The following is a 55,851-nucleotide window of genomic DNA, read 5'->3' on the forward strand; positions in this document are numbered from 1 at the left end:
GCTTGCCGGCCAGGGCCGAGGAGTGGCCGGCGCAGCAATGGAGTCGGGGGCCGACTGTCAGCGGCCCGGCGCTCAAGGCTCTGGAGGACTATGCCTTTGTGCCCAGGGACGACCAGTCCCAAAAAGGCATTCGCACTGACGCCTTGCTGGTGATCCGCGATGGCCAAGTGATTTACGAGCGCTACGCCGGCGCCACCGGACCACAGACGCCCCATCTCATCTGGTCTGCCAGCAAAAGCCTGTTGGCGGTGGTGTTGGGCGTTGCCTACGGTGAAGGCCGCTTCCAGCTCCAGGACCCCGCGGCAAAATATTACCCGGCGCTGCAGCCGCATCCGGCCATCACCCTGGGTGACTTGTTGCATTGGGCCTCGGGTCTGGATTGGCAGGAAGACTACGAGTACGCCCCCCTCAACTCCTCAGTGGTGGCCATGCTCTACACCCGCGGGCATCGGGACATGGCGGCATTTGCTGCACAGCAGGCGCGCTCCACCCCACCGGGGCAGGTCTTCCGTTATTCCAGCGGCGATAGCAACCTGCTGGCGGCCAGCCTGCGGGGGATGGTCGGGGCAGACCAGTACGCGGACTACCCCTGGCAGGCCCTGTTCGAACCGCTGGGCATCACCCAGGCGGTTTGGGAACGCGACGCCGCCGGCACCTTCGTGGCGTCTTCCTACCTCTACCTGACGGCCCGCGATCTGGCCCGTGTCGGCCTGTTGATGCTGCGCGAGGGTCGCTGGCGTGATCGGCAGTTGCTGCCCAGGGCCTGGGTCGAGTTCAGCCGCACGCCCTTTGCCGGCTATCGGGCCAACCAGGATGAGGCGGTGGCGGGCGGGCACTGGTGGCTCAACCGCTCGGTGGACGGTGCTCCTCAGCCCTGGCCCGATGCTCCGGCGGATACCTATGCGGCCCTGGGGCACTGGGGACAGGCGCTGTATGTCCTGCCGGCGCAGCGCCTGGTGATCGTGCGTTACGGCGATGATCGCGATGGCAGCTATCGGCACAATGAATTGCTCAAGCGAGTCCTGGCGGCGTTTTCCAGCCAGGGGCGACCATGAAGCGTCGGGCCTTTTTCCGCCGTCATCCGCTGCTCGGCCTGGTGTTGGTGGCGCTGCTCCTGCTGCTGGGCTGGAGCTGGCAGCACCGGGTGGCCCTGCAAGCCTTCCCGGATATCCTCGGTGCCTACACCGCCAAGGAGTACTGCTCCTGCCGCTACGTGATGCAACAACCTGCCGACTACTGTCGCGCCTATGTGCGCCAGTACCTGCCCATCAACGGTTTTAGCGATGAGCCGCAGAGCCGACGTGTTACCGCCAGCGCCCTGGGGCGTACCCACAGCGCGCTCTGGCTAGGCCCCCGGGAAGGCTGTCGCCTCGCCCCCTGATCCCTGGATCAGGCAGCGCTGCAGATTATGTGTTCCATCCAGTGGAACCACATTTGATTGTCCTGTGCTCCGGCTCGCGGTTATCTGACGCCGAGCTTCGAGCACGCTCCGGCGCCTCGTGCAACGCTCCGAAAAAAAGAACGGGAAGCCACCCGGCCCAGAGGAGATACGCCATGACCCGACACCAGCACATCCTTGCCTGGCTCAACGACATTGCCAGCGATCTGCGGGCCATCCGCCAGGATATTCATGCCCACCCGGAACTGGGTTTCGAAGAGCAACGCACTTCGGCGCTGGTGGCTCGCTGTCTGCAGGAGTGGGGTTATGAAGTGCACACCGGCGTCGGCCGAACCGGGGTCGTGGGTGTTCTGCGCAACGGCACGGGCACACGCACCCTGGGCCTGCGGGCGGACATGGACGCCTTGCCGATCATCGAGAACACCGGGGTTCCCTACAGCAGCCGCCATGGCGGTTGCATGCACGCCTGCGGGCATGACGGCCACACCACCATCCTGCTGGGGGCGGCGCGCTACCTGGCGGCGACCCGAGCGTTCGACGGCACCCTGAACCTGATCTTCCAGCCCGCGGAAGAAGGCCAGGGCGGTGCCGAGGCGATGCTTGCCGATGGCCTGCTGGAACGCTTCCCCTGTGATGCGCTGTTCGGCCTGCACAACATGCCTGGGCTGCCGGCCGGTCACCTGGGCTTTCGCGAAGGGCCGATGATGGCGTCCCAGGACCTGCTTGAGGTGATTGTCGAAGGCGTCGGCGGTCACGGCTCCATGCCCCACCTGGCGGTGGACCCCTTGGTGGCCGCGGCCAGCATGGTCATGGCCTTGCAGACGGTGGTGGCGCGCAATATCGACGCGCAGGAAGCGGCGGTGGTGACGGTGGGGGCCTTGCAGGCGGGTGAGGCGGCCAACGTGATTCCCCAGCAGGCGTTACTGCGCCTGAGCCTCAGGGCCCTCAACGCACCGGTGCGCGAGCAGATGCTGGAGCGAGTCAAGTCGATCATCCGCACCCAGGCCGAAAGCTTTGGCTGCAGCGCCAGCATCGACCATCGCCCGGCTTATCCGGTGCTGATCAACAGCCCGGAAGAAACCGAGTTTGCCCGGCGGGTCGGTGTCGAGCTGGTGGGGGCCGAGGCGGTCAATGGCAATACGCCGAAGCTGATGGGCAGCGAAGACTTCGGCTGGATGCTGCAGCGCTGCCCCGGCAGCTACCTGTTCATCGGCAATGGCGTAGCGCAACCGATGGTGCATAACCCGGGTTACGACTTCAACGACGACATCCTGCTCACCGGTGCGGCCTATTGGGGCGCCCTGGCGGAGAGCTGGCTCAAGCCCGTCTGAGCCCTCCTGTTCCTGTAGCGCTGTGCGGCCCGGGCGTGCCATGCGTCCGGCACTTTTCCGAGCCCGCAAGAAGGCTCAAAAGTATCAAGGAACCTCCCATGAGCGTCTTGACACCTGCTGTTTCCAAGACCCGGCAAGTGGTTGCCGCCGTGGTTGGCAACGCCCTGGAATGGTACGACTTCATCGTCTATGGCTTTCTCGCCAGCTTTATCGCCCGCCAGTTTTTCCCGGCTGAAGACGAGTACACCTCGCTGCTGATGGCCCTGGCCACCTTCGGCGTGGGCTTTTTCATGCGCCCGGTGGGCGGCGTGCTGCTGGGCATGTATTCCGACCGCAAAGGCCGCAAGGCGGCGATGCTGGTGATCATCCAGCTGATGACCGTGGCCATTGCGATGATCGTCTTTGCCCCCAACTACGCGGCCATTGGCCTGGGCGCGCCGTTGCTGATTGTGGTGGCGCGGATGCTCCAGGGCTTTGCCACCGGGGGGGAGTACGCCAGCGCCACGGCCTACCTGGTGGAAAGTGCCCCGGTGGACAAGAAGGGGCTGTATGGCTCCTGGCAGTTGGTAGGACAGTGCCTGGCGGTGTTCAGCGGAGCGGCGATGGTGGCGGCGGTGACCCACCTCTTTTCGCCGCAGACCCTGGATCTCTGGGGCTGGCGCCTGCCGTTCGTGATCGGCCTGCTGATCGGTCCGGTGGGACTGTGGATTCGCAAGTACATGGAGGAGCCGGAGGCCTTCATCGAGGCGCGCAAGCAGGCAGGTGGCGAGGGGCCGGGGCTGTGGCAGGTGGTGTCGGCCCATCGCCGGGCGATCCTGATCTCCATGGGCCTGTGCTGCGGCAGCACGGTGTCTTTCTATGTGGTGCTGGTGAACATGCCGACCTTCGCCCACACCAACCTCGGCCTGCCCCTGGATCAGGTGCTGCTGGTGCAGATGTTCGCCGTGGCCCTGATGACCGTGGTGATTCCCTTTGCCGGGGCGCTGTCGGACCGCATCGGCCGGCGCCCAGTGCTGATGGCCTTCACCCTGGCGTTTTTCGTCATGGTCTATCCCTTGTATGTGTGGGTCGCCGCGGCGCCGTCCATTGAGCGCCTGCTGGTGATGCAAATGTTGCTGTGCGGTGCCATTGGCGGCTTTTTCGGTCCCGGTCCTACGGCCCTGGCCGAGCAGTTTCCCATCGAGGTGCGTTCCACCGGGGTGTCGGTGGCGTATAACGTCACGGTGATGCTGTTCGGTGGCTTTGCGCCCTTGATCGTGACCTGGCTGAGCAAGGTCATGGCCACGCCGGTGGCGCCATCCTTCTATGTCTTGCTGACCTCGATCCTCAGCCTGCTGGGTATCTACTGCATGCATGACGCGGTCAGAGACGACAAACCCGATGCCGTGACCCTGGGAGGCGAGTCTTGATCAAGCACAGCGAAGCAATGGCCAACGAGTCCATCGTCGAATTGGATGCCTTGGCACTATCCCGGGCGATCCATGCGCGCGAGCTGTCCTGTCGCGAGGTGATGCAGGCTTATCTGCAGCAGATCGAGCGTTACAACCCGGGCGTCAATGCCCTGGTCTCCCTGTGCGATCCGCAGGATCTGCTGGCCCAGGCCGATGAGCGTGACCGGCAACTGGATCGGGGGCAGTCCATGGGCTGGATGCATGGCATGCCCCAGGCGATCAAGGATCTGGCAGCCACCGCAGGGCTGGCCACCAGCATGGGCTCGCCGCTGTTCGCCGATCAGGTACCCCAGGTGGATGCCATCAGCGTGGCCCGGGTCCGGGCCAGCGGCGCGATCATTGTCGGCAAGAGCAACGTGCCGGAGTTCGGCCTGGGCTCCCATACCTACAACCAGCTGTTCGGCACCACCGGCAATGCCTATGACAGTAGCCTGAGCGCCGGCGGCAGCAGCGGCGGGGCGGCGGTGGCCCTGGCCTTGCGCATGCTGCCGGTGGCCGATGGCAGCGACATGATGGGCTCGCTGCGCAATCCGGCGGCCTTCAACAACGTGTTCGGCATGCGCCCCTCCCAGGGGCGGGTGCCATTCGGCCCGACCCCTGAGTTGTTCGTGCAGCAACTGGCTACCGAAGGGCCGATGGGGCGCACGGTGGCTGATGTGGCGCGGTTGTTGAGCACCCAGGCCGGATACGATCCGCGAGTGCCCTTGTCCCTCAAGGACGATCCGGCGCTGTTGCAGGCGCCTCTGCAACGGGATGTACGCGGCCTGCGCCTGGGCTGGCTGGGTGACTACAACGGCTACCTGGCCATGGAGCAGGGCGTCCTGAGCCTGTGCGAAAAGGCCTTGGCCGACTTCACCCATCTGGGCTGTGAAGTGGAAAGCTGCCAGCCGGAGTTTTCCATGGCGCAATTGTGGGACTGCTGGCTGGTGCACCGGCACTGGCTGGTCCAGGGTTCCCTGGGGCTGTTGCACAACGACCCGGACCAGCGCCGCTGGCTCAAGCCCGAGGCGCGTTGGGAAGTGGAGGGCGCGGCCAGCCTCAGTGCCGCGGACGTGTACCGCGCTTCCCAGAGTCGCAGCGATTGGTATCGCGCCTTGCTGCGGTTGTTCGAACGTTACGATTTTCTGCTGCTGCCCACGGCCCAGGTGTTCCCTTTCGATGCACGGCAGGCCTGGCCAAGGCAGATCGATGGGCAGGAAATGGACACTTATCACCGCTGGATGGAAGTGGTGATCGGTCCGACCCTGGCCGGCCTGCCCAGTATCAGCATTCCGGTGGGGTTCAATCTGGCGGGCCTGCCCATGGGCTTGCAGATCATCGGGCCGGCCCAGGCCGACCACGCCGTGCTGCAACTGGCCTATGCCCACGAACAACTGACGCACTGGGTGCGGCAACGCCCTCCGGGTAACCTGCTGTAACCAGGCAAATGCCGTTGATAGGGTTCTAGGCTCTGTACGAAAAGCCTTGATACTCGGTGATGCTGCGTTGAAAACGGTCTCGGAATGCTCATTTACAACCCGTAAACTCCGCTTCCTCGACCGTTTTCGCCTTGCCTGACCTTCGTCTCAAAACTTTTCGTACAGAGCCTAAGGCCCGCATCTTGCTGGGAAAAACCTTTACCCATCTTCAGTCAGGGAGTTCGGACTATGGCCAGCAAGGTAGAAACCGGCAGCGTGCGTTCCGTGGAACGGGCCCTGGCCATCGTCGAGTTGCTGGGCCAGCACCAGGCCTTGGGCCTGGAGGAGTTGCACTACCTGACGGGGCTAGCCAAGGCCACGGTGTCGCGCATGTTGCTGACCCTGCAGGAGCAGGGCTGGATCTACCGTGGCCTGAGCGACAGGCGTTATCGCCTGAGCGCCCGCAGCCTGTTCGGCGACAGCCGGCAACGCTTCAAGCGCCATCTGGTGGAGCAGGCGGCGCCCTGGATGCTGGAGTTGAGTGCACGCACCGGACTGGTCAGCGACCTGTCGAGTTTTGACGGTGAGCACCTTGAGGTCCTGGAAAGTGCGGTGCCTGCGGTGTTGCGCAAGCGCTACCCGAACAACAGCCGGATTGTCGGCCAGCATGCCAGCCTGTTTCATTCGGCCATGGGCAAGGCCTGCCTGGGGGCCCTGGCCAGTGATGAAGTCGAGCGTCTGGCCGAGCGTGAGCGAGTACCGGCCGAAGACCAGCAGCAGGCTTGCGCCCAGTCCCAGCATCTGGGCTTCGGTCAGCGTACCGAGGGCCACTGGGAATATCCGGTACGCCTGCCTTTTCTGATTCGTGCCGTGGCCCTGCCGTTGCAGGCCGAAGGCCGGGTGATCGGCAGCATCGCTCTGCATTGGCCGATGGATCTGAGCTGTGTCGAGCAGGTGCGCAATCGTCACTTGGGATTGCTGGCCGACACCATTGAGCAATTGCAGAAGTCCATTGCCTGAGCCATTCCCCGTCTACAACGGCTGGGCCCCACTTGAGCGCGGTGTTTGCCAGCCCCCTGGCAGCCGGTTAAGGTGGCGCCTTCTGTTCACGGGAGCTTGCATGCGTACGCCGATCCGCCTTCTTATCAGCCTGCTCGGGGTACTCGCCCTGCCGGCCCAGGCCAACTGGTACCTGGACAACGAGTCTTCCCGGGTGTCCTTCGTGACCACCAAGAACGCCAGTATTTCCGAGGTCCAGCGCTTTCTGGTGTTGCACGGCAAGGTCGACGCCAAGGGCCAGGCCCGGTTGCAGATCGAGCTGGACTCGATCAGCAGCGGCATTCCCCTGCGCGATGAGCGCATGCGCCAGGAGCTGTTCCAGGTCCAGCAGTTTCCCGAGGCGCAGATCACGACGCAGATCAACCTGCGGCCGATCAACGACCTGGCCCCCGGGGCGCAGATCGAGCTGCTGTTGCCGGTCACCGTGGCCCTGCACGGCCAGGAACACACCTACAACGCCGAGCTGCTGGCCACTCGCCTGGATGAGCGGCGTTTCCAGGTGGTGACCTTGGAACCGCTGGTTCTCAATGCCGAAGACTTCAACCTGGCACCGGGCCTCGACAGCCTGCGCAAAGTGGCTGGCTTGTCGGCCATCAGTTTCTCGGTACCGGTGGGTGCGGTACTGATCTTCACGGCGCGCTGAAATGCGCGGAGCGGTGTTCCCTTGGCGTGAAGGCAACCGCTTCGAGCTGTTGATCGACGGTCCCCAGTTCTTTCCGCGCATGCTGGTGGCCATTGCCCGCGCCCGGCAGCAGGTGGAGCTGGAGCTGTATCTGGTGGAAGCCGGCGCATGTGCCGACGCTCTGGTCCAGTCCCTGGTCCAGGCTGCCGAGCGCGGGGTGCGGGTGCGCTGTCTGTTCGATGACTATGGCAGCCTGGCTTTTACCCAGGCCTTGCGCCTGCGCTTGACCACGGCCGGTGTCGAGCTGCGTTTCTACAACCGCCTGAAGTGGCGCCAGGGCTTTCTCAATCTGTATCGCGACCATCGAAAACTGTTGCTGGTGGACCAGTCCCTGGCCGTGGTGGGCGGTACTGGGGTTACCGATGAATTCTGGCGGCCCGAGGACAACAGCTGCGACTGGCATGAAGTGATGGTGGAGATCGCCGGGCCCGCGGTGCTGGACTGGCAAAGGCTGTTCGACCGCCAGTGGAGCGCCAACCTGCGCAAGGGCGCCTGGCGGCCCGACGTGGATTTCGGCCTGCCCCATCTGCCCCGTGTGCCTGACTCGGGAGAGGGCATGGGCCGGGTGGCGTATGCCGACTCGCGTCAGCATCGCGACATCCTGCATTCACTGATTCGTGCCCTGCACAGCGGCCAGCAGCGCATCTGGCTGGCCACGCCTTACTTCTTGCCGACGTGGTCGGTGCGGCGCTCATTGCGCAAGGCCGCCGCCCGGGGCGTCGACGTACGCCTGTTGCTGACCGGACCGCACACCGATCATCCGGCCGTGCGCTATGCCGGGCACCGTTACTACCCGCGCTTGCTCAAGGCCGGTGTGCGGATTTTCGAGTATCAGCCGTGTTTCCTGCATTTGAAGATGGTGCTGGTGGACGACTGGGTCAGTGTGGGGTCGTGCAATTTCGACCACTGGAACCTGCGCTTCAACCTGGAAGCCAACCTGGAGGCCCTGGACCCGCCACTGACCCACTCCGTGGCGGCGAGCTTCGAGGCGGACTTCGCCCAGAGTGAAGAGATCAGCCTGGCACAGTGGCGCAACCGGCCGTTGTGGCGGCGGGTCAAACAGCGGATCTGGGGTTGGGTCGACCGCCTGGTGGTCAACCTGCTGGACCGGCGCGGCTGACCGTCACGGCTGACATGGCTGGCTGTAGCCGCTGCCGGAGGCTGCGAACGAGCGCGAAGCGGTCGCGGCGGTCGTGAGTCCGATGGAGGTTTGGCGGTAGATCAACAAGCAAGGTCCTGCGGACCTTTGCGCAGCCTCGCAGGCTCGGCAGCGGCTACAGATATTGCAGCGATTGTGGGGATTGCGGGGATTGCAGAAGGAGTCGGCCGGCGCAGGTCATGCGCCGGCCGGTGTCGGAGGTCAGAGCAGTTCGAAGCTCTGTTGCTTGACGTCCTGGGAATCCAGGCCGATCTGTACATTGAAGTCGCCCGGTTCCGCGGCGTACTTGAGCTGCGCGTTGTAGAACTTCAGGTCATCCTCGGTGATGGTGAAGTGAATGGACTTCTCTTCGCCGGCCTTGAGCATGACTTTCTGGAAGTTCTTCAATTCCTTGATCGGGCGAATCATTGAGCCGGCCACGTCCTGGATGTACAGCTGCACCACGGTTTCGCCGTCACGCTTGCCGGTGTTCTTCACGGTCACGCTGGCATCGAGCTTGCCGCTCTTGTTCAGGGTGGTGGAGGACAGTGCCATGTCCGACAGGCTGAAGCTGGTGTAGCTCAAGCCATAGCCGAACGGATACAGCGGGCCGGTGGTGTCGTCGAAGTACTGCGAGGTGTAGTTGCCCGGCTTGCCCGGCGTGAACGGCCGGCCAATGGTCAGGTGGTTGTAGTAGGTGGGAATCTGGCCCACGGAGCGGGGGAAGGTGATCGGCAGCTTGCCCGACGGGTTGTAGTCGCCGAACAGTACGTCGGCAATGGCGTTGCCGCCCTCGGTGCCGCTGAACCAGGTTTCCAGGATGGCGTCGGCTTGCTGGTTTTCTTCCAGCAGTGACAGCGGCCGGCCATTCATCAGCACCAGCACCAGAGGCTTGCCGGTGGCCTTGAGGGCCTTGATCAGCTCGCGCTGGCTGGCGGGAATGTGCAGGTCGGTGCGGCTCGAAGACTCGTGGGACATGCCACGGGACTCACCCACAGCGGCCACGATCACGTCCGCCTGCTTGGCCGCCTTGACCGCTTCGTCGATCATCTGCTGCGCCGGACGCGGATCGTCCACCACTTCCGGGGCATCGAAGTTGAGGAAGTTCAGGTAATCCACCACCTTCTTGTCGGCGGTGATGTTCGAGCCACGGGCGTACACCAGTTGGGCCTTGTCACCCAGGACGTTGCGCATGCCGTCGTACAGCGTCACCGACTGCGCCGGTACGCCAGCGGCGGCCCAGCTGCCCATCATGTCGATGGGGGCCTTGGCCAGGGGGCCGACCAGGGCGATCTTCGCGGTTTTCTTCAGCGGCAAGGTGTCGTTGTGGTTCTTCAGCAGCACCAGGCTGCGGCGGGCGATGTCCCGGGCGTCGCTGCGGTGCAGGCGGCTTTCGGCGTTGGTGTCGGCCGGGTCGTCCTCGGCCTTGCCGATGCGCACATAAGGGTCCTTGAACAGGCCCATGTCGTACTTGGCCGCCAGCACTTCACGCACCGCGTTGTCGATGTCCTTCTGCTCGATCTCGCCGGACTTGAGCAGCCCCGGCAGTTCCTTGCCGTACAGCGAGTCGTTCATGCTCATGTCGATGCCGGCCTTGATTGCCAGCTTGGCGGCCTCGCGACCGTCCTTGGCGACGCCGTGGCGGATCAGTTCGATGATCGCCCCGTGGTCGCTCACCGCCAGGCCCTTGAAGCCCCATTCCTTGCGCAACAGGTCGTTCATCAGCCAGGTGTTGGAGGTGGCCGGCACGCCGTTGATGGAGTTCAGGGCCACCATCACTCCGCCGGCACCGGCGTCAATGGCTGCGCGGTAGGGCGGCAGGTAGTCCTGGTACATCTTCACCGGGCTCATGTCGACGATGTTGTAGTCGCGACCGCCCTCTACTGCGCCATACAGGGCGAAGTGCTTGACGCTGGCCATGATGCTGTCCGGCAAGGCCGGGCTCTGGCCCTGGTAGGCATTGACCATGACCTTGGCAATGCGCGAGACCAGGTAGGTGTCTTCGCCGAAGCCTTCGGAGGTACGGCCCCAGCGAGGATCGCGGGAGATGTCCACCATCGGCGCGAATGTGATGTCCAGGCTGTCGGCGCTGGCCTCCTTGGCGGCGATGCGCCCGGAGCGGCCGATGGCGTCCATATCCCAGCTGGACGCCAGGGCCAGGCTGATGGGGAAGATGGTCCGGTGGCCGTGGATCACGTCATAGGCGAAGAACATCGGGATCTTCAGCCGGCTGCGCATGGCCGCGTCCTGCATCGGCCGGTTTTCCGGGCGGGTGATGGAGTTGAAAGTGCCGCCGATATTGCCCGCGGCGATTTCCTTGCGGATCAGCTCACGGGGCATTTCCGGGCCGATGCTGATCAGGCGCAACTGGCCGATCTTCTCTTCCAGGGTCATGCGCTTGAGCAGATCGCTGATAAAGGCTTCTTTGTTTTCCAGGGGGACCGGGGCAGATTCGGCCAACACAGGGTGACTGGCCAGGCTGACCAGCAGGCCCAGCAAACACAGCTTATTCATGAATAGTGTTCTCAAGGGCTCAAGACCGACGCATGAGTGACGCGTCGAACAGCCAAAATTTAGGGAGCGGCTATTGTTGTTCAGATAAATCCAGCACACTTCTGAACTCTTTTTCGCGCTGGGCATCTTTTAGCCCATCAGCCCGATGCATTCCAGTGGCGCAGGCAGATTTTGCCCCACAGGATGTGTGAAACCGGGCAAAAGATTCTTTTCCATCAGGTTGTGCAAGGAGCCCCACCCATGAACATCACCCAAAGCCTGCGCTCGAGTTGGCCCATCGCTGCCCTGTTGCTGCTTACCAGCCTGCTCAGCGGCTGCGGCATCAACAACATTCCGACCCTGGACGAGCAGGTCAAGGCCGACTGGGGCCAGGTACAGAACCAGTACCAGCGCCGCGCCGACCTGATCCCCAACCTGGTGGAGACCGTCAAGGGCTACGCCAAGCACGAGGAAGCCACCCTGACCGCGGTGATCGAGGCGCGGGCCAAGGCCACTTCGATCCAGGTGGACGCCAGCACCCTGGACAACCCGGAAAAACTCAAGCAGTTCCAGCAGGCCCAGGACCAGTTGAGCGGAGCCCTGAGCCGTCTGATGGTGGTCTCCGAGCGTTATCCGGACCTCAAGGCCAACCAGAACTTCCTGGCCCTGCAATCCCAGCTTGAAGGCACCGAGAACCGCATCGCCGTGGCCCGTCGCGACTTCATCCTGGCGGTGCAGAAGTACAACACCGAGATCCGCACCTTCCCCGGCCGCCTGTGGCACAGCCTGATGTACAGCGACCTGCCGGTGCGTGAATCCTTCGAGGCCACCAGCCCCGACGCCGACAAAGCGCCGCAAGTGAAATTCTGATGAGCCACGGGCGGCGCGTGCTGCGAGGCGCGCTGCTGTGGCTATGGCTGGTGAGTGGCGCCGTGTTGGCGCAACAACCCGGGCCCACACCCACGGATGGGGTGCCGTTGCGTTCGTCGCAACCCGCTGTCCAGGTCGAGCCCGCACCGACCACTGCGACAGCGGCACCGATCGAACGGCTGTTTCCCAAGCTGACCGGGCGGGTGGTGGACACCGCGCAGTTGCTCACGCCATCCGCGCAGGTCTACCTGGCGCAGATGCTGGAACGGCTCGAGCAGACCACCACCGACCAGGTGGTGGTGGCCACGGTGCCGAGCCTGGGTGGCCACAGCATCGAGGAGTTCGGCCTGCAGTTGGGCCGGCACTGGGGGATTGGCCAGAAGGACAAGAACAACGGCGTCCTGCTGCTGGTGGCCAAGGACGATCGCAAGGTGCGGATCGAGGTCGGTTACGGCCTGGAGGGGCGGCTCAACGACATAGTGGCCCACTTCATCATCGATGGTTCGATCATTCCGTACTTCAAGGACGACCTGTATTCCTCGGGGATCATTGCCGGGGCCACGTCCATCGTGAACGTGCTGTCGTCCACCGACCGGCCGAGGCTGGTGTACCGCTCGGTGGAGAAAAGCTGGTACCAGGACATCGAGTGGATGTGGTGGTTCGAGAGGTTGTTCTACCTGGTGTTCGTCGGTGTACCGTTGTTCGGGTTCCTGACCCAATGGCGCAGCGGCAATGATTCGCCGGTTGTTGCCAGCGGCGATTCGGCCAGGCGCGAAACCAGGGTCGAGCGCGACGCAGGTTCGAGCAGCAGTGCGTTCGACTGGTTCGATTCCAGCAGTTCCAGCGCAAGCTCCAGTTCAAGCTCGGACAGCTTCAGCGGGGGCGGCGGCAGTTTTGGCGGTGGCGGGGCGTCCGGCAGTTGGTAGCACACGCGGACAAACATTAAGGATGAGGTGCTGATGCGACTTTATAAAATCGGCCTGGTGCTGTTGCTCTGGGTCTTTGCGGTCACGGCCCAGGCCGAGCTGAGGTTCCCGGCCCTGAGCGGGCGGGTGGTGGACGACGCGCAGATGATCGAGCCGACCATCAGCGCCCTGCTGACTCGGCAACTGCAAGCCCACGAACAGGCCACCGGCGAACAGTTGGTGGTGGTGACCCTGCCGGACCTGCAAGGCGCCAGCATCGAGGAATACGGCTACCAGTTGGGGCGTCACTGGGGCATCGGCCAGAAGGACAAGAACAACGGCGCGCTGCTGATCGTCGCTCGGGACGAGCGCAAGCTGCGCATCGAAGTGGGCTACGGCCTGGAGGAGCGCCTGACCGACGCCCAGGCCTCGGTGATCATCAACCAGGTGATCACCCCGGCGTTCAAGACCGGGCAGTTCAGCAAGGGCATCAGCGACGGGGTTTCGGCCATGCTCCTGGTGCTCGGCGGCACGCCGCTGGACGAGCCGGCCACGGCCTATGACAGCGGCGGCGAGAGCAGCGACCAGGACGATTTTGTCCAGCGTCACCCGTGGCTGTTCATCTTCATGGTGCTGCTGTTCATCCTGGTGGTGATAGTGGCGCAGGCGCTCGGGTTCATCACCACCACCAGCGGGCGCGGCGGTGACGGAGGCGGTGGCTTCGGCGGTTTTGGTGGTGGGTCCGGCGGCGGTGGCGGCTTCAGCGGCGGCGGTGGCAGCTTTGGCGGCGGCGGTTCCTCCGGCGGCTGGTAACTCAAAATAAGAAGTGGAAATCCAACGACATGGCATTACTCAGTGAATACGAACAACGGCAAGTGGCCGAAGCCATTGCCCGGGTGGAACAGCAGACCGACGCCGAACTGGTGACGGTGCTGGCCGCCCGAGCCGACGACTACGCCTATATCCCGCTGCTCTGGGCCAGCCTGCTGGCGCTGGTGGTGCCGGGGCTGGTGCACTACGCCACTGGCTGGCTGAACATGCACCTGTTGCTGCTGGCGCAATGGGCGACCTTTATCGTGCTGTGCCTGGTGTTTCGCCTACCCTGGATCACCACCCGGCTGATCCCGCGCTCGGTGCGCCATTGGCGGGCTTCCAACCTGGCCCGACGGCAGTTTCTCGAACAGAACCTGCACCACACCGTGGGCGGCACCGGGGTGCTGATCTTTGTCAGCGAAGCCGAGCGTTACGTGGAAATCCTCGTGGACGAGGGCATTTCCAAGCGTCTGGATAACAAGCAGTGGAACGGCATCGTGCGCAACTTTACCCAGCAAGTCCGCCAGGGCCAGACCCTGCAGGGCTTCCTCGACTGTATTGAAGCCAGCGGCGAGTTGCTCAAGACCCATGTGCCCCTGACCCAGATACGCAACGAATTGCCCAACCGCCTGGTGGTGCTCAACTGAGCCCACCGCCGTAGGAGCCGGCTTGCCGGCGAACAGGCCCCTGAGTCTTGCGCCGCCCTTGAGGACGCCTTCGCTGGCAAGCCAGCTCCTACGGCGGTGCGATATCGCTGTTGTTCATGCAGGAGCCGGCTTGCCGGCGAATGGCCTCTGAGCCTTGCACCGCCCTCGGGCGAGGATTTTTTACCGTCGAGTGAATAACTTCGTGCCCCGACGCGGCTTGCTCCCTAAAATACCTGCCACTCCCTGATTCACACCCCGCATCGCCCGAGGCACCTGCCCCCATGTCTGTGACCGCACCTTCCGCCCGTCCCGCGCCGGATCATCACGCCCAGTTCCTGCAATTGCTCGACACCAGCCTTGCGCAGAACGCCTTTATCAAGCTGGTACTGGCCAAGCACGTGGGCCCGGAGGCGGACCTGCAACGCCTGATCATCAAGCAACTGACGGTCAAGGAGCAGCCGTGCCTGTCCTTCGTCTACCGCTACAAGACCCGGGACATCACCAAGAACTTCTCCCTGGACGAAGGCATCGCCGCCATCGCTGGGCTGCTGCCGGCTTCGTTCAAGAACGCCCACCTGCTGACCCTGACCGACGAAGTGCAGCTCGAATACAGCAAGAAGGGCAAGAGTTCGCTGTTCAAGGGCAAGCCGCAAACCCAGCGCGATGTGCCGTCGGCCGAGCACAACCGCGAGAAGAACCGCTTTCTCGACCTGAGCCGGCCTTTCCTCGCCGATCTTGGGGTGACCAACAAGCAGCACGAACTGATCCCGGCCATGTCGCGCAAGTGGAAGCAGATCAACAAGTTCATCGAGGTCTTCAGCCACGCCCTGGGCAGCTCGCCGATCAAGCTCGATCAGCCGGTGCGGGTCGCGGACTTCGGCTCCGGCAAGGGCTACCTGACGTTCGCCATCCACGATTACCTGCGCAACACCCTCAAGGCCGAGGGCGAAGTCACCGGCGTCGAATTGCGCGAGGACATGGTGACCCTGTGCAACGCCGCCGCGCAGCGCCTGGAACACCCGGGCCTGGTGTTCAAGTGCGGTGACGTGCGCAGCGTAGCCCCCAGCCAGCTGGACGTGATGATCGCCCTGCATGCCTGCGACATCGCCACCGACTACGCGATCCACACCGGCATTCGCTCCGGCGCGGCGATCATCATGTGCTCGCCGTGCTGCCACAAGCAGATCCGCCTGCAGATCCAGAGCCCGGCGCTGCTCAAGCCGATGCTGCAATACGGTCTGCACTTGGGACAGCAGGCGGAGATGGTCACCGACAGCCTGCGAGCGCTGTTCCTCGAAGCCTGCGGTTATGAAACCAAGGTCTTCGAGTTCATCTCCCTGGAGCACACCAACAAGAACAAGATGATCCTGGCGGTCAAGCGCGCCGAGCCGGTTGACCCGACCCAGTTGCTGGCCAGGATCGAAGAACTCAAGGCCTTCTACCAGATCAGCGAACACTGCCTGGAAACCCTGCTCAAGGCCGACGGCTATCTGGGTTGAAGCCGCTGTAGTACCAGGCTATTACCCGGGCTGGCGCAATGGGACTACCTTGAGTACTCCTTCCGCCCACGTCTTTCCCTGAAAGGAGTCCACTCCATGGCCGCGAAAAAGATCCTCATGCTGGTTGGCGATTACGTCGAAGACTACGAAGCGATGGTGCCGTTCCAGGCCCTGCTGATGGTCGGTCATACGGTGCATGCCGTGTGCCCGGACAAGATCGCCGGGCAGACGGTGCGCACGGCGATCCACGACTTCGAGGGCGACCAGACCTACAGCGAGAAACCGGGTCACCTGTTTGCCCTCAACTACGACTTCGCCCAGGTCAGCTCCGCTGATTACGACGCCCTGCTGATCCCCGGCGGACGTGCTCCGGAATACCTGCGCCTGAACGCCAAGGTGCTGCAACTGGTCAAGGAATTCGACCAGGCCGGCAAGCCCATTGCCGCGGTGTGCCATGGCGCGCAACTGCTGGCGGCGGCGGGCATCCTCGAAGGCCGCGAGTGCAGCGCCTACCCGGCCTGTGCCCCGGAAGTGCGGCTGGCCGGTGGCACCTACATCGATATCCCGGTGACCGAAGGCCACGTCCAGGGCAATCTGGCCACCGCCCCGGCCTGGCCGGCGCACCCCAGCTGGTTGGCGGGTTTCCTCGGCCTGCTGGGCACCCAGATCACCTTGTAAGCGAGGACCGCGCCATGTGCGAGCTGTACGTCAAGGCCGACCCGATTCTCTACGAATCCCGTTCCCGCTCGCTGCGCATCTGTGGCGTGGTCACCACCTTGCGCCTGGAAAACCAGTTCTGGGACATCCTCAGCGAAATTGCCGAAGTGGACGGCATGACCACCAACCAGCTGATCGCCAAGCTGTATGAAGAGGTCATGGATTACCGCGGCGAAGTGGTGAATTTCGCCTCCTTCCTGCGGGTCAGCTGCACCCGCTACCTGAGCCAGCGGCGCACCGCCGCCCCTGACCTAAGCCTGGTACGGCGCAACGCACTGTAGCCGCTGCCGCAGGCTGCGAACGGCCCGCAGGGACGCGGGGTTCTGAAGGCCGCCGGAGGTTTGGCGGGGAATCGCCAAGCAAGGTCCTGCGGACCTTTGCGCAGCCTCGCGAGCTCGGCAGCGGCTACAGGGCTCAGCTGATTTTGCTGAGGAAGCCTGGTAGCTCCGGTTCCGGGAGCACCGACAGCACCTTGAGGCATTTCAGCATCCGCTGGCGGGCGCGTTGCAGGTGTTCGCGAAGGTTCAGGGCCGCGGCAAAGGCTGAGGGCTAGAGCCCCAGGCGTGCCAGCTGGCGCAGGTCGGCGATCACCGCCGGGTTGCCGCCTTCGAGCACATCCAGGCGCATTTGCGCGATCAGCGATTTGAGCAGCTCGGTCTGGGTCATCCGCGTCGCCTGCAGCAGGCGCGCGAGATCCTCGGCCACATAATGGTTGACCTTCAGCGACAGGCGTTTCATTGAATGGACCGCCGGCAGCTGGCGGGCCTCGGCCTGTTCGGCCAGGTAGGCGGTGAAAGTGCTATGCACCCGTTCCAGGCACGGGGCGACCCGGGCGCTGAAGTAGTAGCTGAAGAACAGTTTGCGCATCTGCACCCCGGCGTCCTGGATCACCGAGTGCATGGCGGCATCCAGAACATCCAGATAGACCGCGGGCAGCCGCGCCTCGATGGAGGTCAACGGGTGCTGGCGCGCGTCCTTGATCGCCGGCGTCGACTGAGGCGGAATGGCCACGGTGGTGGCGCACTGGTCGCAGACCCCCACCAGGATGTCCCGGGCCAGGCCGTTGCCGTCGCTGAAGGGGACGTCGCGCCGCAGGTAGGTAATGCCGACGATCTGTTGGCAATGCTCGCAGAGCGCCTTGCCCCGGTCGCCTTGCAGAAAGAGTTTCATGGGTTGCCCTCATCGGTGAACGCTGATGAACCACGTCTCTGGCTCGATAAAGTAGAACTTGATGTACCAGCCGGCCTTTTTCAGCACGTGGACCGCGATGCCTGGGACGCTGTGATGTGCGCTGCAACTGTGGTCCTGGCCCTTGCAGGCGCTGATGACCTCGATCAGTTGACCGGCCGAGACTTCGCCCGTGGCCAGCAGGTTCTTGACCTCGATCGAGCCGCGCGCGGCATGCAGATAGTCGCCATTCTGTAGTGCATTGATCAGGTCACGCCTGACCTTCCTGAAGCCTCTGTCCATGATGCTTTCTCGGTTGTACGACAGATGTCGTACATAATCAATGGGAAGTCGACTGAAAGCGCCCAAAGGCATTTCAGCGGTTTTCAGGGGGGAGTCGATCTTAGCCCGGCAGGAGCGGGCGGCAGGGCTTGGCTAAAGGCTTGCAATACATCCGTGATGGCCAACGGCTGGCCTGCTGCGGTGCGTCCGATGCACCGCAGCCAGTTGCCGTCAGAAGAAGCGGGTCACGCTGATCTTGGCGTTGCGTCCCAGGCTGGAGGCGTTCTCGCCGCTCAGCGGTGGGCGATAGTCACGGTTGAACATGTTGTCCAGGGTGAAGTTGACTTCGGTGCCCTTGAGGTAAGGCTGCTGGGGTTTCCAGTTGGCGAACAGGCCGTGCACGTTGTAGCGGTCGTTCTTGTACTGGTCCCAGTAGGCGTCGCCCAGGGCGCTGGCCGGGCCGCCGGCATAGAGGTCGCTGGGCACGCGGTCGGTCTGGCGCACCCACTGGCCCTGCCAGCCCACTTGCGCATCCCACTGTGGAATCTTCACCCCCAGGCTGGCCACCCACTTGCGTGGCGGGATGTCCCGGGCCCAGACGTTCGGGCCCCAGGGGTTGGTGTAGGCCCCTTCATGCTTGCCGGTGATCCATGAGTAGGACAGGGAGCCGAACAGGTAGGTCGAGTCGTAGAAGCTTTCCACCTCGAAGCCCTTGATGGTCAGGTCGCCGATGTTGCGATAAACCCCGATGGTCGGCTGGTTGCACACCTGGCCGATGCTCTTGCCGCTGGTGAGTTGCTCGGGGCAGCCGATCCCGAGGTTCTTCATGATTTCGTCTTTGATGGTGTTGTGAAACAGCGTGGTACGCACTTGTACGCGGTCGGCCTGGGTGAACACGTCGGCGAAGCTGGTGATGTTACCGGCGCGCAGGGCGGTGATGCGTTCCGGGTCGAGGTCGCGGCTGGTGGCGGAACGGGTGGAGGCGGCCGACTGGACCTCGTACTGCTCGTCGATCACCGGCGCGCGCCAGGTCTTGCTGTAGTCGGCGAACAGGGCGAATTGCGGAGTCACCGTCCAGAACGCCGACAGCCGAGGCGACCAGCCGGTGTAGGTCTTGTCGCCGTAGTCGTGGCCCGCCACCGGGTCGGGGCTGTTGTAGATCGGTGCGTCGTTCTTCTGGCCGCGGTTGCGCACATGGTCGTAGCGCAAGGACGGGGTCAGGGTGAAGTCCCCCAGGGTGATGGCGTCCTGGATGTAGAAGGCATTGTTGTCGACCTTGCCGTGGGGCATGAAGCCCGGCTGGTAGTGGCCGTAGTTGTACTTGGGCACTTCATAGGTCTTGCCCGGCATCCACATGTCCACTTCCCGGGTGTGCTTGCGGATCTGGATGCCATTGGTCAGCGCGTGTTCCAGCGGGCCGGTGCTGAAGCGGCTGGTGTTTTTCAGGGCCAGGATCTTGTCGTCATAGCCCACGGTGATCTTGCGGCCACCGGAGGCCGGCTGGAAGTAGGCGTTCGGCCCGCGTTCGTCGGTCTGGTCGGTGGTGGAGTCGGAGTACTTGGCCTCGAAGTCGATCCAGGGATTGTCTACGGGGGTGTACTGGTACTTGGCGATCCAGGTGGTGTCGATGGTATTGCGCTGGGCCAGGAAGCGGCGGGTGGCGCCGTCATAACCGTACTTGTTGATGTCGCTCTGGCTCGGCGGCGTCGGGTAGCTCTTGGCCGAGAAGGGCGCCCAGATGTCGCTGTTGGAACGCATGTAACTGAAGCCCAGGCGATGCTCGTCAGTCAGTTGCATGTTCAGCTTGAACAGCTCGCCCTCCATGTCCTGAGCGGTGTTGGGCAGGCGCTTGGGGTTGATCGGGTAGGCATTCTTCGGGTCGGGCTGGGCGCTGGCTATCTTCATGTCATCGCCGTCGCGCTTGGTCCAGTAGGCCAGGGCATCGAAGCGCTTATCATCGGTGCGGCCGTACACCGCGCCGGTGTAGGCCTGTTCGTGGCTGTTGCTGCTGTAGCCGTACTTGAGCATGGCGCCGCTGTTGCGCCCGTCTTGCAGCAGGTCGGGTGCGTCCTTGGTCTCCATGTGCACGGTGCCGCCGAAACCGCCATTGCCGGTCTCGGGGGAGTGCGGGCCCTTTTCCACCTCCAGGCGCTTGATCAGTTCCGGCTCGATGAACACCGAGCCCTGCTGGTAGCGTTCGAAGCCGCTCTTGGTGGCGCCATCGACGCTCATCGGCACGTCTTCGGCATCCCCCAGGCCCCAGATGTTGATGGTCTGGCCGCCGGGTTTCAGCGAGCCGCCCAGGCTGACCCCGGGCAGGGTGTCGATCAGGCTGACCACGTTGGTGGCCTGGTGGCGATCGATTTCCGCCTGGTTCAGGGTCGAGCGGCCAACACTGGCGGCGTCCACCTCGGTGCCGTTGCCGATCACGCTCATGGCCCCCAACTGCAGGGCCGAACCGCTGCTGAGGCTGGTCTCGGCAGGGCGCACGATGTAGGTGTTGTCGACCTTCATCAGATTGAACTGGCCGTTCTGCAGCAGGGCGCGGATCGCCTCTTCCGGGCTGTAGTCGCCTTGCAGGGCCGGGGCCTTGGCATTGCGCAGCAGTTGTTCATCGAACAGCAGCTGGATTTTCGCCTGCTGGGCGATCTGGCTCAGGGAGGCAGCCAGAGGTTGCGCCGGCAACTGGAAATGCAGCGGCCCGGCATGGGCCTGCAGGCTGAATGCCAGGCAGGCGGCGAGCAGGGTCGGGCGGGTACGGACTAACGGAACAGGCAAGAACGCGCGAAACATGACTTCCCCCAGAGCGGCTTAAAGGCCAAAAAGGCGCTGCGGACAGATCGCAGACAGGAGGAAGACGCGGCAGTGAAAAAAAACCTCATATGCGAATGCAAAATATTCTCATATAAAAAATTAGCGGGCTTCGATCTTCAGCTGACCGTTGGCCTGGACCCGGGTTTTCACCGGGATCAGGGCCGGTAGAGCCTTGACCAGGGCATCCGGATCGTTGACGTCGAGGTTGCCGGAAACCTTGTAGGCACCCAGCGGGCCCTCGGCCAGTTGTACCGGTTGCTGGCGGTACAGGTTCAACTCGTCCACCAGACTGGCCAGGTCGCGGTTGCGAAAGGCCAGGCGCCCGCTGCGCCAGTCGGCCACCTCGTCGCGGTCCAGGGTCTGTTGGCGCAAGGTGCCTTTTTGCAGGTCATAGGTGGCCTGTTGCCGAGCGCCCAGCAGGGTCAGCTCCCCGGGCTTGCCGTCCGGGCTGAAGGCCACCTGGCCGTGGGCCACGCTGACCACCAGTTGGCGCTGGCCGCGCCGCACGTCGAAAGCGGTACCCACCACACGCACCTTGGCCTCGCCGCTGTGCACCCACAGCGGACGTTCCTTGTCGGCGGCGACTTCCAGGTACAGCTGGCCCGCCTGCAAGTAGATGTTGCGCTGATGGGCGCTGAAATCGACGCTCACCTGGGTATTGGCATTGACGTACAAAGTGCTGCCGTCCGGCAGCTTGAAGGCTCGCGCTCCCTGTTCCTGGGCTGCGATCTGCTGCCGGTAGGGGGCCTGGGGCGTGCCCAGGTTGGCCGCCAGTACCGCGCACAGCAAAGCAGCGGCCACTGCCAGGGCCGGGCGCCAGAGCGGCGCCTTGCGCCGGGGGAGTGGCACCGGGCGGCTCAGTTGTTGCAGCTGCGCCAGGTCGTCCCACAGCTCCTCGAATTCGGCGTAGGCCCGGGCATGGGCCGGTTCACTGACCCAGCTCTCGAAGGCCTTGCGCGTGGCACGGTCCGGATCATTGCGGTTACGGGCGAACCAGCTGGCGGCCTGGGCATCGATCTGCTCGCTGTCGAGGTCGTCGTGGGTGCCGGGAAAGCGGGTCATTCAGGCTGCTCCTTGCCATTTTCTCGTTGTAGGTGCTGCTTGCAGTGCAGCAGGGCAAAGGCGATGTGTTTCTCCACCATGCTCACGGAAATCCCCATGCGTTCGGCGATCTGCGCCTGGCTCAGCCCTTCGAAGCGGTGCAGCATAAGGGCTTCGCGGCGGCGCGGCGAGAGTTGGGCGAGGACTTCTTTCAATTGTTCCAGGCGTTGCAGGCGCTGGGCGGCGGGCAGCGGCTCGTGCTGTTCGTCGGCCAGGGGCTCGCTGTCGAAATTTTCCTCGTGGCGGGCCTCGTGGTGCACCTTGGAGCGCACTTGCTGGCGCCGCCAATGATCGCGCAACAGATTGCGCGCCATCTGGAACAGGAAGGCCCGGGGCTGCTCGACCTGGGCCCGATCACGGTAATCGAGCCATTGGGTGAACACGTCCTGGGTCATGTCCGCCGCGTCGCTGGCGTTGTCCGTGCGTTTACGCAGGAAATGCAGGATGTCCGCATAGAACCCGCGAACAGAGTCCGCCGACGCAGAGTCGGTCTTGGAGCGAGACATGGATATCCTTCTTGACGACGCGGTGAGCACAAGGTCGCGAATGATATCGAGAATTATTGCTATTTGTCACTTGGGCAGATTGACGATCAACCGGCACCGCCTACGCGTCCGAAATACCCCTCCTCGCAGGAGCGGTCTTGCAGCGAAGGCGACCTTGCGAGCGATGCCAGGCTTGCGGCCTCTTCGCCGGCAAACCGGCTCCTACAAGGGTAAGCAAGGCCTGTAGGAGCTGGCTTGCCAGCGAAAGCCCCCACTAAGGCTCAGATCACGAAAAAACCGTGGGTGCCGTCGCGCCGCAGTTGTTCTACCAGACCAAACTCCCAGTCCAGGTAACCCTGCATGGCCTCCCTGGGGTTGTCGGTGCCCTCATAGGGCCGGCGGTAGCGGTCGATCCGCGGCGAGGCCAGTTGCTGACGGCTTTCCTCGAGGGGCAGGCCGGCTTCGATCCAGGCCGCGGTGCCACCGCTCAGGAGAAACACCGGACGCTGGGTCAGGGCCTGCAATTGCGGCACCACAAAGCGCGCCAGCAGACTGCTGCCGCAGGTCAGGACAAACCGCTCGGGCTGGGGCAACCGGGCCAGGGATTCCTGCAGTTGGCTGGGCAGGGCCCACCAGGCGCCGGGGATATGACGTTGCACGTAGTTGGCGCTGGCGGTGAAGTCCAGCACCAGGGTGCCGGGTTTCTCTAGCCAGGCGGCGAGGGTCCGAGGGCTGATTTCTTCGGCCGGCGAGGTATCCGGCAGCGGCGCCTGCCAGGGACCGCGTACGCTGAAGTCGCTGTCGCGCAGGCCGTCGAGCACCGCCACCTGCCAGCCCATCTGGGCCAGCCAGGACGCGCTCATGTTGGCGCGCACGCCGTCGTTGTCCACCAGCACCAGGCGCGCACCGCGAACGCTGGCGAAGTGATCGGTTTCCTGCACCAGTTGTCCCCCGGGCGTGGAGCGAGCCCCCGGCAGGTGGCCGGCGGCGAATTCCTCCGGAGTGCGTACATCGAACAGATAGCTGGTGCGCTTGGGATCGGCTTGCCAGCGCCGCCACTGGGCGAGGTCGATGCGTGCCACGTCAGCCCGATCCGCTACCGCCCGCGCTGCTGTTTGCGCCTGCGCCCGCTGGTCCTCATTCACCGCCTTGAAGCGGCGGTTCTGGCCGTGCTCCAGTTTTTGCCCGGCCAGGGTCCAGCCGATGGTGCCGTTGCGCAGGGCCGCCACCGGATTGGGAATGCCGGCGTTCACCAGGGACTGTGTGCCGATGATGCTGCGGGTGCGTCCGGCACAGTTGACCACCACTCGGGTGCGTGGATCGGGGGCCAGCTCACGCACCCGCAGCACCAGTTCGGCGCCGGGCACGCTGGTGCTGCCGGGGATGCTCATGGTCTGGTACTCGTCGAAGCGCCGGGCATCCAGTACCACCAGGTCGGCCTGCTGGTCGAGCAGCGCCTGGAGTTCCTCGGCGGCCAGGGACGGAGTGTGGCGCTCGGCTTCCACCAGTTCGCCAAAGGCCTTGCTCGGTACGTTGACGTCCTTGAACAGCTCACCGCCGGCGGCGCGCCAGCCCTCCAGGCCGCCTTCGAGCAGGGCGATATCGCGGTAGCCCAGTTGCCCCAGGCGGGTCGCGGCGCGCTGGGCCAGCCCTTCGCCCTGGTCATAGAGGGTGATCGGGGTGTCGCGCCGGGGGATGCGCGCATAGACCTCCAGCTCCAGTTTCGACAGCGGGATATTGGCGGCGAACAGCGGGTGGGCTTCGGCGAAGGGCGCCTCTTCGCGGACATCGATCAGCGCCAGTTCCTGGCGCTCGAGCAGGGCCTGACGGATCTGCGCCGGGCTGCGGGTAGGGAAATCGGTCATTGCAGGGGCTCCTTCGACAAGTCCCAGAGGTTAGGCAGCAAGCGGTTGGAATAACCGGAGACAAAGGGCTTCTCGTGACCTTCGGGGGTGTACACGGCCCGTCGTACCGCGCCGATGTTGGCGCCGTACACATGGATGCTGATGGACACCCGGTCGGCGTAGGCGTTGCTCACCTGATGGATGTCGCCAATGCGCGGCGACACCGCTTCCACTTGCCCCGGTACCAGGCGAATCGGAGCCCCCGCAGGTTGCAGGCGGCCGTCCGCCAGGCGTTCGAACCCCTGGGAGTCTTCGGCGCCGCGGAGCATGCCGATCAGGCCCCAGACCCGGTGATCGTGGATCGGCGTGCGCTGCCCCGGACCCCAGACAAAACTGACGATGGAGAAGCGCTGGCGCGAGTCGGCATGCAGCAGGAATTGCTGGTAGCGCTGCGGGTCCGGCTGGGCGAAATCATCGGGCAGCCAGTCGTCCTGGCTCACCAGGCGCTGCAGCAGGTCGGCGCCGTGCTCCAGTATCCGGTCCTCGTCGGGATGGCCGTCCAGCAGCTCGGCCAGGGCGGCGATGAAGTCCCGCAGGCGGGCGAAGTTGGGTGTATCGATAGCGACTGTTGCGGCGTTGTGGGGCATGGGCTCCCTCCGTGGACACAAGGCAAATGACGCGAACTACACGGGCGAGCTAAAAGGTATTATTCTTCTCGAACATTTTTCCAGTCATTTATTATGCGAAAAAAGAATGAAGATAGATGATCTGAACGCGTTCGTGGCGGTGATCCGCTGCCAGACCATCAGCCAGGCGGCCGATGCCCTGCAATTGACCCAGCCGGCCATCACCCGCCGGGTGCAGAATTTCGAGGAAGCCCTGGGGGTGGAGTTGCTGGACCGCAACACCAAGCCGCTCAAGCCCACCAGCATGGGCTTGCGGGTTTACGGCCAGTGCCTGGAAGTGCTGCGCAGCATCGATGCCCTGAACGAGCTGGTGGCCAATGACGGCGCCCCCAGCGGCGCCCTGCGCATCGGTGTGCCGCAGACCATTGGCGATGTGGTGCTGCTGGATGCCCTGAGCCAGCTGAAGAACCTCTATCCGCAGTTGCAGACCTCGGTGGCCACGGGGTGGGGCAGCCACCTGCTGAGCAAGGTCGAGAACGGCGAGCTGGACGTGGTGGCCGCGCTGTTTCCCGCCGGCAAGGTGTTCCCCGAAGGGGTGGTGGGGCGCTCCCTGGGCAGCATGAATCTGGTGGTGGTGGCGGCCAAGGGCGAGGTGCGCAAGCGCTCGTGCAAGCTGGCCGACTGTTACCAGCGCGGCTGGGTGTTGAATCCCGATGGCTGCGGTTTCCGGGCGGGCCTGCAACGAGCGTTGAGTGCCCAGGGCCTGACCTTGCAGATCAATCTGGAAACCTTCGGCACCGAGCTGCAACTGGGGCTGATCGCCAATGGCCTGGGTTACGGCCTGGTGCCGCTGCCGCTGCTGGAAAACAGCAGCCACCGGGACAAGCTGGAGATTGTCCCGGTGAGCGACTTCAAGCCGGTGATCGACCTGTGGCTGGTGCACCCACGCTTCCTTGGCAACCTGCAGGAGCCGGTGAGTCTGTTCGGCGAAATGGTCGCAGCTCGCGTCGGCTAGCCAAGGGTGCGGCGCAAATCGGCGGTAGGAACTGGCTTGCCAGCGAAGGTGCCGGCAAGGGCGGCACAAGGCTCTACGGCTTTTCCGCCGGCAAGACGGCGCCTACGGGTTTATCCTTTGTTTGCATATATATCTATTTGATGAATGCATTTTTTGTATATTAAGTTAGAACCAAAACGAATTTCACGGACGTTTTTTATGTAGTTAGCATGGGGCTCGAACGCGCTGAAATAGGGATGTTGAAATGCCTGCGCAAGCCCCGCTTTCCTTGTATTCCCGCTGGACCGAGCGCCCCGGAGTGAAGTTCCTGGGCAATCTATCGCTGCGCTTGATCAGCCCGCTGTTGCTCCTGCTGCTCTGGGAACTGGCCTCCCGCAGCGGGCTCTTGCCGACACGGATCATCGCCGCCCCCAGCACCATCGGCGACACCCTGTGGCAGATGCTCGGCAGTGGCGAGTTGGGCGGGCATCTGTGGGTGTCCCTCAAGCGCGCCCTCAGCGGACTGGCCATCGGCGTCAGCCTTGGCACTGTCCTGGCCCTGCTGGCGGGCCTGTCCCGGCGTGGCGAGATCGCCATCGACTCGCCGATGCAGATGCTGCGCACCCTGCCATTCCTGGCCATCGTGCCGCTGTTCATTCTCTGGTTCGGCGTGGGCGAGACGCCGAAGATCGCGCTTATCGCCCTGGGCACCACCTTTCCTATCTACCTCACCCTGTTCTCCGGTATCCGCAGCCTGGATCCCAAGCTGCTGGAGGCGGCGACCCTGCTCGGCCTCAAGCGCTGGGAGCTGGTTCTCCACGTGATCCTGCCCGGGGCCTTGCCGGCGTTCTTCGTCGGCCTGCGCTACGCCTTCGGCATCAGCTGGCTGGGGCTGGTGGTGGTGGAGCAGATCAACGCCAGCGCCGGTATCGGCTACCTGGTCAACGACGCCCGGGACTTCATGCGTACCGACGTGATCGTCATCTGCCTCTTGGTCTACAGCGTGCTCGGCCTGGGCATCGACGGGCTGGTGCGCGGCCTCGAACGTTGCGCCCTGGCCTGGCGCCCGACCTTTATCAGGAACTGACCATGACTGTGTCATTGCCCCAGCCGCGCCCCGTGCGCGCCGCCGTTGAATGCCGTGGGGTGACCCGACGTTTTGCCGGGCAGGCGGTACTCGACGGCCTGGACCTGGACATTGCCCCGGGGGAGTTCGTCGCCCTGCTAGGCAGCAGCGGTTCGGGCAAGACCACTTTGCTCCGGGCCCTGGCCGGGCTGGAGCCCATCGATGAGGGGCAGTTGCAGGTGCCCGCGGCCATGGCCGCGGTGTTTCAGGAGCCACGGCTGATGCCCTGGAAGCGCGTGTGGCGCAACGTTGCCCTGGGCGTGCGCGGGGCTGGGGTCCGCGAGCGGGCCGAGGCGGCGCTGGGCGAGGTCGGGCTGGCCCATCGGTTGGGCGCCTGGCCCGGCACCCTGTCCGGCGGCGAGGCCCAGCGCGTGGCCCTGGCCCGGGCCCTGGTGCGCGAACCGCAGCTGTTGCTGCTGGATGAACCCTTCGCCGCCCTCGACGCCTTGACCCGAATTCGCATGCATCAGCTGATCATCCGCCTCTGGCGCGCGCACACCCCGGCGGTGCTGCTGGTGACCCACGATGTCGATGAGGCCTTGCTGCTGGCCGACCGGGTGCTGGTGTTGGCCAACGGGCAAATCGCCGAACAACTGCCGATCCGCCTGCCGCGTCCGCGTCAGGCGTCCACCCCGGGGTTCCAGCAACTGCGCGCGCGGCTGCTGCAACTGCTGGGGGTCGAAACCGAGGCCGAGCCGGCCGTCAGCGTCTCCCACCCCTTGAGCAGGACTGCCAGCCGATGAGCCTTTCCAGCGTGCAACCGTCTCCGTCCGTGTCCCGTCGCGTCCCTGATCCGGATTCCAGCGAGTTCGCCGACTTGCTGCAGCAGTTGAGCGAAGAGTTCGCCGCCACCGCGGCCCATTACGATCGCCACAGCGAGTTTCCCCACGCCAACCTGCAGCGCCTGCACCAGCATGGCCTGCTGGCCCTGACCGTGCCCCGGGCCCTGGGTGGCAGCGAGGCGACCCTGGCCCAGGCGCGGCGGGTGATCGGCGCCGTGGCCCAGGGCGAACCTTCCACCGCGCTGGTGCTGGTGATGCAGTACCTGCAGCACACGCGGCTGCAACAGAACAACGCCTGGCCCCTGCATCTGCGTCAGCAACTGGCCCGTGAAGCGGTACAGGACGGCGCCTTGATCAATGCCCTGCGGGTCGAGCCGGATCTGGGCACCCCGGCCCGTGGCGGTTTGCCCGCGACCCTGGCGCGGCGGGTCGAAGGTGGCTGGCGGCTCAATGGGCGCAAGATCTACTCCACCGGCATTCCCGGGCTGACCTGGCTGGCGGTCTGGGCCCGCAGCGATGACCCGGAACCGCAGGTGGGCACCTGGCTGGTGCACCGCGACAGCCCCGGGATTCGTATCGAGGAAACCTGGGACCACCTGGGGATGCGCGCCACTGGCAGCCACGACGTGATCTTCGACGAGGTGTTCGTGCCCCTGGAGCAGGCGGTGGACATCCAGCCGGCCAACGTTCCTCGTCCTTCCGAACTGGACAGCAAGGGTGTGCTCTGGCTGGCGGTGCTGCTGTCGGCGATCTATGACGGCGTGGCCCGGGCCGCCCGCGACTGGCTGCTGGGCTGGCTGGCCCAGCGCACCCCGGCCAACCTTGGTGCGCCGCTGTCGAGCCTGCCGCGTTTCCAGGAACTGATCGGGCGCATCGATGCCTTGCTGTTCAATAACCGGGTGCTGCTGGATGCGGCCGCCGAAGGGCGGATCGCCCCGGGGGAGGCGACCCAGATCAAGTACCTGGTGACCAGTAACGCCATCAGCGCCGTGGAGCTGGGCATCGAGGCCATCGGTAATCCCGGGCTGGCCCGGGGCAACCCCATCGAGCGGCATTACCGTGATGTGCTGTGCAGCCGGATTCACACGCCGCAGAACGACGCGATCCTTGGCGCCGTGGGCCGCGCCGCCTTTGCCTTGCCCAGCCGGGGAGCCCAGGTGTGACGCGCATTGCCAGCCAGCTCGACGAGGGCTTCAACCAGCAACTGCGCCAGTCGCTGCCAGGCGTCGAGGTGCTGAGCCTGCCCCGAGGGCTGCCCAGTGATCTGCCCGGGGATATTCAGGTACTGCTGGCGGCGCCCCACGCCGATTTTCGTGATGCTCCAGAGCCGCCTGCGGGCTGGCCCTTCGGCCTGCGCTTCGTGCAATTGGTGACCTCGGGCCTGGATTATTTCCCCCGCTGGCTGTTCCAGGGGCTGCCGGTGGCCAGCGCCCGGGGCAGCACCGCCGAGAGCATTGCCGAGTTTGCCCTGGCGGCGATCTTCGCCGCCGCCAAGCAACTGCCCCAGGTGTGGATCGAGCGCGCCGAACACTGGCAGCAACGGCCGCTGGCCTCGGTGGCCGGCAGCACCCTGGGGCTGTTCGGCTTTGGCAGCATCGCCCGCGAACTGGCACCCAAGGCCCAGGCCCTGGGCATGCAGGTGCTGGCCCTGCGCCGTTCGGCGCAGCCGTTCGAGGTGCCCGGGGTTCGACCGGTGGCCGACCTGCATCAACTGTTCGCCCGGGCCGATCACCTGCTGCTGGCGGTGCCCCTGACCGAGCACACCCGGCGGATCATCGACGCCGATGTCCTGGCGGCGGCCAAGCCCGGGCTGCACCTGATCAATATCGCTCGCGGTGCGCTGATCGATCAGCCGGCGCTGTTGCAGGCCCTGGATACGGGGCGCATCGGCCTGGCCAGCCTGGACGTGGCCGACCCCGAACCGCTGCCCGCGGGCCACGCGTTTTATCGCCACCCGCGGATTCGCCTGTCGCCCCACACCTCGGCCAATTCGCCACGGGTCTACCTGAATATCGCCCGCTTGCTGGGGCGCAATCTGCAGCACTGGGGCGATGGCTTGCCCCTGGAGAATCCGGTGGAGATCCAGCGTGGCTACTAACACACGGTTCCAGCCTTGGCCTGCAGCGCTTCGTGTAGCCGCTGCCGTAGGCTGCGCACGGCTCCGCAGGAGACGCAGGGGGGCTTGAGGTCGCTAAAGGTTCGGCGGGAGATCGCCAAGCAAGGCCCTGCGGGCCTTTTCGCAGCCTCGCGGGCTCGGCAGCGGCTACAGGTCCAGTGCCGGGACGGGATTTGTGTAGCCGCTGCCGCAGGCTGCGCACGGCCCGAAGGGACGCGAGGTTCTCAAGGTCGCTGAAGGTTCGGCGGGAGATCGCCAAGCAAGGTCCTGTGGGCCTTTTCGCACAGGGTGTTGATGACAACTTCAAGGAGAGCGGACATGACCGCACATTTTCGTCCCGCGGTGTATGACTTGCCCCGCGATGGCCATACGGTGTTTCGCTGGGAGCACCCGCCCCAGCAGGCCACGGTCGAGCTGGAGCGCCGGCAGCGCAAGCAAAGCCTGGCCGCGGCCTTTAGGGTGTTCGCCCGGCTGGGCTTCGACATGGGCGGCGCCGGGCATATCACCGTGCGCGACCCGGGGCGCCCGGACCATTTCTGGGTCAACCCGGTGGGGGTGTATTTCGGCCATGTGCGGGTGTCGGACCTGCTGCTGGTCAATCCCGAAGGCGCGGTGATCGAAGGCGAGGGCGCGCTGAACCTCGCCGCGTTCGCCATTCATGCGGCGTTGCACGAAGCCCATCCCGAAGTGGTGGCCGCAGCCCATGCCCATTCGCTGCATGGCAAGGCCTGGTCGAGCCTGGGGCGTCTATTGGACCCGCTGACCCAGGACGCCTGCGCTTTCTATGAAAGACACGGGCTGTTCGACAACTTCTCCGGGGTGGTGCTGGAGGCCAGCGAAGGCGCGCGGATCGCCGCCGCGTTGCAGGGGCACAAGGCGCTGATCCTGCAGAACCATGGCCTGCTCACCGTGGGTGAAACCGTCGAGGCGGCGGTGTGGCGTTTCATCGCCATGGACAACGCCGCCCAGACCCAACTGCTGGCGCAAGCCGCCGGCACCCCGCGACTCATTCCCCACGAGGTGGCGCGCCACACCGCGCGCCAGGTTGGCAGCGAGTTCGGTGGCTGGTTCAGTTTCCAGCCTTACCGCGAGCGGATCGTGCGCGAAGAACCGGATTTTCTCGATTAAGGATCCTTGCCCATGCAGCGTCGTCACTTTCTCCAACTCTCGGCCCTGGCCGGCCTGGCCGCCGCCTTGCCGCGCCTGGGCCTGGGGGCCGCCGTGGACCTGTCCGGGGTCACCCTGAATGTCGCCACCTACAAGGGCGCGGCGCCGAGCTTCTTCACCGAGGCGGGCATCGAGCCGCCGCCCTACAAGGTCAGGTACGCCGAGTTCACCGGCGGCAACCTGAGCTTCGAGGCCCTGGTCAGCGGCACCCTGGACATCTCGCCGATGAGCGAGATCCCGCCGATCTTCGGCATCAAGAACCACGCCCCGGTGAAACTGATCGCGGTGCTCACCGGCGACGTCAACAACCAGGCCTTCATTGTGCCCAAGGGCTCTGCGGTGCAGTCGGTGGCCGAGCTCAAGGGCAAGCGCATCGGCTACATCCGCTCCACCAGCTCGCACTACTTTCTGCTCAAGGCGCTGAAGGAACAGGGCCTGGGCTTTGCCGACATCGTGCCCATGGCGCTGACCCCGCAAGACGGTTTCGCCGCCTTCCAGAACGGCGCCCTGGATGCCTGGGTCAGCTTCGGCTACTTCATCCAGCTGGCGGAACTGCGGGCCGGGGCGCGGGTGCTGAAGACCGGCCAGGGCTACCTGTCCGGCAACTATGTGATTGCCGCCAATCAGCAGAGCATTGCCGATCCGCTCAAGCACGCGGCGATCACCGACTACATCCTGCGCGAGTACCGCGCCTGGCAATGGATCGCCAGCCACCCCGAGGAATGGGCCACCAAGAGCGCCAAGATTCTTGGCATGCCCCGGGAAGTGTTCCTGGCCCAATACCGCGCCCAGAGCGGCCCACGACTGTTGCAACCGGTGGACGACGCTGCCGTGAAGTCCCAGCAGGACGTTGCCGACCTGTTCTTCGAAGCCGGCGTCCTGCCCCAGCAACTGGATGTTTCCGGCCTGTGGGACCGCAGCTTCCACTGGTCCTGACCCCTTGTAGGAGCCGGCTTGCCGGCGAATAGGCCCCTGAGCCCTGCAACGATCTCGGGGTCGCCTTCGCTGGCAAGCCAGCTCCTACGGTCCGATGGGGCGATTTCTTTGATTGGCCAGGAGGCCCGATGTCTTCTCGAACCTTGCTCTGTCTGGCGCTGGTCAGCCCCTGGGCGTTGGCCGCGAGCCCGGCGCAATCGTTGCACCAGCGCCTGACGGTGCTCGACAGCCACCTCGATACCCCGATGCAATTGGCCCGCCCTGGCTGGGACATCACCCAGCGCCATGACTACCGGGATGATCTGTCCCAGGTCGATCTGCCACGGATGAAAGAGGGCGGCCTGGACGGCGGGTTCTGGGCCATCTTCACCCCCCAGGGCCCGCTCAATGCCGAAGGCCGGACCCTGGCCAGCGAGCATGGCCTGGCGGTGCTCACGCGGATTCGCGACCTGATCGCCGCCCACCCCGAGGACTTTGCCCTGGCCCTGAGCGCCGCCGATGTGCCGGCGATCATCGCCCGTGGCCAGCGCGTGGTGTTTATCAGCATGGAAAATGCCGAGCCCCTGGCAGCCGATCCCGGGCGCTTGCTCACTTACCATCGCCAGGGCCTGCGCATGCTCGGCCTGGTGCACTCGGCCAACAACGATTTCGCCGACTCGGCCACCGCCTTGCCGCAGTGGCACGGCCTGAGCCCGGCGGGACGCGAACTGGTGGCCGAGGCCAATCGCCTGGGCATCCTGCTGGATGTGTCCCATGCCTCGGATCAGGTATTCGACCAGGTCCTGGCCCTGTCCAGGGCGCCGATCATTGCCTCGCACTCCAGCAGCCGGGCGATCACCGCCCATCCGCGCAACCTGGATGACCAGCGCCTGCGCCAGCTGGCGGCCAGGGGCGGAGTGGTGCAGGTCAACACTTTCCCCAGCGACCTGATCGACCGTGCGCCCAACCCCGAGCGCGACAAGGCCCTGGGACCGCTGTACCGCGAGTTTCGCCTGGCGGCGAGCCTGAGCCCGGTGCAGGTGGCGGACCTGGCCGAGCGGATTCGTCAGGTCGAGGCGCGTTACCCGCAGCCCAGGGCCAGCCTGGACGACTACATGCGCCACCTGCTGCACATCCTGGACGTGGTGGGGCCGGACCATGTGGGCATTGGTGCCGACTGGGATGGCGGCGGCGGGGTGCAGGGGCTGGAGGATGTGACGCAGCTGGCGCGAATCACCGAACGCCTGCTGGCGGCGGGTTACAGCGAAGCGGATCTGGCGAAGATCTGGGGTGGGAATCTGCTGCGGGTGCTGGCTGCGGCGCAGGCCGTTAGCGCTGGTTAGGAGGCTGACTGTATCAGGCCAGATGAAAGGCTTGTCTGATTCGCCAAATCATCTGTTGCAGGCTTTCTGTCAGCCCTATGGCGGCAGGGTCCACGGCTTGTTCGGCAAGTTGCAGCAGGAACTGCTGCAGATCTTCAGCTATCGGGCCGGGCAGGTGGGTTGAGTGGGGGGCAAGCAGGACCGAGAGGCTCAAGATATCGTTACGGTGTTTACGAATGTTCTTGCTGTCGATCCGCTCCCCTTTGCCCAGACGCTCGGTCAGGTTCAGCCAGGCATGGGCCTTGAGGGGAATCAGCCGATCCGCCCCGATGTGGGTGATAGCGTCGATCTGCTGCATGCCCGCGCGTAAAAAGTCGTAGTACTGGTCGTTGAGCAAGATGGCCGAAAGGCTTGAGACGGCCTCGTCGACAGGAATAGGACTCAAGGTTGCGTCCTCTGCCAGATCGATGCCTGCCGGGCTGCGTGAGAACAGTTCGATCTGTACAGGGAAGCGGGTATCGGCCGGCGCCATGAAACGATAGAAAATCGGCCTTTGGTCATTGCGTTGCTTTATCTGATAGCCGCCGGCTCTGACAAACTCCCAGAACCGAGCGACAAACGAAGGGTCCAGCGCTTCGATGATCAGGACGATGTCCAGGTCTCGGGTGGCTCTGAACGCCTGGCCGGCTTCTTCCATGCTCAGGTAGGCGGCCACGCCTCCGATCATCACGTAGCGGTCTGCGTAGTCGGTGAAGTACTCACGGAAGCGATCTAGCCCCCTTACCATTTCAAGTCTCCTTCCACTTGGCTCAAGCCGATCTGGATCCTTTCATCCTTGCTGTCCTGCAAGCTCAGGAGCAGCGAGAAAGGATCGACACAAGCATCCATAGCCCGAGCATAGACGGTGGGTTCGTAGGACCAGATCTGCAACGCGCAGACGGCGTCCTCGGGGGCAACTTCGCTCAGCGCCGGGGAGTCCTTCAGGAGCGTGCCCAGGGTTTCACTGGAGCAGGCGTAAACTGGCAGCCGGGGTTCCATCAGCAGGCTGTGCTTGTTCAGCGCAGACTCGCCTGCCAATAGCAGTGGCGTGTGATTCAAGTGCGGGATCTGGTTCAGCCACAGGGTCTTTTTCAAGGGGGAGCGCATGTGCTTCCTGGCGTCTTCCCAGAGTTGATGCGACGAAATCTGGATCTCGATATGGGCTTGCCGGTCGTTGTGTACCACGATCAAAGCCAGGTCTTTCAGCTCTTTGACGGCGCGGGAAACGGTCATCTTGGAGTACTTGAACGGGTAGCCCAGCGTCGATTGGGAAAACTGCAACGAGGGCGGCGAGGGGTTCATCAACAGGTGGATCAACATGGCCTGAGTGGCCGGACTCATGAGCGTGATTTTTTCCTGCCGGGCGCGGAAGTACTCCCTCAGATCAAGCCCCAGTTCGGGGATGAACAGCTGGTTGCCGGGGACGATGAACTGCACGCCTTTGTCAATCAGGCGCTTGCGCTCATAGGAGGCCAAAGCCTCGGCCACGAAGATCAGGGGGGCCTGGGTCAGTTTGCGCAGCGTATCCATGTGCTTTTTCACCTCCGGCAAGCTGGCCGATTGCTGCGGGTTCTCCAGCAAGACCACGCAGGTTTGTCCGAGCAGGGTCATGTGCAGAAGGCAATAGTGGCTGGTGAGGTAGTAGGGAAGGCTGGGGGCCTGATCCCAGGGACTGAAGCTTGGGGTATCGCCGAGCACGGTCTCGATGTAGGAAGCAAGCGCAGGCAGTTGGGGGGCCGCGTGCTGGAGTTCAGAGTTCATCGCTGGTGTCCTTTTAACATGATTTTTGAACGGTATCATTTACGGTGTTACCGTTCAATAAGTATGTTACAGGCGGCTTTTTCCTGTGCAGGTCCTCTCTCCAAGGGGGATTGTCTTGCGACTGGCTAGTCACTGTCGTTCATGCGTCTTGTGCAATATTTGCGCGGCTGAATATGAAACAAAGTAATATTTGCATATGCTTAAAATGTATTTCTCTTATTAAATGAGCGCCCCTAGGATGGCTTCCCATAGACCCAAGTGACTGCATAAGTCCACGGGCTATAACCGAACGCACTATCCATTCGCAGCAGGGAGCGCTGGCATGCCACTGACCAGAAGACAATTGATCGCCCGTATCGCCGCTGTCGGCGGGGTGCAGGCGGCGAGTGCGGTCATGGGCCTGTTCGGCGTGCCGGGCAACGCCGAGGCCTTCGAGGAGAACTATGCGTCGCTGCCCACAGCCGCCGTGGGCAAGGGCGCTTCGGTGGTGGTGATCGGCGCTGGGATCGGTGGTCTGGTCAGTGCCTATGAGCTGAACAAGGCCGGGTTCAAGGTCACGCTGCTGGAAGCCCGGGACCGGGTCGGCGGGCGCAACTGGACCGTGCGCCGCGGCGATCGGGTGGAATACAGCGACGGCAGCGCGCAGGTCGCCGAGTTCGATGACGGTTTCTATCTCAATGCCGGGGCCGGTCGCTTGCCCAGTCACCATCAACTGATGCTCGGCTACTGCCGCGAGCTGGGGGTCGAACTGGAGGTGCTGGTCAACACCAGTCGCAATGCCTTGGTGCGTCCGGACCTGAACCAGCCGGCCCTGCAGATCCGCCAGGCGGTCAATGACAGCCGCGGGCACTTTTCCGAGCTGCTGGCCAAGGCGGTCAATCGGCATGCCCTGGACCAGGAGTTGACGGCGGCCGATCGCAGCAACCTGCTGAGCTTCCTGAAAACCTGGGGCGATCTCTCGGACAAGCTGGAATACCTGGGATCGGCCCGCTCCGGCTACAAGGTCTGGCCCGGCGCTGGTGACCAACTGGCGCAGAAGAACGATCCGCTGCCGTTGCAGACCCTGCTCAACCCGGCGCTGACCACCGCGCTGATGATCGATGAATACCCGGAATTCTCGCCCACCATGTTCCAGCCCGTGGGTGGCATGGACCGCATTCCCCTGGCCTTTGCCCGACGCTTGCAGGGGCAGTTGCGGCTGCACAGTGAGGTGCGTTCCATCACCAATCACAGCGACAGCGTCGAGGTGGTCTACCTGGATCGCCGCAGCGGCCGCACCCAGAGCCTGAAGGCCGACTACGTGATCAGTTCCTTGCCCCTGCCGCTGTTGGCCAAGGTGCAGAACAACTTCAGCGCACCGGTACGCGAGGCTATTGCTGCGGTGCAGTTCGGCTACGCCAACAAGGTGGCCTGGCAGTCGCGGCGCTTCTGGGAAAGCCAGTATCAGATCTACGGCGGGCTGTCGTTCATCAATCAGGAAGCCTCTGGGCTGTGGTACCCCAGCGGTGGTTTCAACCAGGCCGAGGGGGTGCTGGTGGCGGCCTACAACAACGGTGAAACCGCGCGCAAGTTCGGGGAGAAAACCCTGGCCCAGCAGATCGAGATTTCCCGTCAGGCAGTGGAGCTGCTGCACCCCGGCCACAGCCATGAACTGCGCAAGCCACTGGTGATTGCCTGGGGCAAGATCCCCTACAACTTCGGCCCCTGGATCAGTCATGAAGTGGCCGAGCCGGACTACAGCCTGCTCAACCAGCCCCAGGGGCGGGTCTACCTGACCAGCGACGGCCTGGCCCACAGCGGCGTGGGCATCTGGCAGGAAGCCGCTGCCGGTGCGGCGCGGCGGGTGGTGCGGCAACTTTTTCAACGGGCGCAAGGCTCGTCGCTACAGCAAACGGCCTGAAAAAGCCGAGCACTCATAAAACAGCAGTCACCCATTGCCGGGTAGCGGACCTCCGAGGCTGGCAAACACAACCTTGGAGCGTCTTTGCATGTCTTTGAAAAACACCGTCGTAGGGCTGGGCCTGTTGTGCGCCGCCAGCAGCAGCTGGGCTGCGGGAATCCAGCGCGTGCCGTCCACCTATCCCAATTCACCGATCCTGCAATCGGTGACCTTGCCCGCCAACAGCGAGCTGACCTACCTCTCCGGCCTGTTGCCGGACCCGGTGGACCCCAAGGCGCCCAAGGAGCAGATCCGCGCCGCTGGCAACACCGAGAGCCAAGCCCGGGAGGTGCTGCGCAAGGTGCAAACGATCCTCGCCAGCCAGGGTTTGACCCTGGGGGATGTGGTGCAACTGCGGATCTACCTGGTGGGCGACCCGGCCCTGGGCGGCAAGCTGGATTTCGATGGCCTGCAAGTGGCCTTTCGCGAGTTCTTCGGCACCGAGAAACAGCCGCTCAAACCTGCCCGGACCACGGTGCAAGTGGCGGGGCTGGTACTGCCCGGCGCCTTGATCGAAGTCGAAACCGTCGCCGCCCGAGCGCGCTGAGGCGCCTGTCAAAGGATCTGAAGTCATGAGTATTTCCTTGCATAAAATCGTTCGCGGCGCCGCGCCCCTGAGCCTTGGCCTGCTGAGCCTGGCAACCCCTGTGGAGCTGCTGGCCGCCGATGAAACCCTAGGCACGGTGGTGGTTACCGGCGTGCGCGGCAGCCAGCAACGTACCGTCACCAACAGCCCGGCGCCGATCGATGTGATCGACAGCGAACAGCTGCGCAGCATCGGCCAGAACGGCCTGAAAGAAATGCTCGGGCGCCTCTTGCCGTCGTTCAACGTGCCCACCATCAACGGCGGTGGCACGGCGTTCCTGGTGCGTGGGGTGAGCATGCGTGGCCTGGGCGGTGATCAGGTGCTGGTGCTGATCAACGGCAAGCGTCGGCACAACTCGGCACTGATCAACAACGGTGCCCGGGTCGGCAACGCCTCGGTGCCGGTGGACCTGGACCTGATTCCCACGGCCGCCATCGAACGCATCGAAGTGCTGCGCGACGGTGCTGCAGCGCAATACGGCTCCGATGCCATCGCCGGGGTGATCAACATCATCCTCAAGCGCAACGCCGAGGGCCTGACCTCGGACACCACCCTGGGCCAGTACTACGACGGCGACGGCACCACCGGCCACGAAGCCTTCAACTGGGGCAACCCGCTGGGGGAGAACGGCGGCTTCATCAACCTGTCCTGGGACGCCAAGCTCCAGGAGCCTTACGAGCGCTCCAGCGCGGCCAGCGGCCAGCTGTACTTCAATCAGCCCAATGGCTCGCCGGACCCTCGGGAAAGCAATCGCCAGGGCTGGGGCACCGAATATGGCCTGGGGCGCGACCGCACCACCAGCCTGGCCTACAACGCCGAGCTGCCCCTGGCCGACGACCTCAAGCTGTATTCGTTCTCGACCCTGAGCTACCGCAACAGCAACAAGAACCTGGGCCATCGCAAACCCACCGACATCACCAGCCTGGCGGGAGTACCCAACGCGCCGTATCCCAATGGCGGCCAGGCACGGCGGGAGATCCGCGAGACCGACTTCCAGGTCGCCGGCGGGGCCAAGGGCCTGCTCGGCGGTTGGGACTGGGACCTGTCCAGCACCTATGGCAAGGATCGCGGGGTACTGGATACCGCCAACAACCTGAACATTTCCAACGGTCCTTACGGCCAGCACGACTTCCACCTGGGCAATCTGGTGTTTGACCAGTGGACCAACAACCTGGACTTCTCCCGGGCCCTAGACATCGGCTGGAGCAGCCCGCTGGAAACCTCCTTCGGCGTGGAATACCGCTGGGAGAAATACGCGCTGGAGGAGGGCGAACCCAACTCCTACAACCAGGGCAGCTACGTCCCGGCCACCGGTCCCTTTGCCGGCGTGGTGCCGGACCCGGGGCTGTTCTCGGTCAATGGCACCACGCCGGAAGACGCCTACAGCCTCAAGCGCCACAGTGAAGCCGCCTATGTGGATTTCGGCCTGAACATCACCCCCAACTGGTACGTCGGCGCGGCGGCGCGCTATGAGAAGTACAACCTCGGGGTGGGCGATACCACCAGCGGCAAGCTGACCACGCGCTACGAGTTCCTCCCCGGCTACGCGGTGCGGGCGGCGGTGAGCAACGGCTTCCGCGCGCCGTCCCTGGCCCAGAGCGTGTTCTCCACCACCAGCACCGTGACCCAGTTCGGCGCCGGCGGCACCACCAGCTCAGTGCGCACCAAACAGATGCGCCCCAACTCGCCGGAAGCCATCGCCCTGGGGGCCAAGGACCTGGAGCCGGAAACCTCGCGCAACTACAGCCTGGGCTTCACCGCCGAGCCTACCGAGCGCCTGCGCCTGACCGCTGACTTCTACCTGATCGATATCGACAAGCGCATCCTCCAGACCGGCATCCTCAAGGGCCCGGCGGTGTCGCAGATCCTGGTGGAGAACGGCCTGTCGCCGAACCTCGCCGGGCAGTACTACACCAACGCCGCGGACACCCGGACCAAGGGCGTCGACCTGGTGGCGGACTACAGCCAATCGTTCGGCGAGTACGGCACGGCCAAGTGGAGCGTCGCCTACAACCACAACAAGACCACCATCCGCGACCTGGCGGACACCCCCGCGGCCCTGTCGCGCCTTGGGGCCGGCTATGTGCTGTTCGACCGCCAGCAGCAGATCGACCTGACTAAATCCACGCCCAAGGACAAGTGGATCCTCTCCACTAACTACAAGGTCGGCGACTGGACCACCAATCTGCAACTGACCCGCTTTGGCGAGTACACCGAAGGCTCGAACATCCCGGCCAACGACCGCACCTACAGCGCCAAGTGGATCACCGACCTGGACGTGGCCTACGACGTGACCCAGAACCTCACCGTGGCGGTGGGGGCCAACAACCTGTTCGACGTGTACCCGGACAAGATCGGCCTCAAGGCCTGGGCGGGGACCTATGAGTACGGGATGTTCTCGCCCTATGGCCTGGGCGGTGGCTATTACTACAGCCGCGTCAGCCTGGCGTTCTGAACGATGATCAAGCCGGCGAACGAGCACCCTGTAGCCGCTGCCGCAGGCTGCGATCGGCTGCGCAGCAGACGGCGGCTGGCGATCCTGGCGCTGCTTCTGTTCGGCAGCCATGCCCTGGCGCAGCCGGCGCTGCGGGTGTCCAGCCAGAAGCAGTCGCTGAAGATCCTGCTGCAAGCCGCCGGTGAGCTGGAGCAGGTGCCGTACCCCATCGAATTCGCCTCTTTCGCCGCCGCCGCGCCCACCGCCGAGGCCCTGGCCGCCGGTGCGGTGGATATCGGCAGCCTGGGGGATGCGCCGTTCGTGTTCGCTGCCGCCGCCGGGGCGCCGATCAAGACCGTGGGTGTGATCAAGCTCAAGGTCACGCCGACGGCGGTGGCGATGCTGGTCAAGGACGACTCGCCGCTACGGGGCGCCGCCGACCTCAAGGGCCAGCGCATCACCACCACGCGCGGCTCCATCGGCCATTTCCTGGCCCTGGCGGCGCTGCGTTCGGTGGGCCTGCACGGCGCGGATGCGCAGTTCATCTTTCTCCAGCCGGCTGAGTCCCGCAGTTTGCTGAGCAACGGTCAGGCCGATGCCTGGTCGACCTGGGACCCCTACACCAGCATGGTGCAGATGGAAGGTGGAACCCGGGTGCTGGTCAGTGGCGAGGGGCTGTTTGCCGGACACATGCTGCTGGTGGCCAATGACCAGGCGATTCGTGAAAAACCACGGCAGATCGCTGATTTCCTCCGGCGCCTGGACCGTGCCTATGCCTGGGCCAACCAGCACCAGCGCGAGTTTTCAAAGATCCAGGCCGGTTACAGCGGCCTGCCGTTGGAGGTGCATGAACGCTCCAATCGCTACTCGCTGCCCCGGCGCATCGCCGTGGGTCCGGCCGTGGTCGAGGACGTGCAGCACACCGCCGATCTGTACCGTGAAGAAGGCATCATCCACCAGTCGTTCGATGCGGCAGCTTACATGGATGCTTCATTCAATGAAGTTGAATGAAGTGATGGCAATTTTATTAATTAAGCTCGGGAGGTTTTGAATAAATAAAGAGCAATGATGTCCTTCTTTTAAGTTAACTATCAGCGAATTTAATAATCCTCTGTCGGTACTTGTGAAAGTGCCGGTAATGGCCGCTATTCGCCTGTTTTTCGATACATTTTTAAGTTTGGAGATTAGAGGTAAAGGATATTTCACAAGGCTTTCGCAACTGCCTAAGGTGGCCTTGAAACAAATTATTACCTTCTGCGAAACCATAACTTCGTCGCTACTTCCAGGGAATTAAGGGAGCTTGCATGTTCACAGTCACTACGGCCGACAAACTTGAAGCGCGGCATATCCTCGATGTCGTTGAAAAACGCTCTTATGGCGTCCAACTCAAAGGTTTCTGTCCGCCGGACACCTTGCAGGTGGCGCGGGATCATCTGTACCAGCAGGAGCTGCGCAGCGCTTTTAGCCAGCAGCAGGAGTTCGTCCGCGTCGGCAAGGCCTACATCGAGATTCAGGACGAGCAGAGCCGGGCCGAATACCACGCCCTGGCCCTGCCCAACATCCGCAAGATCCGCAACCTGTTCCGGCCCCTGGCCTCGCCCATCGACGAGCTGCGCCTTTTGCTCGACGAGGTTTGGCCCCAGGGCGCGCACCTGCTGCAGGTGGACGGGCAGAAGTGCTTTGTCGGCATCGCCCGCTTCCAGGGTTCGGGGGTCGATCTCACGCCCCACACCGACAAGCTCGAACGCAACGCGCCGGAGGGCCACAGCCCGCCACTGCTGACCCAACTGTCCACCAACATTTACCTGGAAATCCCCGAGGACGGCGGAGAGCTGGAGATCTGGGGCATCGAGCCGGACGAGGAGGAGTACAACCGCCTCAAGGGCGAGCGGGCCTACGGCATCGAGCGCCACCTGCTGCCGCCGCCGGACTTCGTGGTCAAGCCCGAGCCCGGCGACCTGATCCTGCTCAATCCGCGGCTGATCCACGCGGTACGCCCCTCGGCCAGCAGCACCCGGGTCACCCTCGGGGTCTTTATCGGTTACTACGGCGAACACCAGCCTTTGGCCTACTGGAGCTGAACTCATGAGCAAGGTGCAGGAAATCAATCTCAAGGCCTACTTCAACAAGGGCGGCGAGGAGCACGAATTTGATGGCAAGCGCGTGGTCCTGGCGGTCAGCGTCGGCCAGGAATACCACGAGGACCAGAAGCTGCGGTCCACCATTCACCTGATCAACCAGTCCGGCTTCAGCCACGTCAAGGTGGTGGTGGCCGACACCCTGCAACGCCACAACAAGCACGGCAAATCCCCCGGCGAGGCGCTGTCGGCGTCGATCCGCGACGGCGATGCCTGGCTGGCGCGCAACCAGAGCATCCTCGATGGCCTGCGGGTGCCGTACCACATCACCCGCTGGAACCAGGAACTGGCCAGCGACCGCTATGCTGAACTGCGCCAGCAACTGGACCAGATCTATCAGCAGCGCGAGGAATTGCGCCAGGCCATCGACAGCACCATCAGCGTGTTCACCGAGCGTCTGCGCCTGCGGGATGAACAGGCGGACATCGAACGGGCGGCGGCCCAGTGCCGGGAATACATCCTGGAAGAGATCCCCATCATCCTGCCGCTGTGGGCCGACGAGGGTTACCACTACGTGCTCTACCCGCAGCAGATGACCACCGCCATGGCCACCAGTCGCGAGCTGTTGATCGAACCCCACAGCCCGGATCGGGTGCGCTGGCTGCCACTGAAGTTCAAGAAGCGCGGGATTCCGATTCCGTTCACCTTGCCCGGCGCCATCCACCCTAACTGGACCAGCGGCGCCATCGCCATCTGACCCACCGCGATCAATGTAGGAGCTGGCTTGCCAGCGAAAGCGCCCTGGCCTGCGATGCAGGACTCAAGGGCCTGTTCGCCGGCAAGCGGGCGCCTACAGAGCGATTTTTTTTGACTGACAAGGAGTTTCCATGAGCGTTTTTGCGCAACAGCAACGCAAGTGGTGGGCATTGCTCGGTGTGAGCATCGCCAGTTTTCTCGGCTGTGTGGATTTCACCATCGTCAACACCGCGCTACCGGCGCTGCAGGCCGATCTCGGGGCCTCGGTGGACAGCCTGCAGTGGGTGATCAACGGCTTCATCCTGACGCTGTCGAGTTTCATGGTGCTGGTGGGGCGCCTGGCCGACCTGCATGGACGCAAGCGGGTGCTGTTCATCGGCTTGAGCGTGTTCGGCCTGGCGTCCCTGGCGGCCGGACTGGCGACGCAGATCGACACCCTGATCGGCGCGCGGGTGATCCAGGGGCTGGCCTGCGCGGTGCTCTACACCGCCTCCGGGGCGATTGTCTCCAGCACCTTCGACAGCGCCGAACAGGGCAAGGCCTTTGGCGTGCTGTTCGGGGTCAACGGCGTGGGGCTGGCTGTCGGGCCGGTGCTGGGCGGGCTGATCACCAGTGGTTTTGGCTGGCAGTGGATCTTCCTGATCAACGTGCCTTTCGTGCTGCTGAGTCTGGGCATCTGCAGTTTCAGCGTGAAGGAATCGCGCTCGGCCGAGGCCGGTGCGCGGCTGGATGGCTGGGGCGCCTTGCTGCTGCTGATCGGCTTGCCGAGCCTGGTGCTGGTGATCGTCCAGGGCGGAGCCTGGGGCTGGGGTTCACGCCTGACCTTGAGCCTGATCGCCTTGGCGCTGCTGGCTCTGGTGGCCTTCCTGGCGGTGGAGAAACGGGTGGCGGCGCCGATCATCGATCTCAAGCTGTTCGCCAATCGGCGCTTTGTCGCCGGGGTCGCGGCAAGCTTCGGCCTGGCGCTGTTCTACTGCGTGGCGTTTTTTGTCATGCCGTTGTATCTGGCGCAGATCCGTGGCGAGTCGGTGCAGGCCAGCGGCTTGCTGTTACTGCCCACCACCTTGGGGGTGGCGTTGCTGTCGCCGCTGGTGGGACGGCTGGTGGACCGCAAGGGCCCGGCGCTCTTGATCAAGACTGGGTTGCTGCTGTTCGTGCTGTCGGCGCTGTTGCAGGCCGGGTTCGATCGGCAGACGTCGCTGGCTTATCTGCTGGGGGCCTTCGTCATCATGGGCCTGGGTTGGGCCAGCATTCTCGGGCCGTCGACGGTGCTGGGGATTTCCTCGGTGCCCCAGGAAGTGGGCTCGGTGGCCATGGGTTCGCTGATGACCCTGCACAACGTCGGCGGTGGCGTAGGGCTGGCGGTGGGGGTGGGCTTGTTTCACTACTTTTCCGCGACGCCGCTGGACGATGCCCAGGGCGCCTTTCTCAACGGTTATCGCGGGGTGATGCTGTTCTTGGCATTGGCGACGCTGCTGGTCTGGACTGCGGTGAGCCTGTTGCTGCGCGCCGCGCCGCTGCCGGTGGCGGCTGCTGCGGCCGAGGAGGGCGCCAGCCGTGGCTGAGCGCGGCGGGCAGATGGGGCTGGGGGCCTTTCTCTCCGGCTCCGGCGCCCACGGCGGCAGTTGGCGCCATCCCCGGGCGGATGCCGATGCCTCGTTGAATTTCCAGCGCTACCGACACTATGCCCAGACCCTGGAGCGGGGCTGTTTCGACGCACTGTTTCTCAACGACAACGTGGCCGTGGGGGATCTCGATCCGCGGGTGCTGGCTCGCAGTTCCCACAGCCTGCGCTGGGACCCGCTGACCCTGCTGCCGGCCCTGGCGGTGGTGACCCGGCACATCGGCCTGATCGCCACCGCCAGCACCACCTACAACGAGCCCTACAACCTGGCACGCAAGTTCGCGTACCTGGACCACCTGAGTGAGGGGCGTGCCGGTTGGAACCTGGTGACGGGGCTGATCGGCGGGGAGAACTTCAATCGCCCCGAGCCCCCCAGCCATGCCGAACGTTATGCCCGGGCCGAGGAGTTTTTCGCGGTGGTCAGCGGCCTGTGGGACAGCTGGGCCGATGACGCCTTCCCCCGGGACAAGGCCAGCGGCCAGTGGTTGCAGCCGCACAGGATGCACCTGCTGGAGCACCGTGGCCGGCACTTCCAGGTGCAGGGACCGTTGAATGCGCCGCGTCCGCTGCAGGGCTGGCCGGTGATCGCCCAGGCCGGGTCTTCGGGCCCGGGCTGTGAGCTGGCGGCCCGCTGTGCCGAGCTGGTGTTCACCGCCCAGACCGACCTGCAACAGGCCAAGGATTTCTACGTCGGGCTCAAGGAACGACTTCCCCATTACGGTCGCCATGCCCAGCAGTTGAAGATCTTCCCGGGGATTGCGCCCACGGTTGGCCGGACCCTCAACGAGGCCGAGGAGAAGTATCAGCAGTTGCAGGAGCTGCAGGACCCGGAGGCCCAGCTCAGGGCGCTGTCCTACTTGCTGGATCTGGGCATCGATCTGTCGACACTGCCCCTGGATGCCCCAGTGCCGCTGTTGGCGGACGCGGCGCCCACCGAGCGCCACAAGAGCCGCCGGCAACTGGTGGTGGATCTGGTCCGCCGGGAGCGGCCGACCCTGGCGCAGCTGCTGCGCAGCCTGTCCGCCAGCGGACACAAGGTACTGGTGGGGACGCCAGGGCAGATCGTTGATGAACTGGCGACCTGGTACGAGGAGTACGCCGCCGATGGCTTCAATGTGCTGTTTACCCATTTGCCGGGAGCCATCGAGGATTTCGTGCAATTGATCACCCCGCAGCTGCAACGCCGGGGCCTGTTTCGCCAGCGCTACACGGGACACACCCTGCGCGAACACCTGGGGCTTGCGCGAGTGGAAAACCGATTTTTCAGTCATCGGGGCAATGGCTGAATCGCGCAAAGAGTCTTTACTTTCAAGGCGCAACGCCCATCAATCAACGCAAGGAACAACAGCATGTCCGGATGGTATGAGTTGAAGAAAAGCAGCAACGGTCAATTTCGTTTCGTGCTCAAGGCGGCCAACGCCGAGACCATTCTCACCAGCGAGCAATACACCACTCGCGCGGCCGCGGAGAACGGTATTGCCTCGGTGCAGGCCAACAGTCCCCTGGAGGAGCGCTACGAGCGCAAGAGCACCAAGGACGGCCAGCCCTATTTCACGCTGAAGGCGGCCAATCACCAGATCATCGGCAGCAGTGAAGCCTATTCATCGGAAGCGGCCCGGGACAAGGGCATCGCCAGCGTCAAGGCCAACGGTCCGAGCCACAACATCAAGGACCTGACAGCCGTTTGAACCCGGTTCGGTAATGCCTGAGGCCGCTCGGCCTGATCAGGGGCAAGGCCGCACGGCTGCGCCGCCATTTGCCCAGCTGAAGCTTGTCGCCCGTGATGGCGGCAAGCTTTGGTTCGAGCCCCTGGCGGACGCCAGCCGATTGGCGACTGAATTATGGCGAAATGATATTACTTGCTTTATCCTCCGCGCCCGTCACCGGGCGCTCGGCATGCCAGGCACCTTGGGTGACGTAATCGATCATTGTCCAAGGGATCTGCGACCTCATGATTCGCCCTTTCGTATTACTCGCTGCGCTGCTGGCGCTAAGCGGTTGCTACAGCCTGCCTTCCACGAAAATCGCCGAGAGCATGCGCCCCGATTCGCAGTCGGGGGTGGCCTATGTGGTGGGCGTGGTGGGCATTTGGCCGAAGGCGGTGCACACCGCCAACGAACAGATGCTGCTGATTCGCCCACGAGGCGGTGAGGGATTCGCCTCGGCACGCTTGTACAACCAGATCTACGGCCGCACGCCACGGGATGTGCGCGAGACCTGGCACGGCATCGGCAGCCTGTTCGTGATGCCGCTCAAACCCGGGCGCTACGAGATCTACAACCTGCACTTCGACCGCGGTAACGCCACCGCCTGGAGCCGCGAAGACTTCTCCATTCCCTTGGAACTGGAAGCCGGCAAGGCCTATTACGTCGGTGATTTCCGCGCCGGCTGCCTGTCGGCGGCAGGGGCCAAGTGCGTGTTTCTGCACAGTGACCACCTGGAGCGCGACGCCGCCCTGGTACGCGCCAAGTACCCGCAGGTGCCGAGCCTGCAGCGGGTCGATCTAGAGAAGATGGAAGACGTCACGTCGTTGATCGTCAAGGAGCAGGGGCCCAAGGCGTCGATGCTCAAGGCCATGCTGTCGGGGGATCTGTAATGAGCAGTCGGTTGTGGTTGTTGCTGGTGCTGATGCTGGGACTTGGCGGTTGCCAGACCAGCCATAGTCTCAAGCCGGCCGAGGTGGATTACCAGCAGCGGTTGCCGGCGATCAGCGTCAGTGTGATGGGAGCCATCCCCGCCGGCCTGATCCGTGACAACCTGCGTCGTCGCGGCACCTTCGAGCAGGTGCAGTCGGGGTTCAGTGTCGATGGCTACAACGTGATCGTAATGGCCAACAGTGATTACTTTGGCTGGCAGAACATTCCCATGGGGCTGCTCAGTGCGATGACCTTGTTTATCGTGCCGGGCCGGGCCACCTGGGACAGCCAGGTGATGTTCCATGTCAGCCGTGGTGACCAGCCGCTGGCCAAGTATCGGGTCAGCAATCAGACCCGCTCCTGGCGCGGCTGGGCCAATCCCGATGGTGGCCAATACCAGCATGTGCAGCGCATCACCGACGACTTCATCGCGCAGATGTTGCAGGACCCGCAGTTCAAGGCCCAGGCCCCAGTGGTGCAGAACAGTCACTGAGCCACGCGTGAACGCGGCCCATGCCAAAGCCCGGACGGTGACAGCCGCCCGGGCTTTTTTGTCAGGGCTTCAACTCAGGGTCTGCAGCAGCGTCTGCAACTGTTGGCGTGCGCCCTCGTTCAGGGCAAACACCGGCCGGCGTGGCTCGCCGGCGTTCAGTCCGGCCAGTTCCAGCCCGGCCTTGACCGTGGCCGGCAAGCCGCCCTTGAGGATGAAGTCCAGCAGCGGCAGCTGGCGGTAGAACAGCTCCCGGGCTCGTTGCAGGTCATGCTCCAGCACGGCCTGGTACAGATCGAGATTGAGCTGGGGGATCAGGTTCGCCGCCGCTGTGCACCAGCCGCGGGCACCGGCAGCGAAGGCTTCCAGGGCCAGGGGGTTGCAGCCGTTGTAGAACGGCACCTGGCCTTCGCCCAGCAGGTGCAGCTTGTGCATGCGCTGGATGTCGCCGGTGCTTTCCTTGACCAGGGTGACGTTCTCCACGGTGTGGAAAATCTTCAGGATCAGCTCCACCGACATGTCGGTGCCGCTGGTGGCCGGGTTGTTGTAGAGCATGATCGGCACGCCGATGCTGGCGCCGATGGCCTGGTAGTGGGTGAGGATCTCGGCTTCGCTGAGTTTCCAGTAGGAGGTGGGCAGCACCATCACCACGTCGGCGCCCTGGGCTTCGGCAAAGCGCGCGCGGCGGATGGCTTTGGCGGTGGTCAGGTCGGAGACGCTGACGATGGTCGGCACGCGCTTGGCGACGTGGCGGATGCTGAACTCGGCGACCTGGTCCCATTCCGCATCGCTGAGGTAGGCGCCTTCGCCGGTGCTGCCCAGGGGCGCGATGGCGTGGACACCGGCGTCGATCATGCGGTCGATGGAACGCCCGAGGGCGTCCAGGTCCAGGCCTTCGCCATGGGCGCCGAAAGGGGTAACGGTGTAGCCGATGATGCCGTGGATATCGGGTGTGGACATGGTGCAACTCCTAGCAAGGCATAAGGGGTGGATCAGTTCAGGCAGTCGGCGTGTTTTTTCAGGTTCTGCCGCGCGTAGTAGTTGAAGGCGGCGCCGTGGCGCTTGGGCTTGGAAATCCAATCGTGGGCTTCACGACCCAGCTCCGGGAGGATCGGCTTGATGGTGCCGGCCGCCATGGCCAGCAGTTGCAGCTTGGCTGCGCGCTCGATCAGTTGGGCGATGACGCAGGCTTCCTCGATGCTGGCCCCGGTGGACAGCTGACCGTGGTGGGAAAGCAGGATCGCGCGTTTGTCGCCCAGGGCCGCGGAGATGATTTCGCCTTCTTCGTTGCCCACCGGCACCCCGGGCCAGGCTTCGAGAAAGGCACAGTCCTCGTACAGCGGGCAGAGGTCCATGTGCGATACCTCCAGCGGCACTTCCAGCATCGACAGCGCGGCAACGTGAGTCGGGTGGGTGTGGATGATGCAGTTCACGTCCGGCCGGGCGCGGTACACCCAGCTGTGGAAGCGGTTGGCCGGGTTGGGCATGCCGTGGCCTTCGAGGACTTCCAGGTCTTCGTTGACCAGCAGCAGGTTGCTGGCGCTGATTTCATCGAAACCCAGGCCCAGTTGCTGGGTGTAGTAGGTGCCGGGCTGCGGACCGCGGGCGGTGATCTGCCCGGCGAGGCCCGAGTCGTGACCGTTCTCGAACAGAATGCGGCAGGTCAGGGCCAGCTTTTGCCGGTCGGTCCACGTATTATCCGCCAGGGTGTTTTGCATCTGGGTCAGGGCTTGCTTGATCAGTTGGTCCTTGGGCAGTGCTAATGTCTTGGCCATGTCGGGGTCCTTGGTGAGGCTGCAATGGACGTCGGGTCTGCACTTCACCTGTTACTTGCAAGGTCGTTGGGTGAATGCTGATGACACTAAAGAGGCTATATGACACTTTGTGTCATTGGCAAGCGCCAATCGTTGTTTTCTAGATGGATTAATCGCTCCACATGTCTATCCGTTTGAAATTACTGAGAAAAAAACTTGGCGTGACCCTGGAGGCCCTGGCCGAAAAATCCGGGATGACCAAGAGCTACCTGTCGAAAGTCGAGCGCGGGTTGAACACCCCGTCGATCGCCGCCGCCTTGAAGCTGGCCAAGGCGTTGAACGTCAAGGTCGAGGAGCTGTTCGCCGAGGACAGCATCAGCCTGGACAGCTACAGCCTGGTGCGCAGCGATGAGCGCCAGTCATTGGCAGCCAACGACCAGACGCCGGGATATGCGGTGCTGGCCCATCAGGTCAGCGAGCGCAACCTGCTGCCGTTCATCATCTACCCGGCCAAAGAGTTCAGTGACAAGACCTTCAAGGAACACCTGGGGGAGGAGTTCCTGTTTGTCCATGAAGGCCAGGTGGAAGTGGACTTCATGACCGAGCGGGTGATTCTCAACCGTGGCGACGCGCTGCACTTCAATGCCCAGAAGCCCCATCGCATCCGCTCCCTGGGCGACGAGCAGGCGCAGCTGCTAGTGGTGGTACACAGCAACGAAGAATGAGCCCTGTAGCCGCTGCCGCAGGCTGCGAACGGGCCGCAGGCCCGCGGCGATCCCGAGGACGCCCTAGCCCCTGCGGTGCTTATCGCAGGCTACGCCAGCGGCTACACAAAGCCTGGCGTGTCCCCATCTGTAGCCGCTGCCGCAGGCTGCGAACGGGCCGCAGGCCCGCAACGATCCCAAGGACGCCCTAGCCCCTGCGGTGCTTATCGCAGGCTGCGCCAGCAGCTACACAACGCCTGGCGTGTCCCCATCTGTAGCCGCTGCCGAAGGCTGCGAGCGGGCCGCAGGCCCGCAGCGATCCCAAGGACGCCCGCGCCCGGCGCAATCAGCGTTCCACGGGCACCGACAGGGCCGGGTTGCCCAGGGCGTGGGTCTTGGAATCGAAGAAGCGCAGGTTCAACTCCAACCCTTCGAACAGCTTGGCGTAGTGGCGCTTCTGGTGCTGGATGAACGCCGTGCTGCGCGGGTAGATGGAGATCGCCAGGGTCGTGACGGCCGACTGGCGGATCGCCTGCACCAGGTGCTGGTCCTGGGGCCCCAGGTTGTGGCCGAAGATGCACAGGGCGCCGCTGTGGTCCAGCAGTTGCTGGTAGCAGAACGACAGGTAGTCCGAGCTGCGGATGGTCTTGAGCTTGTCCGCCAGGGGCCCTTCGCTGACGAACAGCGGCACGTCATCCAGGGTCTTGAGGGTGTTGTTGATGGCGAAGCTGCCCAGCAGGGTGCCTTCGGTGGAACTCAGCTTGCGCGCGCTGCCGTCCAGGTTGCGCACCAGGTGCAGGCCGCCGTGGAGGTAGAGCAAGCGAGTAGCGGCGCTGGAGGTGGTGCCCAGTGCGAAGGCCGGATCGGCGCCGTGAAACAGGTCATCGATGCCTTGGTTGTCGTGCTGCACCGCCCAGTAGTTGAGCAGGTCGTAGTTGCTGGTGAACACCGTGGGATAGCGTCGCAGTTCCTGGTTGATCGCCGCCAGGCTTTGCGGCTGTACCAGGCGCCAGGGGATGTGTACCGCATGCACGGTGTTGATCAGGGCTTCCTTGATGGCGTAGTAGCGGTTGCGCGGCGCCGCCGAGCTGACCGCCAGGGCCTTGTTGACCCGGCTGGTGGTTTTCAACGCGCCCAGTACCTGTTCGAAGCTGCGGGTCTGCAGGGCTTCGAAGACGCTGAGCTCGGACTGGCTCAGGGGCTTTTCTTCCACTGTGCGAGCGTTTTCGAACAGCGAGTCGTAGGCAAAGTCTTCCCAGACGGCACGGCTGGCACCGTTGCCGATCAGCAGGCCATTGAACGGTGTGCTCGTGCCCAGGGCGTTCCAGTCTTCAAGTTCGGCGTCAAATTCCTGGAAATCCGTCATCGCGGTCATTGGTCTCAAGGCAGAAGGTCATCAGGGCGCCGACTTTATCACGACCGACCCTTGAGCCAGATCAAGATCGCCCGTGACCGATGAGTCGATCCTGTCGGGCAGACATGAATCGACACCCCGCATTGGGCATTCGCCTGGAGACTTCCTCATGAGCAGCACCTTCTTCATCCCAGCCGTCAACATCATGGGCATCAATTGCCTGGACGAGGCCATGAGCGCCATTCGCAATTATGGGTTTCGCAAGGCGCTGATCGTCACTGACGTCGGCCTGGCCAAGGCCGGGGTGGCGGGCATGATCGCCGAGAAGTTGGCCATGCAGGACATCGATTCGGTGATCTTCGATGGCGCCAAGCCCAATCCGAGCATCGCCAACGTCGAGCAAGGGCTGGCGCAGTTGCAGCAGTCGCAGTGTGATTTCGTCATCTCCCTGGGCGGCGGCTCGCCCCATGACTGCGCCAAGGGTATTGCCCTGTGTGCAACCAACGGCGGACACATTGGCGACTACGAAGGGGTCGACCAGTCGAGCAAGCCACAACTGCCGTTGATTGCCATCAACACCACCGCTGGCACCGCCAGCGAGATGACCCGCTTCTGCATCATCACCGACGAGTCGCGCCACGTGAAAATGGCCATCGTCGACCGCAACGTCACGCCACTGCTGTCGGTCAACGATCCGGCGCTGATGGTGGCGATGCCCAAGGGGTTGACCGCCGCCACCGGCATGGACGCCCTGACCCACGCGGTGGAGGCCTATGTGTCCACCGCCGCCAACCCGATCACCGATGCCTGTGCGCTCAAAGCCATCAGCATGATCAGCGCGAACTTGCGCCAGGCGGTGCACGACGGCAGCGATTTGCTGGCCCGGGAGAACATGGCGTATGCGCAGTTCCTCGCCGGCATGGCCTTCAACAACGCTTCCCTGGGCTTCGTGCATGCCATGGCTCACCAGTTGGGTGGCTTCTATGACCTGCCCCATGGCGTGTGCAACGCGGTGCTGTTGCCCCATGTGCAGAGCTTCAACGCCAGCGTCTGTGCCGAGCGCCTGACCGATGTGGCCCACGCCCTGGGGGCGGATATTCGAGGCTTCAGTCCGGAGGAGGGGGCCCAGGCGGCAATCGCGGCGATTCGCGCTTTGGCTCGGGACGTGGAAATCCCCGCCGGTTTGCGGGAACTGGGCGCCAAGTTGCAGGACATTCCACTGCTGGCGGCCAATGCCCTGAAAGACGCCTGCGGCCTGACCAACCCGCGTCCGGCGGAGCAACGGCAGATCGAAGAGATTTTCCGTAGCGCGTTTTGAGGAACGGGTAGGTCCATTTCGCTGGCAAGCCAGCTCCTACAAGTGAAGCGTTCACCAACGTGCCGGGGGCTGACGGCGGGTATGGAAAATTCGCAGAATCTGTAGCCGGTCCCCGCGCACCCGGTAGGGAATCAGGTAAGGCCAGCCCGGCACTACCCATTCCCGGGTGCCGGGCAGGCGGCCTTCGCGGCCACTTGAGGGGAACCGGGCCAGTTGCTCGATACTGATCAACAGCGCCCTGACAAATTCCCCGGCGGCCCGGGGATCGTCCTGGGCGATATGACGGGCCTCAGCGTCCAGGTTGTTCAGGGCGCTGCGTAGCCATTCAATGCGCATTGTCGGTCCACTTGCCGGCGATGGCCGCCACTTCTTCGGCACTGGCGAAGTCACCTGCGTCGGCCTCGTTCAGGGCCTTCTGGATTTCCTCGATTTGCCAGGCTTCCCGCGCCAGGTATTCACGCAGGGCGTCCACGGCGAGAAACGACTTGCTGCGTCCGGTGGCTTTTGCCAGCAGGGCCAGAGTTTCAGCAAGTTCATCGGGCAAGCGCAGGGACATGATGGACATGGCAGTCTCGTTGTAGTGGTGTGTAATACAACATATTACCTCGTCATACCCTAGCCCAGGTCCGGCCATTCGTCAGGCCTGCAGTTGTTACAAGGCAAGGTCACTCCCACGCGCGTGCTCCCAGCGTTGAAAGCGTCGACGGGGCAGAGGATAGTGCGACCTGAAATCGCGCTGTATCCGCCTGTCACAAGGAGTCGTGAATGTTCCGTCGCTCTTCTTTGATCCCGCTTCTGGGCAGCCTGGCGCTGCTGGCCGGCACCACATCCGTCGCGGCCCAGTGCCTGCCGCCGCCACGCAACGCCGAGGTTCCGGGCTTTTCCCTGTGCAAGGACTGGCCGGCCTTTGACGACCAGAGCATCAGCCTGCTGTCGGAACAGGTCCCGGACCCCAGCGACACCGGCAACGGTGACGGCACCTACAACCTGCAACTGGCGGTGCTGGACCGCAACAGCGGCAAGCCCCTGGCCAGTTACAGGCAGCCTGTGGCTTTCGTCTCCGACGCCTTCCGCCTGGAAAGCGTGAAGCTCGACACCGGGCGCTTCCAACTGGCGCCACAAGTGCGGGCCTTCGGGGTTCGGGCCGGGTTCGAGGGCTCGTCCCGGGTCAACCCTTTCAATCAGATCTGGCTCAGCCTGTATGTGCGCGAAGGCAGCACCCTGCGCCCGGTGCTGGAGAAGTTCCTGGCCCATTCCTACAACGGAGAATGGGATGGCCAGTGCGCCGGCGAGGGCACTGAAACCACGCGTACCCTGGAGATCGCCAAGACCCGCAGCCATGGTTATGCCGACCTGATCGTGCGTTCGGTCAGCGTCAGTACCCGGAGCGAAAAAGTCGGGGAGGAGTGCCAGTCCAAGTCCGTGACCGCCAAGCCGGTGCTCATCACTCTGCATTACGACGGCCAGCGTTATGTGCTGCCCAATGGCTACAGCGGTATCTGAGGGAGTTTTGATGAAGTGGCTTGAATCATGCGGCCTGGGCCTGGCCCTTTGTGCCGGGTTGGGGGGTGTCACGGCGGCGCAGGCGGGGTGCGACAACACGACGGGTGTTCCCGGAGAGTTCTATGTCTGCAAGCCCTGGCCCGCGGAGCCGGAGCTGAGCATCAGTGCCCGGGCGACGCCCATGCCCGGGAGCCAGACTGGCGACGTCAGCAGCTACAGCCTGGACGTATCGCTGCAGGACATCGACTCCGGTTGGACCCTGGCCAGCAACTACAAGGATTCTGCTCTGTTCTCCGATGCCGTGGCCCTGCAGGGGCTGCAGATCGACACCGGGCGCTACCGTTTGAATAAAGAGCAGCGAGCCTTTGGCCTGCGGGTTCTCTATCACCACAGCTCCAGTGCCATGCCCTACGAGAAAAGCGTGCTGACCCTGTATCGACGTGAAGACAAGGAAGTCCTGCCGCTGCTGGAAGGATTGGTGATGGATGAGAGCCACGGCGAGTTTGGCTGGGGCAGTGAGTGCGAGGGCCGCTCCCGGACCCTGCACCGGACCCTGGAAGTCGGCAGTGGCCAGCGCAACGGTTACGCCGATCTGATCGTGCGTACCCGTGAAGTCAGCACCAAGCATTTCAAGGGCAGCGACGGCTGTGAAAGCCGTGATCTGCCGCCCAGGAACACGGTGGCGACCCTGCATTATGACGGCCAGCGCTATGCACTGAGCAAAGCCCTGAAAGGACAGTAATCGATGCTCACCGGCCTCAATCACCTGACCCTGGCGGTCAGCGACTTGCCCCGCAGCCTGGCCTTCTATCACTCGCTGTTGCAACTGCGTCTGGAGGCCACCTGGGATACGGGAGCCTACCTGTCACTGCCGGGACTGTGGCTGTGCCTGTCCCTGGACCCGCAACGGCAGGCACCGGCAGTTGCCGATTACACCCATTACGCCTTTGGCGTCGGCGCTGCAGATTTTGCAGCGCTGGTCCCGCGCCTGCGTGAGGCGCGAGTGCCGGAGTGGCGCGACAACCGCAGCGAGGGCGCGTCGTTTTATTTTCTCGATCCCGATGGGCATCGACTGGAGGTTCATGTCGGTGACTTGGCTTCGCGATTACGGGCCTGTCGCGAACATCCTTACGCAGGAATGCGCTTTTACCCCGCCGACTGAGGCGCCGCTACCGGGAAGCAGCTGACGAAAGCCGCTGGTGGCAAGGTGCCTTGATCGTGCAGAATCCGCCAGATTCGTTCTGTGCCTGGCGTTGCCGTGAGGTGCATCCGTTCTGGAGTCTTGCTGATGACCTCATCGCTGTTGCTGGCTGTTATCGCCTCGGGTTTCATTTACGCGATCACCCCCGGGCCCGGGGTCCTGGCGGTCTTCGGTATTGGCGCTTCCCGTGGTCGACAGGCTGGCGCAGGGTTTCTCTGCGGGCACTTGCTGGGGGATGTGGTCTGGTGCAGTACGGCACTGATCGCCATTGTCGGCGCCCGGGAAATCGGCAGCGACGCCTTCAACATTCTCGGGGTGCTCAGCGGTCTGTACCTGTTCTGGCTGGGGCTGCGGGCGATCCGCAGTCGTGGTGGCAATGGCGATGAGCCTCAGGGAGCAGCGCGCAATCCGTTCTGGCACGGGATCATCTTCGGCCTGACCAACCCCAAGGCTTATCCGGTGGCGGTGGCGACGTTCACCGCCCTGCTGTCCAGTCGTGCGGAGCTGCTCAGCTGGTCCATGCTTCCCGGCC

At 64.0% G+C, this 55,851-nt stretch carries 55 protein-coding genes and 1 pseudogene (2 of these 56 only partly in view); 40 read left to right on the plus strand and 16 right to left on the minus strand.

Going from position 1 to position 55,851, the window contains the following annotated elements; genetic code table 11:
• The 8 genes from LOY69_RS06765 to LOY69_RS06800 all read left to right on the plus strand — a co-directional run.
• Positions 1-1,055 carry the 3' portion of a serine hydrolase domain-containing protein gene (locus tag LOY69_RS06765; RefSeq protein WP_265074292.1) on the plus strand. The gene continues 43 nt to the left of window position 1, outside the view, so only the last 1,055 of its 1,098 coding nucleotides appear in the window; its start codon lies off the left edge, out of view; the stop codon is at positions 1,053-1,055.
• Entirely contained in the window at positions 1,052-1,381 is a 330-nt protein-coding gene (locus LOY69_RS06770; protein ID WP_102878657.1) for an amidase, read from the plus strand. Before LOY69_RS06765 ends, LOY69_RS06770 begins: the two co-directional genes overlap by 4 nt.
• A 173-nt stretch (positions 1,382-1,554) precedes the next feature.
• Positions 1,555-2,730 (plus strand): M20 aminoacylase family protein, encoded by a 1,176-nt coding sequence (locus tag LOY69_RS06775; protein ID WP_102878658.1) that lies wholly within the window; start codon positions 1,555-1,557, stop codon positions 2,728-2,730.
• A gap of 98 nt (positions 2,731-2,828) precedes the next feature.
• A complete protein-coding gene (locus LOY69_RS06780; protein ID WP_265074293.1) occupies positions 2,829-4,139 on the plus strand; it encodes an MFS transporter in 1,311 nt (436 codons plus the stop codon).
• Positions 4,140-4,156: 17 nt separating this feature from the next.
• Complete coding sequence (locus LOY69_RS06785) at positions 4,157-5,599, plus strand: amidase (RefSeq protein WP_102861724.1); 1,443 nt, start codon at positions 4,157-4,159, stop codon at positions 5,597-5,599.
• Positions 5,600-5,827: 228 nt separating this feature from the next.
• A complete protein-coding gene (locus LOY69_RS06790; protein ID WP_102861521.1) occupies positions 5,828-6,598 on the plus strand; it encodes an IclR family transcriptional regulator in 771 nt (256 codons plus the stop codon).
• Positions 6,599-6,698: 100 nt separating this feature from the next.
• Positions 6,699-7,280, plus strand: coding sequence for a YceI family protein (locus LOY69_RS06795; protein ID WP_102861522.1), 582 nt, complete (start codon positions 6,699-6,701; stop codon positions 7,278-7,280).
• Between the two features lies 1 nt (position 7,281).
• Complete coding sequence (locus LOY69_RS06800; protein ID WP_102878660.1) at positions 7,282-8,439, plus strand: phospholipase D-like domain-containing protein; 1,158 nt, start codon at positions 7,282-7,284, stop codon at positions 8,437-8,439.
• 240 nt (positions 8,440-8,679) lie between these two features.
• On the opposite strand, the gene bglX is transcribed toward LOY69_RS06800, so the two are convergent.
• Positions 8,680-10,971 carry a beta-glucosidase BglX gene (gene bglX, locus LOY69_RS06805; protein ID WP_102878661.1) on the minus strand — a complete coding sequence of 764 codons (2,292 nt, stop codon included), beginning with the start codon at positions 10,969-10,971 and terminating at the stop codon, positions 8,680-8,682.
• Positions 10,972-11,211: 240 nt separating this feature from the next.
• Here bglX and LOY69_RS06810 point away from each other — a divergent pair, with 240 nt between their 5' ends.
• The 7 genes from LOY69_RS06810 (at position 11,212) to LOY69_RS06840 (ending at position 16,682) form a co-directional block, all read left to right on the plus strand.
• Positions 11,212-11,820, plus strand: coding sequence for a LemA family protein (locus LOY69_RS06810; RefSeq protein ID WP_110595020.1), 609 nt, complete (start codon positions 11,212-11,214; stop codon positions 11,818-11,820).
• On the plus strand, positions 11,820-12,746 hold the full coding sequence (locus LOY69_RS06815) for a TPM domain-containing protein (RefSeq protein ID WP_110595021.1): 927 nt from the start codon (positions 11,820-11,822) through the stop codon (positions 12,744-12,746). The genes LOY69_RS06810 and LOY69_RS06815 overlap by 1 nt, the downstream gene beginning before the upstream one ends.
• Before the next feature lie 33 nt (positions 12,747-12,779).
• Positions 12,780-13,538, plus strand: a complete 759-nt coding sequence (locus tag LOY69_RS06820) for a TPM domain-containing protein (protein WP_102878663.1) — start codon at positions 12,780-12,782, stop codon at positions 13,536-13,538.
• 29 nt (positions 13,539-13,567) lie between these two features.
• Complete coding sequence (locus LOY69_RS06825; protein ID WP_110595023.1) at positions 13,568-14,185, plus strand: TPM domain-containing protein; 618 nt, start codon at positions 13,568-13,570, stop codon at positions 14,183-14,185.
• Positions 14,186-14,466: 281 nt separating this feature from the next.
• Positions 14,467-15,684, plus strand: a complete 1,218-nt coding sequence (locus LOY69_RS06830) for a class I SAM-dependent methyltransferase (protein ID WP_102878665.1) — start codon at positions 14,467-14,469, stop codon at positions 15,682-15,684.
• A 96-nt stretch (positions 15,685-15,780) separates the two neighbouring features.
• Positions 15,781-16,362, plus strand: coding sequence for a DJ-1/PfpI family protein (locus LOY69_RS06835; RefSeq protein ID WP_102878666.1), 582 nt, complete (start codon positions 15,781-15,783; stop codon positions 16,360-16,362).
• 14 nt (positions 16,363-16,376) lie between these two features.
• A complete protein-coding gene (locus LOY69_RS06840; RefSeq protein ID WP_047302295.1) occupies positions 16,377-16,682 on the plus strand; it encodes a ribbon-helix-helix domain-containing protein in 306 nt (101 codons plus the stop codon).
• Positions 16,683-16,815: 133 nt separating this feature from the next.
• On the opposite strand, the pseudogene LOY69_RS30505 reads toward LOY69_RS06840, so the two are convergent.
• The 8 genes and pseudogenes from LOY69_RS30505 to LOY69_RS06875 form a co-directional block, all read right to left on the minus strand.
• Positions 16,816-16,938: pseudogene (locus LOY69_RS30505) on the minus strand (GntR family transcriptional regulator); the annotation flags it as partial.
• Between the two features lie 12 nt (positions 16,939-16,950).
• Positions 16,951-17,571 (minus strand): hypothetical protein, encoded by a 621-nt coding sequence (locus LOY69_RS06845; protein ID WP_265074294.1) that lies wholly within the window; start codon positions 17,569-17,571, stop codon positions 16,951-16,953.
• 9 nt (positions 17,572-17,580) lie between these two features.
• Positions 17,581-17,871, minus strand: coding sequence for a hypothetical protein (locus LOY69_RS06850; RefSeq protein ID WP_258381417.1), 291 nt, complete (start codon positions 17,869-17,871; stop codon positions 17,581-17,583).
• Positions 17,872-18,081: 210 nt separating this feature from the next.
• On the minus strand, positions 18,082-20,643 hold the full coding sequence (locus tag LOY69_RS06855; protein WP_265074295.1) for a TonB-dependent receptor: 2,562 nt from the start codon (positions 20,641-20,643) through the stop codon (positions 18,082-18,084).
• A 120-nt stretch (positions 20,644-20,763) separates the two neighbouring features.
• The gene (locus LOY69_RS06860; protein WP_110595028.1) at positions 20,764-21,726 is read right to left on the minus strand and encodes a FecR family protein; all 963 of its coding nucleotides are present in this window, start codon (positions 21,724-21,726) and stop codon (positions 20,764-20,766) included.
• On the minus strand, positions 21,723-22,271 hold the full coding sequence (locus tag LOY69_RS06865) for an RNA polymerase sigma factor (RefSeq protein ID WP_102861537.1): 549 nt from the start codon (positions 22,269-22,271) through the stop codon (positions 21,723-21,725). The genes LOY69_RS06860 and LOY69_RS06865 overlap by 4 nt, the downstream gene beginning before the upstream one ends.
• Before the next feature lie 260 nt (positions 22,272-22,531).
• On the minus strand, positions 22,532-24,115 hold the full coding sequence (locus LOY69_RS06870; protein ID WP_265074296.1) for a rhodanese-related sulfurtransferase: 1,584 nt from the start codon (positions 24,113-24,115) through the stop codon (positions 22,532-22,534).
• Positions 24,112-24,741, minus strand: coding sequence for a cysteine dioxygenase (locus LOY69_RS06875; RefSeq protein WP_265074297.1), 630 nt, complete (start codon positions 24,739-24,741; stop codon positions 24,112-24,114). Before LOY69_RS06875 ends, LOY69_RS06870 begins: the two co-directional genes overlap by 4 nt.
• A 106-nt stretch (positions 24,742-24,847) precedes the next feature.
• Here LOY69_RS06875 and LOY69_RS06880 point away from each other — a divergent pair, with 106 nt between their 5' ends.
• The 8 genes from LOY69_RS06880 (at position 24,848) to LOY69_RS06915 (ending at position 33,163) form a co-directional block, all read left to right on the plus strand.
• Complete coding sequence (locus LOY69_RS06880; protein ID WP_016964584.1) at positions 24,848-25,735, plus strand: LysR family transcriptional regulator; 888 nt, start codon at positions 24,848-24,850, stop codon at positions 25,733-25,735.
• Positions 25,736-25,979: 244 nt separating this feature from the next.
• Positions 25,980-26,801: an ABC transporter permease gene (locus LOY69_RS06885; RefSeq protein ID WP_265074298.1), complete on the plus strand. Its 822-nt coding sequence runs from the start codon at positions 25,980-25,982 to the stop codon at positions 26,799-26,801.
• A 2-nt stretch (positions 26,802-26,803) separates the two neighbouring features.
• Entirely contained in the window at positions 26,804-27,583 is a 780-nt protein-coding gene (locus LOY69_RS06890) for an ABC transporter ATP-binding protein (protein ID WP_265074299.1), read from the plus strand.
• Positions 27,580-28,785 (plus strand): acyl-CoA dehydrogenase family protein, encoded by a 1,206-nt coding sequence (locus tag LOY69_RS06895; protein ID WP_265074300.1) that lies wholly within the window; start codon positions 27,580-27,582, stop codon positions 28,783-28,785. Before LOY69_RS06890 ends, LOY69_RS06895 begins: the two co-directional genes overlap by 4 nt.
• Entirely contained in the window at positions 28,782-29,720 is a 939-nt protein-coding gene (locus LOY69_RS06900; RefSeq protein ID WP_265074301.1) for a D-isomer specific 2-hydroxyacid dehydrogenase family protein, read from the plus strand. The genes LOY69_RS06895 and LOY69_RS06900 overlap by 4 nt, the downstream gene beginning before the upstream one ends.
• Positions 29,721-30,056: 336 nt before the next feature.
• Positions 30,057-30,866, plus strand: coding sequence for a class II aldolase/adducin family protein (locus tag LOY69_RS06905; RefSeq protein ID WP_110595036.1), 810 nt, complete (start codon positions 30,057-30,059; stop codon positions 30,864-30,866).
• Positions 30,867-30,878: 12 nt separating this feature from the next.
• Positions 30,879-31,841, plus strand: a complete 963-nt coding sequence (locus LOY69_RS06910; protein ID WP_110595037.1) for an ABC transporter substrate-binding protein — start codon at positions 30,879-30,881, stop codon at positions 31,839-31,841.
• Positions 31,842-31,969: 128 nt separating this feature from the next.
• Positions 31,970-33,163, plus strand: a complete 1,194-nt coding sequence (locus LOY69_RS06915; protein ID WP_265074302.1) for a dipeptidase — start codon at positions 31,970-31,972, stop codon at positions 33,161-33,163.
• A gap of 13 nt (positions 33,164-33,176) precedes the next feature.
• Here LOY69_RS06915 and LOY69_RS06920 read toward each other — a convergent pair whose 3' ends face one another.
• Positions 33,177-33,857 (minus strand): hypothetical protein, encoded by a 681-nt coding sequence (locus tag LOY69_RS06920; RefSeq protein WP_250329246.1) that lies wholly within the window; start codon positions 33,855-33,857, stop codon positions 33,177-33,179.
• A gap of 65 nt (positions 33,858-33,922) precedes the next feature.
• On the minus strand, positions 33,923-34,942 hold the full coding sequence (locus LOY69_RS06925; protein WP_265074303.1) for a hypothetical protein: 1,020 nt from the start codon (positions 34,940-34,942) through the stop codon (positions 33,923-33,925).
• Positions 34,943-35,264: 322 nt separating this feature from the next.
• Between LOY69_RS06925 and LOY69_RS06930 the strand changes: the two genes are divergently transcribed.
• The 11 genes from LOY69_RS06930 (at position 35,265) to LOY69_RS06980 (ending at position 47,488) form a co-directional block, all read left to right on the plus strand.
• The gene (locus tag LOY69_RS06930) at positions 35,265-36,842 is read left to right on the plus strand and encodes a flavin monoamine oxidase family protein (RefSeq protein ID WP_110595039.1); all 1,578 of its coding nucleotides are present in this window, start codon (positions 35,265-35,267) and stop codon (positions 36,840-36,842) included.
• Between the two features lie 88 nt (positions 36,843-36,930).
• Positions 36,931-37,428: a RidA family protein gene (locus LOY69_RS06935; protein ID WP_110595040.1), complete on the plus strand. Its 498-nt coding sequence runs from the start codon at positions 36,931-36,933 to the stop codon at positions 37,426-37,428.
• Between the two features lie 25 nt (positions 37,429-37,453).
• On the plus strand, positions 37,454-39,922 hold the full coding sequence (locus LOY69_RS06940) for a TonB-dependent receptor plug domain-containing protein (protein WP_265074304.1): 2,469 nt from the start codon (positions 37,454-37,456) through the stop codon (positions 39,920-39,922).
• 3 nt (positions 39,923-39,925) lie between these two features.
• Positions 39,926-40,912 (plus strand): aliphatic sulfonate ABC transporter substrate-binding protein, encoded by a 987-nt coding sequence (locus tag LOY69_RS06945; protein ID WP_265074305.1) that lies wholly within the window; start codon positions 39,926-39,928, stop codon positions 40,910-40,912.
• A 293-nt stretch (positions 40,913-41,205) separates the two neighbouring features.
• Positions 41,206-41,982 (plus strand): 2OG-Fe(II) oxygenase, encoded by a 777-nt coding sequence (locus LOY69_RS06950; RefSeq protein ID WP_115581770.1) that lies wholly within the window; start codon positions 41,206-41,208, stop codon positions 41,980-41,982.
• Positions 41,983-41,986: 4 nt separating this feature from the next.
• Entirely contained in the window at positions 41,987-42,736 is a 750-nt protein-coding gene (locus LOY69_RS06955; RefSeq protein ID WP_047302332.1) for a tRNA-dependent cyclodipeptide synthase, read from the plus strand.
• 130 nt (positions 42,737-42,866) lie between these two features.
• Positions 42,867-44,300 carry an MFS transporter gene (locus tag LOY69_RS06960; protein ID WP_265074306.1) on the plus strand — a complete coding sequence of 478 codons (1,434 nt, stop codon included), beginning with the start codon at positions 42,867-42,869 and terminating at the stop codon, positions 44,298-44,300.
• Between the two features lie 13 nt (positions 44,301-44,313).
• Positions 44,314-45,645, plus strand: a complete 1,332-nt coding sequence (locus LOY69_RS06965; RefSeq protein ID WP_265074877.1) for an LLM class flavin-dependent oxidoreductase — start codon at positions 44,314-44,316, stop codon at positions 45,643-45,645.
• Between the two features lie 63 nt (positions 45,646-45,708).
• The gene (locus LOY69_RS06970; RefSeq protein ID WP_102878679.1) at positions 45,709-46,047 is read left to right on the plus strand and encodes a YegP family protein; all 339 of its coding nucleotides are present in this window, start codon (positions 45,709-45,711) and stop codon (positions 46,045-46,047) included.
• Between the two features lie 263 nt (positions 46,048-46,310).
• On the plus strand, positions 46,311-46,955 hold the full coding sequence (locus LOY69_RS06975; RefSeq protein WP_265074307.1) for a hypothetical protein: 645 nt from the start codon (positions 46,311-46,313) through the stop codon (positions 46,953-46,955).
• Positions 46,955-47,488 carry a hypothetical protein gene (locus LOY69_RS06980; RefSeq protein WP_110595045.1) on the plus strand — a complete coding sequence of 178 codons (534 nt, stop codon included), beginning with the start codon at positions 46,955-46,957 and terminating at the stop codon, positions 47,486-47,488. Before LOY69_RS06975 ends, LOY69_RS06980 begins: the two co-directional genes overlap by 1 nt.
• Positions 47,489-47,557: 69 nt before the next feature.
• Here the strand turns inward: LOY69_RS06980 and LOY69_RS06985 are convergent, their stop codons facing one another.
• Both LOY69_RS06985 and LOY69_RS06990 read right to left on the minus strand, forming a co-directional pair.
• Complete coding sequence (locus tag LOY69_RS06985; RefSeq protein WP_265074308.1) at positions 47,558-48,445, minus strand: dihydrodipicolinate synthase family protein; 888 nt, start codon at positions 48,443-48,445, stop codon at positions 47,558-47,560.
• A gap of 32 nt (positions 48,446-48,477) precedes the next feature.
• Complete coding sequence (locus LOY69_RS06990) at positions 48,478-49,260, minus strand: aldolase (RefSeq protein ID WP_102878683.1); 783 nt, start codon at positions 49,258-49,260, stop codon at positions 48,478-48,480.
• Positions 49,261-49,421: 161 nt separating this feature from the next.
• On the opposite strand from LOY69_RS06990, the gene LOY69_RS06995 reads away from it, so the two are divergent.
• Positions 49,422-49,964, plus strand: a complete 543-nt coding sequence (locus tag LOY69_RS06995; protein ID WP_110651880.1) for a helix-turn-helix domain-containing protein — start codon at positions 49,422-49,424, stop codon at positions 49,962-49,964.
• 325 nt (positions 49,965-50,289) lie between these two features.
• On the opposite strand, the gene LOY69_RS07000 is transcribed toward LOY69_RS06995, so the two are convergent.
• On the minus strand, positions 50,290-51,309 hold the full coding sequence (locus tag LOY69_RS07000; protein WP_265074878.1) for a DUF4917 family protein: 1,020 nt from the start codon (positions 51,307-51,309) through the stop codon (positions 50,290-50,292).
• A gap of 157 nt (positions 51,310-51,466) precedes the next feature.
• Here LOY69_RS07000 and yiaY point away from each other — a divergent pair, with 157 nt between their 5' ends.
• Positions 51,467-52,615: an L-threonine dehydrogenase gene (yiaY, locus tag LOY69_RS07005; protein ID WP_102878685.1), complete on the plus strand. Its 1,149-nt coding sequence runs from the start codon at positions 51,467-51,469 to the stop codon at positions 52,613-52,615.
• Between the two features lie 51 nt (positions 52,616-52,666).
• Here the strand turns inward: yiaY and LOY69_RS07010 are convergent, their stop codons facing one another.
• A complete protein-coding gene (locus tag LOY69_RS07010; RefSeq protein WP_110595048.1) occupies positions 52,667-52,951 on the minus strand; it encodes a type II toxin-antitoxin system RelE/ParE family toxin in 285 nt (94 codons plus the stop codon).
• Positions 52,941-53,180, minus strand: a complete 240-nt coding sequence (locus LOY69_RS07015; protein ID WP_092320301.1) for a CopG family ribbon-helix-helix protein — start codon at positions 53,178-53,180, stop codon at positions 52,941-52,943. The genes LOY69_RS07010 and LOY69_RS07015 overlap by 11 nt, the downstream gene beginning before the upstream one ends.
• 200 nt (positions 53,181-53,380) lie before the next feature.
• On the opposite strand from LOY69_RS07015, the gene LOY69_RS07020 reads away from it, so the two are divergent.
• From LOY69_RS07020 to LOY69_RS07035, 4 genes are all read left to right on the plus strand, one after another.
• The gene (locus LOY69_RS07020) at positions 53,381-54,118 is read left to right on the plus strand and encodes a hypothetical protein (RefSeq protein ID WP_253083877.1); all 738 of its coding nucleotides are present in this window, start codon (positions 53,381-53,383) and stop codon (positions 54,116-54,118) included.
• Between the two features lie 10 nt (positions 54,119-54,128).
• A complete protein-coding gene (locus tag LOY69_RS07025) occupies positions 54,129-54,860 on the plus strand; it encodes a hypothetical protein (protein ID WP_253163034.1) in 732 nt (243 codons plus the stop codon).
• Positions 54,861-54,863: 3 nt separating this feature from the next.
• Positions 54,864-55,280 (plus strand): fosfomycin resistance glutathione transferase, encoded by a 417-nt coding sequence (fos, locus tag LOY69_RS07030; RefSeq protein ID WP_265074309.1) that lies wholly within the window; start codon positions 54,864-54,866, stop codon positions 55,278-55,280.
• Positions 55,281-55,406: 126 nt separating this feature from the next.
• On the plus strand, positions 55,407-55,851 hold the 5' portion of the coding sequence (locus tag LOY69_RS07035) for a LysE family translocator (protein ID WP_102878689.1). 194 nt of this gene lie beyond the right edge of the window; only the first 445 of its 639 coding nucleotides appear in the window; it begins with the start codon at positions 55,407-55,409; its stop codon lies off the right edge, out of view.

Source organism: Pseudomonas sp. B21-059 (genome assembly GCF_026016285.1).
Taxonomy (GTDB): Bacteria; Pseudomonadota; Gammaproteobacteria; order Pseudomonadales; family Pseudomonadaceae; genus Aquipseudomonas; species Aquipseudomonas danubii.

Excerpts from the sequence above, each read along its gene's own strand:
- LOY69_RS06770 (WP_102878657.1), top strand. The coding sequence starts at position 1,052 with ATGAAGCGTCGGGCCTTTTTCCGCCGTCATCCGCTGCTCGGCCTGGTG.
- LOY69_RS06775 (WP_102878658.1), top strand. The coding sequence starts at position 1,555 with ATGACCCGACACCAGCACATCCTTGCCTGGCTCAACGACATTGCCAGC.
- LOY69_RS06780 (WP_265074293.1), top strand. The coding sequence starts at position 2,829 with ATGAGCGTCTTGACACCTGCTGTTTCCAAGACCCGGCAAGTGGTTGCC.
- LOY69_RS06785 (WP_102861724.1), top strand. The coding sequence starts at position 4,157 with ATGGCCAACGAGTCCATCGTCGAATTGGATGCCTTGGCACTATCCCGG.
- LOY69_RS06790 (WP_102861521.1), top strand. The coding sequence starts at position 5,828 with ATGGCCAGCAAGGTAGAAACCGGCAGCGTGCGTTCCGTGGAACGGGCC.
- LOY69_RS06795 (WP_102861522.1), top strand. The coding sequence starts at position 6,699 with ATGCGTACGCCGATCCGCCTTCTTATCAGCCTGCTCGGGGTACTCGCC.
- LOY69_RS06800 (WP_102878660.1), top strand. The coding sequence starts at position 7,282 with ATGCGCGGAGCGGTGTTCCCTTGGCGTGAAGGCAACCGCTTCGAGCTG.
- bglX (WP_102878661.1), bottom strand. The coding sequence starts at position 10,971 with ATGAATAAGCTGTGTTTGCTGGGCCTGCTGGTCAGCCTGGCCAGTCAC.
- LOY69_RS06810 (WP_110595020.1), top strand. The coding sequence starts at position 11,212 with ATGAACATCACCCAAAGCCTGCGCTCGAGTTGGCCCATCGCTGCCCTG.
- LOY69_RS06815 (WP_110595021.1), top strand. The coding sequence starts at position 11,820 with ATGAGCCACGGGCGGCGCGTGCTGCGAGGCGCGCTGCTGTGGCTATGG.
- LOY69_RS06820 (WP_102878663.1), top strand. The coding sequence starts at position 12,780 with ATGCGACTTTATAAAATCGGCCTGGTGCTGTTGCTCTGGGTCTTTGCG.
- LOY69_RS06825 (WP_110595023.1), top strand. The coding sequence starts at position 13,568 with ATGGCATTACTCAGTGAATACGAACAACGGCAAGTGGCCGAAGCCATT.
- LOY69_RS06830 (WP_102878665.1), top strand. The coding sequence starts at position 14,467 with ATGTCTGTGACCGCACCTTCCGCCCGTCCCGCGCCGGATCATCACGCC.
- LOY69_RS06835 (WP_102878666.1), top strand. The coding sequence starts at position 15,781 with ATGGCCGCGAAAAAGATCCTCATGCTGGTTGGCGATTACGTCGAAGAC.
- LOY69_RS06840 (WP_047302295.1), top strand. The coding sequence starts at position 16,377 with ATGTGCGAGCTGTACGTCAAGGCCGACCCGATTCTCTACGAATCCCGT.
- LOY69_RS06845 (WP_265074294.1), bottom strand. The coding sequence starts at position 17,571 with ATGAAACTCTTTCTGCAAGGCGACCGGGGCAAGGCGCTCTGCGAGCAT.
- LOY69_RS06850 (WP_258381417.1), bottom strand. The coding sequence starts at position 17,871 with ATGGACAGAGGCTTCAGGAAGGTCAGGCGTGACCTGATCAATGCACTA.
- LOY69_RS06855 (WP_265074295.1), bottom strand. The coding sequence starts at position 20,643 with ATGTTTCGCGCGTTCTTGCCTGTTCCGTTAGTCCGTACCCGCCCGACC.
- LOY69_RS06860 (WP_110595028.1), bottom strand. The coding sequence starts at position 21,726 with ATGACCCGCTTTCCCGGCACCCACGACGACCTCGACAGCGAGCAGATC.
- LOY69_RS06865 (WP_102861537.1), bottom strand. The coding sequence starts at position 22,271 with ATGTCTCGCTCCAAGACCGACTCTGCGTCGGCGGACTCTGTTCGCGGG.
- LOY69_RS06870 (WP_265074296.1), bottom strand. The coding sequence starts at position 24,115 with ATGACCGATTTCCCTACCCGCAGCCCGGCGCAGATCCGTCAGGCCCTG.
- LOY69_RS06875 (WP_265074297.1), bottom strand. The coding sequence starts at position 24,741 with ATGCCCCACAACGCCGCAACAGTCGCTATCGATACACCCAACTTCGCC.
- LOY69_RS06880 (WP_016964584.1), top strand. The coding sequence starts at position 24,848 with ATGAAGATAGATGATCTGAACGCGTTCGTGGCGGTGATCCGCTGCCAG.
- LOY69_RS06885 (WP_265074298.1), top strand. The coding sequence starts at position 25,980 with ATGCCTGCGCAAGCCCCGCTTTCCTTGTATTCCCGCTGGACCGAGCGC.
- LOY69_RS06890 (WP_265074299.1), top strand. The coding sequence starts at position 26,804 with ATGACTGTGTCATTGCCCCAGCCGCGCCCCGTGCGCGCCGCCGTTGAA.
- LOY69_RS06895 (WP_265074300.1), top strand. The coding sequence starts at position 27,580 with ATGAGCCTTTCCAGCGTGCAACCGTCTCCGTCCGTGTCCCGTCGCGTC.
- LOY69_RS06905 (WP_110595036.1), top strand. The coding sequence starts at position 30,057 with ATGACCGCACATTTTCGTCCCGCGGTGTATGACTTGCCCCGCGATGGC.
- LOY69_RS06910 (WP_110595037.1), top strand. The coding sequence starts at position 30,879 with ATGCAGCGTCGTCACTTTCTCCAACTCTCGGCCCTGGCCGGCCTGGCC.
- LOY69_RS06915 (WP_265074302.1), top strand. The coding sequence starts at position 31,970 with ATGTCTTCTCGAACCTTGCTCTGTCTGGCGCTGGTCAGCCCCTGGGCG.
- LOY69_RS06925 (WP_265074303.1), bottom strand. The coding sequence starts at position 34,942 with ATGAACTCTGAACTCCAGCACGCGGCCCCCCAACTGCCTGCGCTTGCT.
- LOY69_RS06930 (WP_110595039.1), top strand. The coding sequence starts at position 35,265 with ATGCCACTGACCAGAAGACAATTGATCGCCCGTATCGCCGCTGTCGGC.
- LOY69_RS06935 (WP_110595040.1), top strand. The coding sequence starts at position 36,931 with ATGTCTTTGAAAAACACCGTCGTAGGGCTGGGCCTGTTGTGCGCCGCC.
- LOY69_RS06940 (WP_265074304.1), top strand. The coding sequence starts at position 37,454 with ATGAGTATTTCCTTGCATAAAATCGTTCGCGGCGCCGCGCCCCTGAGC.
- LOY69_RS06945 (WP_265074305.1), top strand. The coding sequence starts at position 39,926 with ATGATCAAGCCGGCGAACGAGCACCCTGTAGCCGCTGCCGCAGGCTGC.
- LOY69_RS06950 (WP_115581770.1), top strand. The coding sequence starts at position 41,206 with ATGTTCACAGTCACTACGGCCGACAAACTTGAAGCGCGGCATATCCTC.
- LOY69_RS06955 (WP_047302332.1), top strand. The coding sequence starts at position 41,987 with ATGAGCAAGGTGCAGGAAATCAATCTCAAGGCCTACTTCAACAAGGGC.
- LOY69_RS06960 (WP_265074306.1), top strand. The coding sequence starts at position 42,867 with ATGAGCGTTTTTGCGCAACAGCAACGCAAGTGGTGGGCATTGCTCGGT.
- LOY69_RS06965 (WP_265074877.1), top strand. The coding sequence starts at position 44,314 with ATGGGGCTGGGGGCCTTTCTCTCCGGCTCCGGCGCCCACGGCGGCAGT.
- LOY69_RS06970 (WP_102878679.1), top strand. The coding sequence starts at position 45,709 with ATGTCCGGATGGTATGAGTTGAAGAAAAGCAGCAACGGTCAATTTCGT.
- LOY69_RS06975 (WP_265074307.1), top strand. The coding sequence starts at position 46,311 with ATGATTCGCCCTTTCGTATTACTCGCTGCGCTGCTGGCGCTAAGCGGT.
- LOY69_RS06980 (WP_110595045.1), top strand. The coding sequence starts at position 46,955 with ATGAGCAGTCGGTTGTGGTTGTTGCTGGTGCTGATGCTGGGACTTGGC.
- LOY69_RS06985 (WP_265074308.1), bottom strand. The coding sequence starts at position 48,445 with ATGTCCACACCCGATATCCACGGCATCATCGGCTACACCGTTACCCCT.
- LOY69_RS06990 (WP_102878683.1), bottom strand. The coding sequence starts at position 49,260 with ATGGCCAAGACATTAGCACTGCCCAAGGACCAACTGATCAAGCAAGCC.
- LOY69_RS06995 (WP_110651880.1), top strand. The coding sequence starts at position 49,422 with ATGTCTATCCGTTTGAAATTACTGAGAAAAAAACTTGGCGTGACCCTG.
- LOY69_RS07000 (WP_265074878.1), bottom strand. The coding sequence starts at position 51,309 with ATGACGGATTTCCAGGAATTTGACGCCGAACTTGAAGACTGGAACGCC.
- yiaY (WP_102878685.1), top strand. The coding sequence starts at position 51,467 with ATGAGCAGCACCTTCTTCATCCCAGCCGTCAACATCATGGGCATCAAT.
- LOY69_RS07010 (WP_110595048.1), bottom strand. The coding sequence starts at position 52,951 with ATGCGCATTGAATGGCTACGCAGCGCCCTGAACAACCTGGACGCTGAG.
- LOY69_RS07015 (WP_092320301.1), bottom strand. The coding sequence starts at position 53,180 with ATGTCCATCATGTCCCTGCGCTTGCCCGATGAACTTGCTGAAACTCTG.
- LOY69_RS07020 (WP_253083877.1), top strand. The coding sequence starts at position 53,381 with ATGTTCCGTCGCTCTTCTTTGATCCCGCTTCTGGGCAGCCTGGCGCTG.
- LOY69_RS07025 (WP_253163034.1), top strand. The coding sequence starts at position 54,129 with ATGAAGTGGCTTGAATCATGCGGCCTGGGCCTGGCCCTTTGTGCCGGG.
- fos (WP_265074309.1), top strand. The coding sequence starts at position 54,864 with ATGCTCACCGGCCTCAATCACCTGACCCTGGCGGTCAGCGACTTGCCC.